This window comes from Pseudomonas sp. Ma2-10 (assembly GCF_054330215.1).
The window spans coordinates 114,390-168,991 of sequence record NZ_JBTEYL010000011.1 but is presented as its reverse complement, the minus strand read 5'-3'; the positions used below and the strand labels follow the sequence as shown (position 1 = coordinate 168,991).

The window sequence follows — 54,602 nt, the reverse complement described above, 5'->3', positions numbered from 1 at the left end:
GCGCCATAGGGATTGGCAAAGCGCTACATATGTAAATCCGGCTGATTGCTGGGTGCCCCTATTGATCCGACCAGGGAATGCGACCGATGAAGAATTTTATTTTGGCGGTGGGCTTGTTGAGTCTCGCGGGAACAGCCCTGGCTGAGGGCAAGTCGTGCGAAGAGCTGAAAGCCGAAATCACAGCGAAACTTGATGCCAAGGGCATTTCTAATTACTCACTGGAAATCGTTGATAAAGGCGCTGCCGCTGACGGCAAAATCGTCGGCACTTGTGAAAAAGGTTCCAAGCAAATCCTCTACAAGCGGGGCTGACCTCGCTCGGAAATGAACAAGCCGACGCAATGACGTCGGCTTTTTTGTGTTCGCTGTTTGAGTGTCAGCCCTTCATGACCTGGGCCAGCAGCTCGTAGGAGTGCACGCGATCGGCATGTTCGTACAGATCGCAAGTAAAAATCAGCTCGTCCGCCTGGGTCTGCTCAATCAGCACTTGCAGTTTGGCGCGGATTTTCTGCGGACTGCCAACCATGGCCAGGCCAAGGAAATCGCCAACGGCTGCTTTTTCATGAGGCAGCCACAGGCCGTCCATGGTTTTTACCGGTGGACGTTGCACCAGGCTCTGGCCACGCATCAGGGCGAGAATCCGCTGATAGACCGACGTCGCGAGATAATCGGCCTGCTCGTCGGTGTCAGCAGCCACCAGCGGCACACCGAGCATTACGTAGGGCTTATCCAATATTGCTGAAGGCTTGAAGTGGTTGCGATAGACGCGAATGGCCTCATGCATCAAGCGCGGTGCGAAATGTGAAGCGAAGGCGTAGGGCAAACCGCGTTCACCGGCCAGTTGTGCACTGAACAGGCTGGAGCCCAGCAGCCAGACCGGGACATTAGTCCCCGTGCCGGGCATCGCGATGATCCGTTGGTCCGGGGTCCGCGGGCCGAGGTAACGCATCAGTTCGGCAACCTCTTCCGGGAAATCGTCGGCGCTGCCAGAGCGTTCACGACGCAAAGCGCGGGCGGTCATCTGATCGGAACCGGGCGCACGGCCCAGGCCCAGGTCGATCCGGCCCGGGTACAGACTTTCGAGCGTGCCGAACTGCTCGGCGATAACCAGCGGCGCGTGATTAGGCAGCATCACACCGCCCGAGCCAACACGAATGGTCGAGGTGCCGCCAGCCAAGTAGCCGAGCAGTACCGAAGTCGCCGAACTCGCAATGCCATCCATGTTGTGGTGTTCGGCAACCCAGAACCGGTTGTAGCCAAATTTTTCGACGTGCTGAGCCAGGTCCAGAGAATTGCGCAGCGACTGTGCCGCGCTGCCGTTCTCCCGCACGGGCACCAGATCGAGGGTCGAGAACTTGATATCGGACAGTCGTTTCATAAGCCTGCTTCTCCAATTGAGGGCGCAGGTTTTTTCTTACAAACGAAAACCTGCCGAATCTATAAGCGTGATTCATGCAATGAGGGCATATACCCGAGTTTCAATGGCAGAGCCAAAATTCCTACGAAACAAGAAGACCGATCAGATCAGGTGAACTTTGCACCACGGTCTATCCTCAGAACCCTAGCAACCGAAAACCACTAAGGCGCGACGCTTCGCGCCGGATCTTGAGGAGGCATTCATGGCTATCACAAAGAAAGCATCGGCTCATTGGGAAGGTGACCTGAAAACCGGCATCGGCTCGATTTCTACGGAAACCGGTGTCCTCAGAGAAGCGCCCTACGGCTTCAAGGCGCGCTTCGAAGGCGGCAAGGGCACCAATCCGGAGGAGTTGATCGGCGCTGCGCACGCCGGCTGCTTCTCCATGGCATTTTCAATGATTCTCGGCGATGCCGGTCTCAAGGCTGACAGCATCGATACCGATGCCGAAGTGACCCTGGACCAGGTGGACGGCGGGTTCGCGATCACAGCAGTTAAATTGATCCTCAAAGCGAAGATTCCTGGGGCGACTCAGGCTCAATTTGAGGAATTGAGCAATAAAGCCAAAGAAGGCTGCCCGGTTTCCAAGGTGCTGAATGCGAAAATCAGTCTGGATGCAACATTGATCAGCTGATAGGGAGTTGTCGCGCTCCCCGATAAACGATCGCAGCCTCGACGGGCTGCGATCTTTCTTGCGCTAAAACAAAACCTGACTGGCGAGAGTGTGGTCGAATAAATGACAGCAGCTAAAACGCATCATCGTGCGCGCTGCCTCAAAGGAGCTTCAACCATGAAACGTTTTGCCTTGGCGGTTATCTGTTGCGCGCTGGCCACATCGGCCCTGGCGGCACCGAAACCCTGTGAAGAACTCAAGGCCGAGATTGAAGCCAAGATCCAGGCCAATAACGTCTCGTCTTACACGCTGGAAATCGTCACCAACGACGAAGTACACGATCAGAATATGGTCGTTGGCTCGTGCGAAGGCGGCACGAAGAAAATCATCTATCAGAAGAACGACCGCTGATTCACCTCACATGAGGCAATAAGATTCTCGATCTTCCGCGACGATTTCACGCTTGGCGTTGTACAACCGAGCGCCGGGGCTGAACGCTATCGAGCGGCCTTCCAGCACATAACGCTGTCCGGCTTCGAAATGATCGTAGTTGATGGTCAGGTAGCATAAACGTTCCGAGGGGCCGTTCATCATGCCCATGCCACCACCGCTGGGCACTTCAAAGTCGAATCGAACGATCAGCTCATGGCTACCGGGGCTGACCTGGAAAAAACGCCCGTCGCGCAATCGCTGATTGTCCAGTCGTTCGGCCATCAGCAATTTATCGTTGGGAAATGGCGTAGAAAACTCGACCCAGGCCATCTGCGGATTAACCGCTGGCAACGGGCTCTGACAGCCAGCAACGATGCTTGCCGCGAGTAACAGCGTTAACCTGCGCATGATGATTTTCTCAAGGACTAGTCTTTTAGAATAACGCCGATCAGGTGCGTTGGCAGCCTGCGGGTACGCCCTGGCCAATCACTTTTCGCTGCTGATCATAGAGCTTTGCCCACGGCCGAAAACCAATATTCCCCGCGTGCAACTGATACCGCTCGCCGGCATTGAAGCCCTGGAATTTCACGTTCAACTGGCAATCACGCCATAGTGGCTCGGCGTCTGGTCCGATGTTGGTGGGTGCGACCGGGAATTGGTAACGGACCGTCAACTCATGGCTACCTGGCTGAACCTCGAAATAGCGCTTGTCGGTGGCGGCCTTGTCATCGACTTCCAGCGCTTGCAGCACGGTGTCTTGCTGCTTCGAGTCCAGGTCGATCCACGCTTGCGCCGGATCATGGGGGGGTAATCCGAATCCAGCACAACCTGCCAGCATCAACAGGCTTCCTGTCAGCATCAACGTGCGCATAGCGGAGCTCCAGTCAGGCGGGATAGTCTTGCGGGCAGACTCTCCAAGGATGATTCATTTTGATCAGGCCGCTTCCAAGCCTTGGGTTACTTGATCGCGTTTTACGCATTTTGTTTCCGGGTGTGTTGTTTTTGTTTCTCAACGGTTGCGCCGGCGTCAGCTATTACGGCCAATTGGCCGGTGGTCAGCTGCAATTGCTGCGGGCACGCGAGCCGGTTTCCAGAGTGATTGCCGATCCCGGTCGCGATCAATTATTGCGTGCGCACCTGACTCAATCGCAAAAGGCCCGCACCTTCGCCAGCCAACAGCTCCAACTGCCAGATAACCAGAGTTACCGTTTGTACGCCAACATTGGCCGGCCATTCGTAGTCTGGAACGTGTTTGCCACGCCAGAATTTTCCCTGACACCACAGAACCATTGCTTCCCGATCGCCGGTTGCGTCGCCTATCGCGGTTATTACAGTCAGAGCGCAGCCCGCGGTGAGGCTGCGTTGCAACGATTGCAAGGCATGGACGTGTCAATCGGTGGCGTCGAGGCTTATTCCACGCTCGGCTGGTTCAACGATCCGATTATCAGCTCGATGATGGCCTGGGGTGACGAACGATTGGCTACGCTGATCTTCCATGAACTGGCGCATCAACGCTTTTATGTGAAGGACGACACCGAGTTCAATGAGTCTTTCGCCACTTTCGTCGAGCAGGAAGGCACCCGCCAATGGCGTGCATTTCGCGGCTTGGCGCCGGACAGCGGCGCGAAGGTGCAGCAACGGGACCAGTTCATTCAATTGGTTCTGGATACCCGCACGCGACTCAAACGGCTGTACTCCCTGCCCCTGCCCGCCGACCAGATGCGCCAGCGCAAAGCCGACGAATTCGAACGATTGCGGGGCGAATACCGGCAGCTGCGCGACAGCCAATGGGCTGGGGAAAAACGCTATGACGCGTGGATCAATGCGCCGATGAACAATGCCCGTCTGTTGCCGTTTGGGCTGTACGACCAATGGGTACCGGCGTTTTCGGCGTTGTTCAAACAGGTGGGTGGGGATTGGATAAGGTTTTATGCGGCAGTCGAGCAGCTTGGTGCGCTGTCGGCGGGTGAGCGCAAGGCGGCATTGAATGCTTTGGCTCAATTGAAAAGTCTCGGCGGCTGATCGGGCCTCATCGTCGGATCGCCGCCCGGAGCAAGCTCGTGTGGCGGTTTAGTTAACGCCGTAAAAACGCCTGATGCAGCTCTTCTATCGTCTCGAAGTGCCAGGTCGGGGCCTCGGCGCTCAACTCTTCCCGGCTGCCAAAACCATAACCAACAGCCGCCGCATCCAGCCCGTTACTGCGAGCACCGATCAGGTCGTGTTTACGGTCACCGATCATCAGGGTGCTGGCCGGGTCCAGGCTTTCTTCGGCCATCAAGTGGGCGATTAGCTCGACTTTGTTGGTCCGGGTTCCATCCAGTTCGCTGCCATAGATCACTTTGAAGTGCTTGGCGAAGTCGAAGTGCCGGGCAATTTCCCGAGCAAAAACCCACGGTTTGGACGTCGCGATGTACAGCTGTCGCCCTTGCCCGCCGAGGGTTTCCAACAAGGGTGTGACGCCGTCGAATACGCGGTTTTCATACAGACCGGTGACCTTGAAGCGTTCGCGATAGAAGTTGACCGCGTCCCACGCCTTGGGCTCGTCGAAATCGTAGAACTGCATGAACGCCTGCAACAACGGCGGGCCAATGAAGTGTTCAAGTTTGCTCAGGTCGGGCTCATCGATGCCCAGTTTGCTCAAGGCGAACTGGATCGAACGGGTGATGCCCTCGCGTGGATCGGTCAGGGTGCCATCGAGGTCGAACAATACGGTTTGGTAATGCATGTTGAATCCTGAATAAGGGCGCAGGGTCAGAGTTGGTCGTAGCCTTCAGCCAGATGCAAATTCTTGAGCTTCACGTAGTTCGCCGCGCTGTAGGTGAAAAAAGCTTTTTCTTTGTCAGTCAGTGGCCGAATCTGCTTCACCGGGCTGCCCACATAAAGGAAGCCGCTTTCAAGGCGTTTGCCCGGCGGCACCAGACTGCCAGCGCCAATGATCACCTCGTCGTCGACCACCGCACCGTCCATGACGATACTGCCCATGCCGATCAGAATGCGATTGCCCACGGTGCAGCCGTGGAGCATGACTTTATGCGCGATGGTCACATCGTCACCAATCAGCAGCGCAAAGCCCTCGGGATTGAACGGCCCGGCGTGGGTGATGTGCAGCACACAGCCGTCCTGCACGCTGGTGCGTGCACCAACGCGGATGCGGTGCATGTCGCCACGAATCACGGTCAGCGGCCAGACCGAGCTGTCTTCGCCGATTTCGACGTCGCCGATCACCACCGCCGAACCGTCGACAAAGGCGCCTTTGCCGAGCAACGGCGTGTGGTTCTGATACTTGCGAAGGGTCACGATAGGCTCTCTCTCTTTTGCTGATAGCTGCGGTGAGCGTCGATTGTAATTAAGATGGCGCAATGTTTCTTCCAGCCAAGGTGCCAACCGTGAGCGTGAACAACCCTCTTTTGCAGTCCTACGACCTGCCGCCGTTCTCGGCGATCCATGCCGAACACGTACAACCGGCCATTGAACAGATCCTGGCTGACAACCGCGCCGCCATTATCGAGATCCTCAAAACCCAGACCAAACAACCGACCTGGACCGGCCTGGTGCTGGCGATGGACGAGCTCAATGATCGTTTAGGCGCCGCCTGGAGCCCGGTCAGCCACCTGAACGCCGTGTGCAACAGCGCCGAATTGCGCGAAGCCTACGAGTCCTGCCTGCCGGCCTTGAGCGCCTACTCCACCGAATTGGGCCAGAACCGCGAGTTGTTCGAGGCATTTGAAGCGCTGGCGAACAGTCCCGAAGCTGCCGGTTTTGAGGTGGCGCAGAAAACTATCCTGGAACACTCCCTGCGTGACTTCCGTCTGTCGGGTATCGACCTGCCTGCGCCTGAACAAAAGCGTTACGCCCAAGTGCAGAGCACATTGTCGGAGCTGGGCAGCCGCTTCTCCAACCAACTGCTCGATGCCACTCAGGCCTGGACCAAGCACGTCACCGATGAAGCCGCCCTCGCCGGCCTGACCGACTCGGCCAAGGCGCAAATGGCCGCGGCGGCACAAGCCAAAGGTCTGGAAGGCTTCCTGATCACACTTGAATTTCCAAGCTACTACGCGGTGATGACCTACGCCCAGGACCGCGCCCTGCGCGAAGAAGTCTACGCCGCCTACTGCACCCGTGCCTCGGACCAAGGCCCGAATGCAGGCCAGAATGATAACGGCCCGGTCATGGAAGAAATCCTCGACCTGCGTCAGGAACTGGCCAAGCTACTAGGGTTCGCCAGTTTCTCGGAGCTGAGCCTGGCCACCAAAATGGCCGAATCCAGCGATCAGGTCCTGAGTTTCCTGCGCGATCTGGCCAAGCGCAGCAAACCGTTCGCCGCCCAGGATCTGGAACAGCTCAAGGCTTACGCCGCCGAACAAGGCTGTCCGGACCTGCAAAGCTGGGACAGCGGTTTCTACGGTGAAAAACTTCGCGAGCAGCGCTACAGCGTCGCCCAGGAAACCCTTCGCGCTTACTTCCCGATCGACAAAGTGCTGGGCGGTCTGTTCGCTATCGTCCAGCGTCTGTACGGTATCGAAATCGCTGAACTGAAAGGCTTCGACACCTGGCACCCGGATGTTCGCCTGTTCGAAATCAAGGAAAACGGACAGCACGTCGGTCGCTTCTTCTTCGACCTCTACGCCCGCGCCAACAAACGCGGCGGTGCCTGGATGGACGGCGCCCGCGACCGTCGCCGCACGATCAGCGGCGTATTGCAGAGCCCGGTGGCGAACCTGGTGTGCAACTTCACCCCGGCCGACAGCGGCAAACCGGCCCTGCTGACCCACGATGAAGTGACTACCCTGTTCCACGAATTCGGTCACGGTCTGCATCACCTGTTGACCCGCGTTGAACACGCCGGCGTATCCGGCATCAACGGCGTGGCCTGGGATGCGGTCGAGCTGCCAAGCCAGTTCATGGAGAACTGGTGCTGGGAGCCGGAAGGTCTGGCGCTGATCTCCGGTCACTACGAAACCGGCGAGCCACTGCCTCAGGACTTGCTGGAAAAAATGCTCGCCGCGAAGAACTTCCAGTCCGGCCTGATGATGGTTCGTCAGCTGGAATTCTCGCTGTTCGACTTCGACCTGCACGCCACCCACGGCGACGGCCGTAGCGTGGCGCAGGTACTGGAAGGTGTGCGCGACGAGGTGTCGGTCATGCGTCCGCCCGCCTACAACCGTTTCCCGAATAGCTTTGCGCACATCTTCGCCGGCGGTTATGCGGCGGGCTACTACAGCTACAAGTGGGCTGAAGTGCTGTCGGCGGATGCCTTCTCCAAATTCGAAGAAGAAGGCGTGCTCAACGCCAAGACCGGCCGTGCCTTCCGCGAAGCGATCCTGGCGCGCGGTGGCTCCCAGGAACCGATGGTGCTGTTCGTCGATTTTCGCGGACGCCCGCCATCGATTGACGCACTCTTGCGCCACAGCGGCCTGAGTGAGGTCGCGGCAGCATGAGCGAGGGGCCTGTGAAGACGAAAAAACGCTTTATCGCCGGGGCAGTCTGCCCGGCCTGCAGCGAGCCGGATAAGTTGATGATGTGGAACGAAGACGAAGTCCCGCATCGCGAGTGCGTGGCCTGTGGCTATTGCGACACGCTAAATGAACAAGGCCTGTCGGTACCCAAGGAAATGGGAACGCGGGTCAACACCTCGGCGCTGAAAGTGCCGGACGCCAAGGTTCAGGCTGTGCAGTTTTTCCCTAACCCGAAGCTAAAGAAAAAGCCTGACGAGCAACATTGAGCCAACGCCACCTTCCAGTCCTGAACGGATTGGAAGGTGCGATCTATTGTAGTGGTCAACTAATCCCGGACACGACGTTACGTTTTTCCTCGCCCCGTACTGACAGCCCTGGAAGCGTTTCTTGAATGGTTTACTCGACATGGGCCGATTTGAACCAGCTCTTCAGCGAACAACTGGCGAACGGGCTCGTGCTGCAATCGCCATTGGCCAACGCGGTGCGGAGCTTGTCGACATCGGCCTGCATCATGTAACGGATGCCGTCCTTGAAATGAGTGCTGTCACCAAAGCCGCCCTGGGTCATTTCGTTCAGGGCATCTTCCTTGCTCCAGCCTTGCAATACGACCCGGTACATGGCCGCGATCAGGCCCGTGCGGTCCGAACCATGTTTGCAGTGCATCAGCACCGGCCCCTTGGCTTCGGCGCTCTGGATCGCGCGAAGGGCCTTGAGTACATCCGCGTCATCCACATGGTTGGTGCGATAGGGCAGCTGTACTTGTGCGATTCCTGGCGTCGACAACCAGCTTGAATCCGACTCGGGCAGGAACGTGATAACCGTCCCGACCTTGAGTTTTTCCAGTAACGGCACAGCGCCTCTGTCGGGCAATGCACTGCGATAGAGCGTCGGGGACATTTGGAAGAGGTTGTATTGCACCTCGACCGATTGAGCCCACTCCGCAGGTCGGGGCAATGCACTGTCGTCGGCAAGGGCCCGCGTCAGGTTTAAAAGTGCGGCCAGCGACAGGCAAATCGCCAGGAGACAACGTGGAAGAGACATGCTCAGAGTGACCGTTAAGGAGGAATCGGAAAGATGACGCCCAGCTTCAGCCCCGAGCGGTCAAAGGCCTGTGACCCTTCTGTCAAAGAATTGTGAATCAGCCGATCGCTGTCGTTGTAAAACCGAGGTTTATTAGCCGAATCGATTCATCTTTATGCTTAGCCCGCTACCATTTGCTTCTCCATATTCCCGATGTGCCCTATTGCCCCCTTGCTGGCGATCTGCATCGGTGCCGAAACGAAAAATCGTCCCCGCAAACGCTTCGGTTACAAATGTCCGATTGAGGTGATTACAGAAGTGATGGGGATGCATCATGCTGCTCCTGCTTTAACTCAATAGCCGTGTTGCACTCAGCTTCTGCAACCGCCAAATAAAAAAGCGGCATGGGAACTCCAGGCCGCTTTTTTAGGTTCAGTGACAACCGACCACGCACTCATTATTTAACGACTGCATGCGTTCAATCTCGATTACGGTTTGACGATCTTCGAATAGGCACTCGCCAAGGCCAGCAGAACGGCCTTGTCTTGTGCGTCGACGTCACCATCACCGTCCACATCCGCATGGGCGGGACCCATGGTGAACGTCAGGCCGCCGTCGTTCGATACGGCCTCACGGGTGTGAGCGTCCAGCAGAGCATAAGTGACCGCTCGGTTTTCCGGATCGTAACCCTCTTCCTTTAGTGCAAACTGCATGGAAACCCGAACTTCCTTTGGGCTAACAATAGACGCTGGCAACCGTTGCAAAAAAATACCGCGCTGATTGTAATTCGACATTAATTAATTCCATTTAATAGTTGAACACGAGAACTTCGTGTGACAAGGATATTACTAATAGTTGTTATAACTGTGCCAGACGTTATATGTATCTCAGGGTGACGAACGACGCTTTAACCCATCGGTAGAAATACAAAGAACCAGGGGTTTTAGAATTAACAGGCGCTGAACGGCACTGGCCGAATTTGTCGAGGCCCTAGGCTGTATAAACATACAGCCAAAGGATTTTTTCGATGCCTACTCCCCTGCCACCGCGGCTGGATTTCGAAACCAAACTGATCGCCAAGACCAACGCCGCCGATGTGCTGGAAGAACAGCTGTCCAAGCGCGGCTATCAATGTGCGTCGATTAATCTGGGCTCCAATACGGACCCTTATCAACCGATCGAACGCGAACACAAAATCACCCGCAAAACCCTCGAAGTGCTGCTGCGCTATCGCCATCCCGTGACCATCATTACCAAGGGCTCGCTGATTCTTCGGGATCTGGATCTGCTGGTCGAACTCGCCGAGCAAAGGCTTGTGGCGGTGATGATCAGCCTCACCACCCTGGACGACGAGCTCAAGCGCATCCTCGAACCGCGCGCCGCTGCACCCAAGGCTCGGTTGCGGGCGATCCGAGTGATGCGTGAAGCAGGCATTGCGGTAGGCGTTCTGTGCTCGTCGATGATTCCGATGATCAATGACAGCGAACTCGAAAGCCTGCTCACCGAGGCTCATGCCGCGGGGGCGCAAAGTGCGGCCTACATGATGCTGCGCTTGCCATTGGAAGTCGCGCCGCTGTTCGAAGAATGGCTGGCGGCCCACTATCCTCAGCGTGCCGCTCATGTGTTGAGCCTGATTCGTCAGAGCCGTGGTCGCGAGCTCTACGACAGTCGCTTCGGTGCCAGGATGCGTGTCGAAGGACCGTTTGCCGACCTGCTGGCGCAACGCTTTGCCAAAACCATCAAGCGTCTGGGGCTCAATCGTCGGGAAGGTTTCAATCTGGACTGCGAAGCCTTCTGTCCGCCCGGTCGCCAGATGTCGTTGATTTGAGGGCAACTGGCCTATGATTGAGTAATGTGAAATGCACTTTGCCACTACGCCGGTCACATTTTCTGTGACCTGAAACATGCGGTCTAGAGCGTTTTATTCAGTTTGAGTTAAGTTTCAGCCGCTACCTTGTTCATCGAGTGACTGATGGGTCGAGATTCTCGGTCTGGATGTTTTTAAACAGCCACTGGCTTCACACCGGACAAAACGGGAAAATTCCCTGACTCCGCAAAAGAGGATGAATCATGAGTGACAAGGATAAACAGCCGTTGGCTGCGTCGACGTCAGCCCAACCGGAGGCGGAAACCGCCGATGCAGCGCTGCAGCATATCGTTGACGGCTTTTTGCATTTTCATCACGAAGTTTTTCCACAGCAGGAAGAACTCTTCAAAAAACTCGCCACCGCCCAGAGCCCCAGAGCGATGTTCATCGCCTGCGCCGATTCGCGCATCGTTCCTGAGCTGATCACCCAAAGCGCCCCAGGCGATCTGTTCGTCACCCGTAACGTCGGCAACGTTGTGCCGCCTTATGGGCAAATGAATGGCGGTGTTTCCACAGCCATCGAATACGCAGTGCTGGCCCTCGGCGTGCATCACATCATCATCTGCGGGCACTCCGACTGTGGCGCGATGCGCGCGGTGCTCAACCCGCAAAGCCTGGAAAAAATGCCGACGGTCAAAGCCTGGCTGCGTCATGCGGAAGTGGCAAAAACCATGGTCCAGGAAAACTGCCATTGCGCTGACGAAAACGAAAGCATGCACGTCCTCACCGAGGAGAATGTGATCGCTCAACTGCAACATTTGCGCACGCACCCGTCGGTAGCCTCGCGCATGGCCAATGGTCAGCTGTTTATCCATGGTTGGATCTACAACATCGAAACCAGCGAAATCAGAGCTTACGACGCGGACAAGGGGTGTTTCCTGCCGCTCGACGGCAGCCATCCGATTCCGGTGGCGACGCCCAAAGCGCGCTTCTAAATCCTCCTAAATCATTGTGTGGTTCTAGCAGAGGCTGCTGATCAGGCAGCCTGGCTTCGCCACGCCTGAAGAAAACTTCGGGAGAGTCACCATGCGTGCTGCTCAACTTAAAGCTGTTCTTCCACGGGAGCTGCTGGCGTCCGTGGTTGTGTTTCTCGTCGCCCTGCCTTTGTGCATGGGCATCGCCATTGCCTCGGGGCTGCCGCCGTCCAAGGGGTTGATCACCGGGATCATCGGGGGCTTGGTGGTGGGCTGGATTGCCGGTTCACCACTGCAAGTCAGCGGCCCGGCGGCCGGTTTGGCTGTTCTGGTGTTCGAACTGGTGCGCCAACATGGTATCGCCATGCTCGGGCCAATCCTGCTGCTGGCCGGTTTTCTGCAACTGGTGGCCGGGCGATTGAAACTCGGCTGTTGGTTCCGGGTGACGGCGCCGGCGGTGGTCTACGGCATGCTCGCCGGGATTGGCGTGCTGATCGTGTTGTCACAGGTGCATGTGATGCTCGACTCGGTGCCCAAGCCTTCGGGGCTGGATAATCTGACAGCCTTCCCGGCTGCCGTCGTGCAGGCCGTGCCCTCCTTCGGTTGGCAAGCCGGGTTGCTCGGACTGTCGACGATTGCGGTGATGTGGCTGTGGGAAAAATTCCGCCCCCATTCCCTGCGCTTCATTCCCGGCGCACTACTGGGTGTAGGCCTGGCGACCGTCGCCAGCCTGGTGCTCGCCTTGCAGGTCAAACGAGTGGAAGTCCCGGCCAACCTGGCGCAAGCCATCGACTGGCTGAAACCCGCAGATTTACTAAACCTGGCTGACCCGACGCTGCTAATTGCCGCATTTGCCGTGGCGTTTATCGCCAGCGCCGAAACCCTGCTCTCGGCCGCCGCGGTGGACCGCATGCACAGCGGCCAGCGCTCAGACTTCGACCGGGAATTGTCGGCGCAAGGCGTCGGCAACATGCTTTGCGGTTTACTCGGCGCGCTGCCAATGACCGGCGTGATTGTGCGCAGTTCGGCCAACGTCCAGGCCGGCGCCACCACGCGACTGTCGGCAATTCTCCATGGCCTGTGGTTACTGGCTTTCGTGTTGCTGCTGTCCAGCGTGCTGCAAAGCATTCCGGTGGCGAGCCTGGCGGGCGTTCTCGTTTATACCGGTTTCAAACTGGTCGACCTCAAGGCCTTTCGCGGTCTGGGCCGCTATGGGCGGATGCCGATGTTCACTTACGCGGCAACAGCCCTGGCGATCATCTTTACCGACCTGCTGACCGGCGTGCTGATCGGCTTTGGCCTGACCCTGGCCAAACTGGCCTGGAAGGCCTCGCGGCTGAAAATCAGCCTGATCGATCTGCCCAAGGACGGCGAAATGGAATTGCGATTGATAGGTGCAGCAACCTTCCTCAAAGTGCCGGCGCTGACCCAAGTGCTGGGAACCATTCCGGCAGGCACGACGGTGCATGTGCCGCTCAATAACCTGAGCTACATCGATCACTCGTGTCTGGAATTGCTGGAGGAATGGGGCCGGGCCAATGCGGCCAAGGGATCAAAACTGTTGATTGAAGCGCGGGGGTTGAAGCGCAGGCTGGAAGGGCGATTGCGGACCACGACGGGCGTCGGTTCCGCTACCTCTTAAAAAAATCGCAGCCAACAGGCTGCGATTTTTTATGGGCAACAAATCAAGCCGCTGGCTGATCCAGCTTAAGGCCTACGCCCAGTTGGCGCGACAGGCACGGCCAGCGCTTCCACGCAGCGCCGGTGTCCGGGCTGTTGAGTTTCTCGCGGTAGGCTTCCACGGATTCCAGCGCGAAACTGTCTTCATTGAGCATCTCGTCCACGGCGTGATGCACCGCCTCATCCAGTTGATTGGCAAACTCCTCGCCGATCAGTTGGTGGGCAATCAGGTTGGCAACCGTCATGTCCAAGGGGATCAGTGGCTGGCCAAAATGCTTGATGTACAGGTCGTTGACCTCTTCAACCAACCGATGCGCCAGATAGGCTTCGTCCAGCAGACTGTCCAGACCGACATGACCGGCCATGATCGCCGGCGGCTGGAGAAAGAACTGCTCGGCGATTTTCAGCACCGGTTTGATCTGTGATTCGATACCCGCTTCCCTGGCGACTTCATTGGCTGCGTCCAGCAGGTCTGGTACTTGCTCTATATACGCGGCCACAAAACGCGTCATCACGCCGTTGGCGTCGACATCCGGCAATTGGATGGCGGAGTGAAGGTGTGGCAGTTGGGTTTCCAGCTGACGAGTCAGCAAGCCGGTTTCGGCTTCGTGTTGTTGGGCTTTTTGGATCTGCTCGCGCAATGCGGCGGTGTTCATGAAAACTCCAGGAAACAAAGGCAATGAAATAGGGAAGACATAACTTAGCTGGCATACGAAAAATGCTAAGACGCATTTGTCATAATTATTTCATCCTTGAGACATCAAAGTTATATCGGTTTGCCACCACTCGTCTGCATCCTTCTCCATTCGTGCCTTGGAACGCAAGTCCCAGCTGTTTCAGATGATTTACGCCCTCACATTGCGAGGTGGCAGTCGCTGTCTATACTCGGGTTGGAATGGAGTTAGCTGATGACGCCCGACTGCACACGCAGCAAGGCTCGGCGATTCAAGTTCGTAGTCTGAAAAAGCCGCTCCCTTGCCGCAGGTGAAAGCCGGCGGGATAACAAGAACGATAAGGGGAACCCGCAATGATGCGACATCCACATGTCTGGATGGGCCTCCTGTTGTGGTCGATTTTCAGTCAGGCACAAGCGGCCTGGACTGTGAATATGACGCCTGGAGCGACTGAAATCAGTCACGCAGTATTTGACCTGCACATGACCATTTTCTGGATCTGTGTAGTGATCGGCATCATCGTCTTCGGCGCCATGTTCTGGTCGATGATTCTCCACCGCCGCTCGACCGGGCAGGTGGCCGCAAAATTTCACGAAAGCACCACCGTTGAAATCCTCTGGACCATCGTGCCCTTCCTGATCCTGGTGGCCATGGCGGTTCCCGCGACCGCAACCCTGATCAAGATGTACGACGCCAGTGAGCCGGATATTGATATCCAGGTCACCGGCTATCAGTGGAAGTGGCACTACAAATACCTGGGCCAGGACGTTGAGTTCTTCAGCAACCTGACCACGCCCGCCGATCAGATCCACAACAAGGAAGCCAAGAGCGAGCATTACTTGCTTGAGGTCGATAAGCCTTTGGTGCTGCCGATCGGCGCCAAGGTGCGCTTCCTGGTGACTTCCGCCGACGTCATCCACTCCTGGTGGGTGCCAGCCTTTGCGGTCAAACGCGATGCGATTCCGGGGTTCGTCAACGAAGCCTGGACCCGCGTCGACAAGCCCGGCATTTACCGCGGTCAATGCGCCGAATTGTGCGGCAAGGATCACGGTTTCATGCCGATCGTGGTCGAGGTCAAGGAAAAGGCCGATTACGAAAAATGGCTGGGCGAGCGCAAGGCTGAGGCTCTGCAGCTTAAAGAGCTGACCAGTAAGGAATGGACCCTCGAAGAGCTTAAAGAGCGCGGCGACAAGGTCTATCACACCACCTGCGTCGCCTGTCACCAGGCCGAAGGTCAGGGCCTGCCGCCGATGTTCCCGGCGCTCAAGGGCTCGAAAATCGCTACCGGACCGATCAAGGATCACTTGGGCATTGTCTTCCACGGCAAGCCCGGCACCGCCATGGCAGCGTTCGGCAAGCAGCTCTCGGAAGTCGATATCGCAGCGGTCGTGACCTACGAACGCAACGCCTGGGGCAACAACAAGGGCGACATGCTCACCCCTAAAGAAGTGCTGGAGCTGAAACAGGCGGAAAGCCAATGACCCGCTCTATTGCGCACGTAAGGAACCCGTCGGGGCATCGCGCCCCGGCCTGCCCAGCCCATCTGTTTGCAGGAGACACGCCATGAGCGCCGTCATCGATGACCATGGTCATGCCGACCACGCCCACGGTCCGGCCAAAGGCCTGATGCGCTGGGTGCTGACCACCAACCACAAGGATATCGGCACGCTGTACCTGTGGTTCGCGTTCTCCATGTTCTTGCTCGGCGGCTCGTTCGCGATGGTGATTCGTGCCGAGTTGTTCCAGCCGGGACTGCAAATCGTCCAGCCGGAGTTCTTCAACCAGATGACCACCATGCACGGTCTGGTGATGGTCTTCGGTGCGGTGATGCCGGCATTCGTCGGTCTCGCCAACTGGATGATCCCGTTGATGATCGGCGCGCCGGACATGGCCCTGCCACGGATGAACAACTTCAGCTTCTGGCTATTGCCGGCGGCGTTCATCCTGCTGATATCGACCCTGTTTACCCCCGGTGGCGGACCCAACTTCGGCTGGACGTTCTACGCCCCGCTGTCGACAACCTACGCACCGGAAAGCGTGACCTTCTTCATCTTCGCCATCCACTTGATGGGGATCAGTTCGATCATGGGAGCGATCAACGTGATCGCCACCATCCTCAACTTGCGCGCCCCCGGCATGACGCTGATGAAAATGCCGCTGTTCGTCTGGACCTGGCTGATTACCGCGTTCCTGCTGATCGCGGTGATGCCGGTACTGGCCGGGTGCGTGACGATGATGCTGATGGACATCCACTTCGGCACCAGCTTCTTCAGTGCCGCCGGTGGCGGTGACCCGGTGTTGTTCCAGCACGTGTTCTGGTTCTTCGGTCACCCCGAGGTGTACATCATGATCCTGCCGGCCTTCGGCGCCGTCAGCTCGATCATTCCAGCCTTCTCCCGCAAGCCGCTGTTTGGCTACACCTCGATGGTCTATGCGACGGCGAGTATCGCGTTCCTGTCGTTCATCGTTTGGGCGCACCATATGTTCGTGGTCGGCATTCCGTTGGTGGGCGAGTTGTTCTTCATGTACGCCACGTTGCTGATCGCCGTACCCACCGGGGTCAAGGTGTTCAACTGGGCCAGCACCATGTGGCAAGGCTCGCTGACCTTCGAGACACCGATGCTGTTTGCGGTGGCGTTCGTGATCCTGTTTTCCATCGGCGGCTTCTCCGGGTTGATGCTGGCCATCGCCCCGGCTGACTTCCAGTACCAGGACACCTACTTTGTGGTCGCCCACTTCCACTACGTACTGGTACCGGGGGCCATCTTCGGGATCTTCGCCTCGGCCTACTACTGGATGCCGAAATGGACCGGCCACATGTACGACGAAACCCTCGGCAAGCTGCACTTCTGGCTCTCGTTCATCGGTATGAACATGGCGTTCTTTCCGATGCACTTCGTGGGGCTGGCGGGCATGCCGCGGCGAATTCCCGACTACAACCTGCAATTCGCCGACTTCAACATGGTGTCGTCGATCGGTGCGTTCATGTTCGGCGCCACCCAGATCTTCTTCCTGTTCATCGTGATCAAGACCATCCGTGGTGGCCCACCAGCACCGGCCAAACCGTGGGATGGGGCCGAAGGGCTGGAATGGAGTATTGCGTCGCCGGCTCCATATCACACCTTCACCACGCCGCCGGAAGTGAAATGAACGCTGTAGCCCTCGAGGCCCGCCACCATGGCTGATTCCATCTCATTGAAGAAGTTGGTCACGCGCCTGCTGCTGGTGGTGGTGACGATGTTTGTCTTCGGGTTTGCCCTGGTGCCGATCTACGACGTGATGTGCAAGGCGTTCGGCATCAACGGCAAGACCGGGGGGCAGTATGAAGGCGAACAAACGGTCGACACCTCACGGCAGGTTCGCGTGCAGTTTCTGTCGACCAACGCCGCCGACATGTCTTGGGATTTTTACCCTAAAAGTGACGAACTGACCGCTAACCCGGGAGCGGTGAACGAGATGATCTTCATCGCCCATAACCCGACCGATCGGCCGATGAGCGCCCAAGCGGTTCCGAGCATCGCACCCAGCGCCGCGGCGGCGTACTTCCACAAGACCGAATGTTTCTGCTTTACCCAGCAAGTGCTGCAGCCCGGTCAACGGATCGAGATGCCGGTACGTTTCATCGTTGACCGTGACATGCCCAAGGACGTGAAGCACCTGACGCTTTCCTACACGCTGTTCGATATCACCGCACGTCATCCGCCCGTGGCTGTTGCTGCAAACACCGGTGGCTAGGCGTTAAAGCGTGCCCGATAAGGAGAACAATAAATGGCAACTCATGAGCATTATTACGTTCCGGCCCAGAGCAAATGGCCGATCATTGCCACGGTCGGTATGTTCGTCACCGTGTTCGGCCTGGCCACCTGGTTTAACGACCTGAAGGCGGCGCGGCCGGAGTCCCACGGCCCGCTGATCTTTTTCGTCGGTGGCCTGCTGCTGGCCTACATGCTGTTCGGCTGGTTCGGTACGGTGATCAAGGAAAGCCGCCAGGGGTTGTACAGCGCACAGATGGATCGCTCGTTCCGCTGGGGCATGAGTTGGTTCATCTTCTCGGAGGTGATGTTCTTCATCGCGTTCTTCGGCGCGCTGTTTTATGTGAGAAACATTTCCGGTCCGGCGCTCGGAGGTGAAGGGGTCAAAGGCATCGCTCATATGCTTTGGCCGAATTTCCAGTTTGCGTGGCCATTGCTGCACACCCCTGACCCGAAACTCTTCCCGCCGCCCAAGGACGTCATCAGTCCCTGGGGCCTGCCGCTGCTCAATACCGTTCTGCTGGTGAGTTCCAGCGTCACCGTGACCATCGCTCACCACGCCTTGAAGAAAGGTCATCGCGGCGCGCTGAAAATCTGGCTGGCCATCACCGTGCTGCTGGGTTGCGCGTTCCTCGGCTTTCAGGCCGAAGAGTACATGCATGCCTACCGCGAACTGGGCCTGACGCTCGGTTCGGGCATCTACGGCGCGACCTTCTTCATGCTCACCGGCTTCCACGGCGCCCACGTGACCATCGGCACCATCATCTTGTTTGTGATGTTGATGCGGATCATGCGCGGGCACTTCGACGCCGAACACCAGTTCGCGTTTGAAGCGGCGAGTTGGTACTGGCACTTCGTGGACGTGGTGTGGATCGGGCTTTTCGTTTTCGTCTACGTGCTGTGAGGCTTACCACGGTACGTGCGACACCAACTGGCCGCTGAAAAAACCCCAGGCAATCAAGCCGACGGTAATGGCGGCCAGGGCAACACGAACACTCAAGGCAATGACGAGGCGGTTCGAGCGACTGTCGTCCTTGACCAAAAAAAACAGGCCGCTGAACAGGCTGACAACCGTGGCAATCAGCATCAGGACGATGGCTGCTTTGAGCATGGTGAAACTCCGGGGGAAAGGCGATGCACTTGAGTATAGCGATCGCGACTAGCGACTTTCTGGCGACGCCATGAAGCGTTTCCGGCCGGGCATCGTGCCGACTCTGGTGGTCGCGGTGTTGTTGCCCATGCTGGTGTCACTCGGGTTCTGGCAATTGAGCCGGGGCGCAGAGAAAAGCGCGCTGCTGCAAAGCTACGCCGAGCGCCGCGCAGCTGAACCGATGGCCAGCACCGAGCTGCAACACAGCGCAGATCCGGCCTTCCGCCGGGTACATCTGCACGGCCAGTTCGATGCCGCACACAGCCTGTTGCTGGATAACCGTCAGCGCAGCGGCAAGGTTGGTGTCGAACTGCTGCAACCGTTTCAGGATCAGGCGACCGGGCTCTGGTTGCTGGTCAATCGCGGCTGGCTGCCGTGGCCGGATCGGCGCACCCCACCGCAATTCACCACACCGACTCAGGCCTTGAGTCTCGTTGCCTGGGTCTACGTCTCCCCCGGTGCCACGTTCCAGTTGCACGCCGACCCGAACACCACGACCTGGCCACAACTGATCACCGCGGTCGAGCCAGTCAAGCTCTGGACGGCGCTGGATCGCGAAGGTTTTACCTACCCATTACGCGCAGAAAACAGCCCCGCGTCCTACCAGGCCGATTGGCCGGTGGTGGCCATGGGGCCGGAAAAACACCTGGCTTATGCCGTGCAGTGGTTCGCCATGTCGATCGCCCTGTTTGGCCTCTATCTCTATCTCGGCTGGCACAACGCAAAGGAGAAACACCATGGGAGCGGCCATGAATCCACCCAACATATCTGAGGCGAAAACGCCGGCGAGTCGGCGTAAAGGTCGCCTGCAGTTACTGCTGATCCTGCTTGGGGTGATCGGTCCGATGATCCTCGCCACCGGCATGTACAAATTGCAGTTCTGGGTACCGGAAGGTCGCAGCTATCACGGCGAACTGATCGGCAACGGCCAGACCCGCGCCGACCTCGGCGTACAGGCGCAGGAGGATCGGTGGCAGATACTGGTGACCGCGCCCAAGGATTGCTCGGTGGACTGCCAGCAACTGGTGTACCTGGCGCGGCAGATCCAGATCGGCCTCGGCCGTGATGCCGGGCGCGCCAGTCATGCCTTGGCGGCCGCACAACCGCTGAGCAGTGAATACGACGCCAAGCTGACGCGCGAATATCCTCAATTGCAGCGCTATCCCCTGGACCTCGCCACCTTCAGTACCTTCAACACAACCGCCGGCACCGGGGACAAGCCCGCACCACAGCTGTGGGTCATCGACCCTCACGGCAATCTGGTGCTGCGCTACGACCCGACGGTGAAGGGTAAGGACTTGCTCAACGACCTGCGTCATCTGCTGAAACTGTCGAACATCGGATAAGGGCATCGTCATGGCCAAACCTGGATTTCGCCTCGCGCTGTTTGCCACCTTACTGGCACTGATTGTGGTGTTGCTCGGTGCCTACACCCGCCTGACCCACGCCGGGCTCGGCTGCCCGGACTGGCCGGGTTGCTATGGCTTTATCAGCGTGCCGAAAGGCGAAGTTCAATTGGCCCATGCCGAACTGCATTTCCCCGACGCTCCCGTCGAAGCCCATAAGGGCTGGAACGAGATGGTTCACCGCTACTTCGCCGGCACGTTGGGGCTGCTGATCTCGGTGCTGGCGGGTCGCGCCTGGGTCCATCGTCGTCATCCGGGGCTGCCGGTGAAGTTGCCGTTGTTCCTGCTCGCCGTGGTGTTCACCCAGGCCGCGTTCGGCATGTGGACGGTGACGCTCAAGCTTTGGCCGCAAGTGGTCACCGGGCATTTACTCGGTGGTTTTGCGACGTTGAGCCTGCTGTTTTTGCTGACCTTGCGATTGTCCGGCGTGTTGCCGGCGCTGACCGTGCCACGGCGTTTGCAATACTGGGCGACCGCCGGGTTGCTGCTGGTAATCCTGCAAATTGCCTTGGGTGGATGGGTCAGTTCCAACTACGCGGCGGTGGCCTGTATCGACTTCCCGACCTGTCATGGGCAATGGCTACCGCCCGCGGACTTCGCCAACGGTTTTCACCTGTCCCAACACATCGGCCCCAATTACCTCGGCGGGCAACTGGACAGTGATGCCCGCACCGCGATTCATCTGACTCACCGCATCGGTGCACTATTAGTGACGCTGGTGCTGCTCGGGTTGGCGTGGCAACTGAAGGTGGTCGGCATGACACGCCTGGCCGGGCTGGTGCTGATTGCTCTCGCCGCACAAATCACCCTCGGCATCAGCAATGTGCTGTTTCACCTGCCACTGCCAGTGGCCGTCGCGCACAACGCGGGCGGCGCGGCACTCTTGCTGACGATGGTGCTGGTCAATTATCACGCGCGAACCAGCCTGGTTCGGGTCAAGCAGCAACCCCCTGCACGCTGGCGGTTCAGCCCGCGTAAACACTCAGCCGGGGCCATAACAATAAAAGGAGAGATGCCATGGCGACTCTGATCGGCGCACGTCACAGTCAGGCGATCTGGCGTGACTACCTGGAGCTGACCAAGCCGAAAGTGGTGGTGCTGATGCTCATCACCTCGCTGGTCGGCATGTTCCTCGCGACCCGTGCCGGGGTGCCGTGGACGGTGCTGGTGTTCGGCAATCTGGGGATCGCCTTGTGTGCCGGTGGTGCGGCAGCCGTTAATCATGTGGTGGACCGACGCATCGATGCGGTCATGGCCCGCACACACAAACGTCCCCTGGCCGAAGGCCGGGTGTCGCCGGCGGCGGCCCTGACGTTTGCCTTGGTATTGGCGGTGCTTGGGCAAGCCATACTGCTGGCCTTCACCAATCCACTGACGGCGTGGCTGACCCTGGCCTCGCTGCTCGGCTATGCGGTGGTCTACACCGGTTTCCTGAAGCGCGCGACGCCGCAAAACATCGTCATCGGAGGCCTGGCTGGAGCCGCCCCGCCACTGCTCGGCTGGACCGCCGCCACCGGCCATGTCAGCGCCGAACCCTTGCTGTTGGTGCTGATCATCTTCGCCTGGACCCCGCCGCACTTCTGGGCCCTGGCCATTCACCGCAAAGAGGAATACGCCAAGGCCGACATCCCGATGCTGCCGGTGACCCATGGCGAGCACTACACCAAAGTCCACATCCTGCTTTATACCTTCGCGCTGCTGGCCGTGAGCCTGATGCCGTACGTGATCCACATGAGCGGCGTGCTCTACCTGATTTGCGCGCTGGGACTTGGCGCGAGGTTTCTGCAATGGGCCGTGGTGCTGTACCGTGGCACTCGGCCGCACGCGGCGATCAACACGTTCAAGTACTCTATTTACTACTTGTTCCTGCTGTTTATCGCGCTGCTCGTAGACCACTACTTACTGTTGAACCTATGACTCGAACCCAGAAAACCGTCTTCATCCTCGTTGCCCTGATCGCGCTGGTCCTGGGCCTGACCATCAACAAAGTGCTGTCTGGCAAAGGCCAGGGCGACCCGACCGCTCTGATCGATGCCGGGATCATTCTGCTGCCACAAAGCCGCAACCTGCCGGCCGTGACAATGACCGACCAGGACGGCAAGCCAGTGGCGGTCAACGAGCTGAAAGACAAATGGTCGCTGCTGTTCTTCGGCTACACCTTTTGCCCGGACATCTGCCCGACCACCCTCGCCCAACTGCGTCAGATCAAGAGCGAGCTGCCGCCAGAGGCTGCGGATAAGTTGCAGATCATTCTGGTCAGCGTCGACCCGAATCGCGACACCCCCCAGCAGCTCAAGCAGTACCTGAGCTACTTCGATCCACAGTTCAAAGGGCTGACGGCTTCGTCGGTGGAAGACATCCAGAAACTGGCCAACGCGGTGAGTATTCCGTTCATTCCAGCGGACACCAGCAAGCCGAATTACACCGTTGACCACAGTGGCAACCTGGCGGTGATCGGGCCGGACGGGACGCAACGCGGGTTCATTCGGGCACCGTTGAACAACGTGAAATTGGTGACGCAGTTGCCAGTGATGCTGAACCGCAAATAATTCGACAGGCCCAAAAAAACCGCAGCTTATGGCTGCGGTTTTTTGTACCTGATCGTTCCCCGCTCGGCGTGGGAACGATCAGGTGTAGCGGGTTAAATCAGAACGCCGGCAATACCGCACCTTTGTACTTCTCGAGGATGAAGGCTTTCACTTGCGGGCTGTGAAGGGCAGCAATCAGCTTCCTCATCGCTTCGCTGTCCTTGTCGTCCGGACGGGCAACGAGGATGTTCACGTAAGGCGAGTCGTTGCCTTCGATAACGAGCGCGTCCTTGGACGGATCAAGCTTGGCTTCCAGCGCGTAGTTGGTGTTGATCAGTGCCAGGTCGACCTGGGTCAGCACGCGCGGGATGGTCGCCGCTTCCAGTTCACGGAATTTCAGGTCCTTGGGGTTCTCGGTGATGTCCTTCACAGTCGCCAGGATGTTGTTCGAATCCTTCAACTTGATCAGGCCAGCCTTCGCCAGCAGCAACAGCGCACGGCCGCCGTTGGTGGCGTCGTTCGGGATCACCACATTGGCGCCGCCTGGAAGCTCGGCCAGCGCTTTGTACTTGCTGGAGTAAGCGCCCAGCGGTTCCAGGTGCACACCGACCACGGCCACCAGATTGGTGCCCTTGGCCTTGTTGAATTCATCGAGGTACGGCTGGTGCTGGAAGAAATTGGCATCCAGACGCTTTTCGGCTACCTGCACGTTCGGCTGGATGTAGTCGGTGAAGACTTTGACCTTCAGGTCCACGCCTTCTTTGGCCAGGGCCGGTTTCACGAATTCGAGGATTTCTGCGTGCGGGACCGGGGTGGCCGCGACGGTCAGGGTTTCATCGGCCTGAGCAGAGAACGCTGCAACGGCTGCGAGCGCTACGAGTAGTTTTTTCATTCAGCTAACTCCTTGTGAGGCGCCTGTATGTAGCGCCTGCCAGCAAATGGCCGGCTCAACTGTCATTTACGAGAGAAGTGGACAACCAATTTATCGCCGATTGTCTGCAAAATTTGAACTAACACGATCAGCATCACAACGGTGACAACCATCACGTCGTCCTGAAACCGCTGATACCCGTAGCGAATAGCAAGGTCACCCAAGCCCCCTGCGCCTACCACACCGGCCATGGCCGTATAGCCTACCAACGCAATGGCGGTCACTGTGATCGCCGCGATGATTCCAGGACGGGCTTCGGGCAACAGGGCCTTCATGACGATCTGCCGAGTCGTTGCACCCATCGCCTGCGTTGCCTCGATAATGCCGCGGTCCACTTCGCGCAAGGCGGTTTCAACCAGCCGGGCAAAGAAGGTCGAAGCGCCGACCACCAGCGGTGGAATAGCGCCAGCCACACCCAAGGACGTGCCTGTGATGAGAATAGTGGTTGGAATCATCACGATCAGCAGGATGATAAACGGCAGTGAACGTATCGCGTTGACTACGAAAGACAGCACCGAATAGACGTTTTTTTGCTCAAGCAATTGCCTTGGACTGCACAGGAACAGCAGGATGCCCAGCGGCAGCCCCAGGAGCACAGTGAACAATAGAGAGGAGCTGAGCATGATCATGGTGTCGCTGGTGGCAACCCAGATATCAACCCAGTCAACCTTATCGAAGTAATGCAACAAACCTTCCATCAGCGCAGCACCTCCATGTGGACGTCAGCCGCGGTGAAACGGGCGAACGCCGCTTCCATGTCGCCGCCGGTAACCGCCAGGGTCAGTTGCCCGTAGGGCACGTCTTTGATGCGGTCGATACGCCCGGCCAAAATACTGTAGTCCACACCCGTTTCCCTAGCGACGGTCCCCAGCAATGGTGCGTAGGTCGCTTCGCCCTGGAAGGTCAGACGCACGATGCGACCGGGAACGTGAGCGAAATCATCACGCTGTTCACTTTCGTCGATCTGATCGTCTTCTTGCACAAAGCGCTTGGTGGTCGGGTGCTTCGGATGCAGGAACACCTCGGCCACCGAACCTTGCTCGACGATTACGCCAGCGTCCATCACCGCGACCTGGTCGCAGACCCGGCGGATCACGTCCATCTCGTGGGTGATCAACACAATGGTCAACTTCAGCTCGCGATTGATCTCGGCCAGCAATTGCAGGACCGATGCAGTGGTCTGCGGGTCCAGTGCGCTGGTGGCTTCGTCGCACAGCAGGATTTTCGGCTTGGTCGCCAGAGCGCGGGCGATGCCGACACGCTGCTTCTGGCCACCGGACAACTGCGCCGGGTACTTCTTGGCGTGGTCGGACAGGCCGACCCGCGCCAGCAATTCGGCCACACGCCGGTCGATGTCGCCGCGCGACAGTTCACCGGCCAGGGTCAGTGGCAGCGCGACGTTGTCGGCCACGGTCTTGGACGCCAGCAAGTTGAAGTGCTGGAAAATCATCCCGACTTGCTGACGGAAGCGTCGCAGGCTGTTGGCGTCGAGCGCAGTGACTTCTTCGCCGTCGACGAATATCTTGCCGCCACTGGACTCTTCCAGGCGATTGATCAGACGCAGCAGGGTACTTTTCCCCGCACCGGAATGGCCGATCAGACCGAAGACCTGACCGTTCTCAATCGTCAGATTGGTCGGATGCAGGGCGGGAATATCCTTACCGGCGACGCGGTAAGTTTTGTGGACGTTTTGAAACTCGATCACGTAGCGAACCTTGTGGGGCGCGTTGGAAAAGGATCAGCGGTTAGCCGGGCGCGCATTTTAGCTTGTCCGTATAGAGGTTATTAGCATTTATTGCGCATTCAACCTTCCATTTGGCAATAACGCGATCAAAGGTTAGAAAAAAGGAACGGCGCAAAACGTCATCAGTCACTAATTAGGCAACTCGAAAACGCCCCCGGTCCGTGCCTGGGGTATTGCTCAAGAGTCCTGGCTACGGCGGGAATCGCAACGAGGAGTTTTGCCTGATGAGTACTAAAAAACCTGCCGCAACCAAAAGCGCACTGGCCGGCACCGATACCCCGGACCGCGCTAACACCAATGCCAAGCTCGACAGCCTGGAGCCATTTCGCTCCGACGCGACCGAACAGGCCCTGCGCACCAACCAGGGCGTGAAAGTCTCGGACAACCAGAACACGTTGAAAGCCGGCGCCCGCGGGCCATCGTTGCTGGAAGACTTCATCATGCGTGAAAAGATCACGCACTTTGACCATGAACGCATTCCCGAGCGCATCGTCCACGCCCGCGGCACCGGCGCTCACGGCTACTTCCAGAGCTATGAAACCCATTCCGTGCTGACCAAGGCCGGGTTCCTACAGGACCCAGCGAAGAAAACTCCGGTTTTTGTCCGTTTCTCCACCGTGCAGGGCCCTCGCGGGTCGGGCGATACCGTGCGGGACGTACGAGGCTTCGCGGTGAAGTTTTTCACCGACGAAGGCAACTTCGACCTGGTGGGCAACAACATGCCGGTGTTTTTCATTCAGGACGCGATCAAGTTTCCTGATTTCGTGCATGCGGTGAAACCCGAGCCGCACAATGAGATGCCCACCGGTGGTTCGGCTCACGATACCTTTTGGGATTTTGTGTCCCTGGTACCGGAGTCGGCGCACATGGTGATCTGGGCCATGTCCGACCGGGCGATCCCGAAAAGCCTGCGCAGCATGCAAGGCTTCGGCGTGCACACCTTCCGCCTGATCAATGCCGAAGGTAAATCGCGTTTCGTCAAATTCCACTGGCGCCCCACTGCCGGGACCTGTTCGCTGGTGTGGGATGAAGCGCAAAAACTCGCCGGTAAAGACACGGACTTCCACCGTCGCGACCTCTGGGAGTCGATCGAGATGGGCGACTACCCGGAATGGGAACTGGGCGTACAGATCATCGAGGAGGAAAACGAACATAAATTCGACTTCGACATCCTTGACCCGACCAAGCTGATTCCGGAAGAACTGGTGCCGATCACCCCCCTGGGCAAGATGACCCTCAACCGTAACCCCGATAACTTCTTCGCCGAAACCGAACAGGTCGCCTTCTGCCCTGGGCATATCGTGCCGGGGATCGACTTTTCCAACGATCCATTGCTGCAAGGTCGACTGTTTTCCTACACCGATACGCAAATCAGCCGACTCGGCGGGCCGAATTTTCACGAGATCCCGATCAACCGCCCGGTGGCCCCGTTCCACAATGGTCAACGGGATGCACTGCATCGCACCACCATCGACAAGGGCCGCGCGTCCTATGAGCCGAACTCCATTGATAGCGGTTGGCCGAAAGAAACGCCGCCGTCAGCACAAGATGGCGGCTTTGAAAGTTACCCAGAGCGCATCGACGCCGACAAGATCCGTCAGCGCAGCGAATCCTTCAGCGACCACTTCTCCCAGGCGCGGCTGTTTTTCCACAGCATGAGCAAGCACGAGCAGGAGCACATCATCTCGGCTTACAGCTTCGAGTTGGGCAAGGTTGAGCGGGAGTTCATCCGCGCGCGCCAGGTGAATGAGATTCTGGCCAACATCGATCTGGAACTGGCTAAGCGCGTGGCGCAGAACCTGGGGTTGCCCGCACCCAAAGCCGGGACGGTCGACGTACGCAAAACCTCACCGGATCGCTCGCCGGCCCTGAGTCAGGCCAACCTGCTGCCAGCGGATATCAAAACCCGCAAAGTAGCAATCCTGGCAGCCAATGGCGTCGATGGTGCAGCGATTGATGCCATGAAAAAAGCGCTGAAGGCAGAAGGTGCGCACGCCAAACTGCTCGGCCCGACGTCTGCTCCGGTGACCACCGCCGATGGCAAGACGCTGCCGGTCGATGCCTCGATGGAAGGCTTGCCTTCGGTGGCGTTCGATGCGGTGTTTGTGCCCGGTGGCGCGGCGTCGATCAAGGCGTTGAGCACTGACGGCGTGGCGCTGCATTACGTGCTGGAGGCGTACAAGCACTTGAAGGCGATTGCACTGCAAGGCGAGGCCAAACAGTTGCTGGATGTGTTGAAGCTGGAGGCTGATGCGGGGTTGATCGTGGGCACGGATGCGACGTTGATCAAAGCGTTTTTTGCCGCGATCGGGCAGCATCGGGTATGGGACAGGGAGCCGAAAGCCAAGGCAATTGCGGCCTAAATATCTTTGGCGTTTGGAATGACGCTATCGCGAGCAGGACTGAGAGAGCGAGCCTGCTCGCGAAGCAATTAAGGTCTACGTGGACTCAGAACCATCTGCGCAGGAATGTTGCGCAGAATCTGCTTCTCCAGATTCAGATCAAAATCCGCATCGATCTTCTTCACGCGTTTGGTCAGTAACGTGGTCAACCAAGGGAAGTCCTGGGTGCGTGGCGCCTGAATACTCACATCACACTGGTAATTCACCACATCGGCGGCGATCGCATCCAGTTGGCGACGAAGCTGGGCTATATCAGTCAGGTTCAATGCAACCGTGGTGCTTTCAGCCGTCGGATCAATCACTTTGGCCGGTGGCTTGGCTTCGGCAGCCATGAGCGCAGCTTCGGCTCTATCCAGTTCGGCTTTGCGGGCATTGACGATGGCGTTGTTGACCCCGCCGGTCAGCGCCGGAGCCTTGGGCATCAACGCGCGGGCGCGGCTCAGCGCCGTGGCAGCGGCATTCACATCGCCTTTTTGCAGCACGATCTGGCTGCGGCGCAGATAAGCTTCAGCCAGTTGTCGCTGGTATTGCTCAAGGGATTGATCATTGGCCGACTCAGCCTGCAAGGCAACGAGTTGATCTTCGGCAGTCGCCAGCTCACTGCTGGCGAGGCTTTGTTGCAGCTGTGCGATGGCCGTGGCCCGTGCACCGGTAGCCTCGGTGGCCGCCGGTGGCGTGCTTTGACAAGCGCCCAGTAGCAGCGAAAATGCGACAAGGAGCAGATAACGGGAGGCGAACAGCTTCATTCCTGCGACTCTCTATATGCGCAAAAAACGAGCAAGTCTACACCCCTCGACGGGGCAGGACAAAACTCAGCAGAAACAGTGCGGCGGCCGTCACAACAATCGAAGGGCCTGCCGGGGTGTCCTTGAACCACGACAGCGCCAGCCCGCCACAGACCGCGAGCATACCCAGCAGGCTCGCGCCCAGTGCCATCTGCTCCGGTGACCGGGCGTGACGTTGTGCCGCAGCCGCCGGGATGATCAGCAAGGATGTAATCAGCAACACACCGACGATTTTCATCGCCACCGCAATCACCACAGCGATCAGCAACATCAGGGTCAAGCGCAACGCCGCCACCGGCAGACCTTCAACCCTGGCCAGTTCTTCATGCACCGTGATTGCCAGCATTGGCCGCCACAACGTCACCAGCAAAGCCAGAACGGCCGCGCTGCCGCCGAGTATCCAGGCCAGATCGGTCGGACTGATCGCCAGCAAGTCGCCGAACAGATAAGCCATCAGGTCGATCCGCACTTCGTGCATGAAGCTTAGTACGACCAGGCCCAAAGAGAGCGTGCTCGGTGCGAGAATTCCCAAAAGCGTGTCGGACGCCAGCGATTGGCGCTGTTGCAAGGTCACCAGCAACACCGCCAACAGCAGGCAGCCTACGGTGACCGCAACAGTCGGGCTGACATCCAGCAGAAAACCCAGCGCCACACCGAGCAGTGCGGCATGGGAAAGGGTGTCGCCGAAGTAGGCCATGCGCCGCCAGACCACGAACGAGCCCAAGGGGCCCGCGACCAACGCCAAGGCCAGGCCTGCAAGCAGGGCGTAGAGCAGAAAATCAGCCATGCTTGCAGCTATCTCCGTGAACGTGGGGTGTGGCCGACGGGCCCGCGCTGACCACCGAGCCATGCAAGTCATGGGCGTGGTCGTGATGGTGGTGATAAATCGCCAGACTTTGGGCGTTCTTTCCGAACAGCTCGACGAAAGCCGGATCACCGCTGACTTGCTCGGGATGCCCGGAGCAGCAGACGTGACGGTTGAGGCAGACCACCTGGTCGGTGGTGCTCATCACCAGGTGCAGATCGTGGGACACCATCAACACCCCGCAGCCGTGACGGTCGCGCAATCGTGTGATCAGGCCGTAGAGCTCGGCCTGACCGGCCACATCGACGCCTTGCACAGGTTCATCGAGTACCAGCAATTGCGGCTCGCGCAGCAATGCCCGGGCCAGCAGCACCCGCTGCATTTCGCCTCCGGAAACACTTTGCACCGGGCTGTCGATCACCTGTTCGGCGCCGACTTCCTTGAGGGCCGCCAAGGCCATAGCGCGGTCCACGCCCGGCACCAGTCGCAAGAAGCGTAGCACCGACAGCGGCAGCGTCGGATCGACGTGAAGTTTTTGCGGCATATAACCGACCCGCAATTTCGGCTTGCGCCACACGCTGCCGCGGTCCGGTTTCAACAGACCGAGTACAGCGCGCACCAGCGTGGTCTTGCCGGCGCCGTTAGGGCCGATCAGGGTAACAATCTGTCCGGGCTCGACGCTCAGATCGATGTTATCCAGCACGTTTTGCCCGGCAAAGGTGACAGTAACCTGCTCGAGGCGGATCAGCGCGTTGCTCATCAAACCCCCTGGCAACCGGAGCAGAGGCCGACCACTTCAACGGTCTGGCCCTCGACGACAAATCCGACATCCTTGGCGCTACTGATGATCGCATCACTGATGGATTTCTGTTCGAGCTCGATGGCCGCGTGGCATTCGCGGCAGATCAGGAACTGGCCCTGGTGGGCGTGTCCCGGGTGATTGCAGCCGACGAAGGCGTTCAGCGAGGAGATGCGGTGTACGAGGCCGTTTTCCAGCAGGAAGTCCAGCGCACGGTACACGGTCGGCGGTGCCGCACGGCGCCCGTCCTGCTCGCTGAGTACCGCAAGAATGTCGTAGGCACCCAACGGCTTGTGGCTTTGCCAGACCAGTTCCAGCACCCGCCGGCGCAAGGCGGTCAGGCGCAGGCCTTGACGGGCGCACAGAGCATCGGCCTCAGACAATGCGCTATGGACGCAATGAGAGTGGTCGTGGGGACGGCTGGCAATCGGTGTTTTAGGCATGAGCGGCGACGAGTTTTGTGAGAGACGTTATTATGTTACCCGTTCTCGCCTCTTCGAGTGGTCATCGTGTCCCGACTTTTTTCTATCTTTGTCGCATTTGTCGCAAGTTTTCTGCTGATCAGTTCAGCTCACGCCAAAGTCAACGTTCTCACCAGTATCAAGCCTCTACAGCTGATCGCTGCAGCGGTGCAGGACGGCTTGGCGATTCCGGAAGTCTTGCTGCCGCCTGGTGCGTCGCCTCATAACTATGCCTTGCGCCCATCCGACATACGGAAGGTGCAATCGGTGGATCTGATTTACTGGATCGGCCCGAGCATGGAAGGTTTCCTGCCCCGCGTGCTGAATGGTCGTACGCTGCCCAGTGTCGCCGTGCAGGATTTACCGGGTCTGAAACTGCGACATTTCGCCGAAGATAGCCATTCTCACGCCGAAGAAGCCGACGAGCATGACCACGATCACCGCCCAGGCAGTCTGGACGCGCACTTGTGGCTTTCACCGGCCAACGCCCGTGTCATCGCCACAAAAATGGCTGCTGACTTGAGTGCAGCCGATCCGGCCAATGCCCCGCGTTATCAGAGCAACCTCAAGGCGTTCGATGAGCGTCTGGATGCAATGGATCTTCGCTTGAAGGCGCGCCTGGCCGGCATCGCAGGCAAACCGTACTTCGTATTTCACGAGGCCTTCGACTACTTTGAAGACGCCTACGGCCTCAAACACGCCGGCGTATTCAGCGTCGCCGCCGAGGTCCAGCCCGGCGCCCAGCACGTCGCGGCGATGCGCATTCGATTGCAGGAAATCGGCAAAACCTGCGTGTTCAGCGAACCGCCTCTGCGTCCACGCCTGGCGGAAACCCTGGTGGCGGGTCTGCCGGTGAAGCTGGCGGAACTGGACGCGTTGGGCGGGTACACGCCGGCGACCGCTCAGGGGTATGAGCAGGTGCTGGAGAAGTTGGGGAATGATTTGGCGGGGTGTCTGGAGTCGTTGTAACCCCATAAAAATGATCGTCCGAACGCGACCGGCGTTCGGACGATCTTTTGATTTTAAAGCGCGAAAGGCAAATGAGTACTGACGTGCTGCCGCTGTGCCAGACGCTGCTGGAACTCCATCGGATCGTGAATCAACACGTCCTGCCCGGCAAACGACGCAGCGGCGATCAACCGCGACAGCCAGAACCGCACACACGCCACGCGCAGCATGGTCGGCCACACCTGCGCCTCGGCCGCCGTGAACGGTCGCAGCGCGGCGTAAGCGCCAAGCAACGCCCTCGCTCGTGGCCCGTCGATCAACCCGCTCTCGTCCGAACACCAGTCGTTCAAGGCGATCGCCACGTCGTAGAGCATCGGCCCCGAACACGCGTTATAGAAATCGATCAACCCGGTCAGGTGCGTGCCTTCGAACATCGCGTTATCGCGAAACAGGTCGGCGTGGATATTGGCTCGCGGCAGCGCCAGAATTTCCGTCTTGTGCTGTGTGATTTCGTCCAGAGCCCGTTGCAGCAGATCGCTTTGCTCGGCATTGAGGTGCGACAGCAACTGCGTGCCCTCTTCAAGCATCCAGTCCAGGCCGCGATCAGTCTTGCGCTTGATCATGTTGGCCTGGGTCGCAAGGTGCAGATGACCGAGCAACTTGCCCACCTGAGCGCAATGCTGCGCATTGGCTTCCTTGATGTGCTTGCCGGCCAGACGTGGCTGCAACAGCGCAGGTTTGCCGGCCAGTTCGCGCAAGGCGACGCCGTCGGTGGTGCGCAAGGCGTAAGGCACGGGCAGGTCGGCCTCGTGTAGCACGTCGAGCAGTTCTATGAAGAACGGCATCTCCTGAACCGGACCACGCTCAACCAGGGTCAGGACAAATTCGCCTTGCTCCAGGCTGATGAAGAAATTGGTGTTTTCGCTACCGGCGGCAATCCCCTGGAAATCAAGCAGGCGGCCGAGCCCGTAAGGGGCGAGAAAGGTTTCCAGCTCGGGCCGAGCCAGTGGGGTGAACACAGACATGTTTGAACTGCCAGTACGGGCGCTGCTGCTTGAGCCAGCGCCGATTGAAATTAAGAAACTACTTCCACTCAAAGATCTTCCATGACGGAATCAGCATATCCGGCTGATCCGAGCGGATGAAGTTTGCATCTGTCCCGTCCGCACGCACCAGAAAATACGGCGGTGCACCCTTCGGGGTGACCTTGATCGCATACAGGAAACCATTTTGACGGTACTCCTGGATGGTTTTATCCCCTTCCGTGCGGATAGTGACTTGCGGCTCCGATGTCGGCGCATCGTCCGCCGCCAGGACGGCCAACGGAACGGATGCAAACAACCCAGCCAGCAACAGGCGATTTAGTGTGCGCATGATAACCTTGTCCCTTTGTCGTCAATGGTCCCGCTATTCTAGCGCCGGACCCGCCGAAAAGGTTGATCCTGCTCATGAGCCAAGCCCCCCTCGTCCTGGTGGACGGTTCTTCTTACCTGTACCGCGCCTTTCACGCCCTCCCACCACTGACCACGTCCAGAGGTCTGCCAACCGGCGCGGTCAAGGGCGTATTGAACATGCTCAAGAGTCTGCGCAAGCAGTACCCGCAAAGTCCGTTCGCCGTGGTGTTCGACGCCAAGGGCGGGACATTCAGGGACGACATGTTTGCCGAGTACAAGGCCAACCGCCCAAGCATGCCCGACGACATGCGTGTTCAGATCGAGCCGCTGCACCAGAGCGTGATGGCCTTGGGCTTCCCGCTCCTTTGCGTCGAAGGCGTCGAAGCCGATGACGTGATCGGCACCCTGGCCCGCAGCAGCGCGGCGGCCGACCGCCCAGTGGTGATCTCCACCGGCGACAAGGACATGGCACAGCTGGTCGACGGCCACATTACCCTGGTCAATACCATGACCGGTAGCGCGATGGACGTGGAGGGCGTGAAGGAGAAATTCGGCGTCGCTCCCGAGCAGATCATCGATTACCTGGCACTCATGGGTGATTCTTCCGACAACATTCCGGGCGTTCCGGGCATTGGCCCGAAGACCGCTTCTGGCCTGTTGGTCGGCGTGAACGGCGGCCTGACCGAGCTCTATGCGCAGCTCGACATCGTCCCGACCCTGCCGATTCGCGGGGCCAAAACCCTGCCGGCCAAGCTCGAAGAACACAGGGAGATGGCGTTTCTCTCCTATCAGTTGGCAACCATCAAGATCGACGTGCCGCTGGATATCGGCCTCGACGACCTGCAAATGGGCAAGCCGGATCACGACAAACTCGCCGAGCTCTACACCCTGCTGGAGTTCAAGAGCTGGTTCGAAGAGAACCAGCGCGACGCCAAGCGCTCCGGTCAGGAAGTCGTCGCTCCGGTGGCTGAAGAAGCGCCCGTCGATACCCAACTCAAGTACACGACAATTCTCACCCAGGCTGATTTCGACGTGTGGCTGAAGAAGCTCGACGACGCCAAGTTGATTGCCTTCGATACAGAAACCACCGGCATCGATGCGCAGCAGGCGCAACTGGTGGGGCTGTCTTTCGCTGTACAAGCCAACGAAGCGGCCTACATCCCGCTGACCCATTCCTACATGGGCGTGCCGGACCAACTCGATCGCGACACCGTGCTGCGCGCGTTGAAGCCGATCCTGGAAGACCCGAACAAGCTCAAGGTCGGCCAGCACGCCAAGTTCGACATGAACATTCTGGCCAACTGCGCCATCGGTGGCGATCAGAGCTGTGGTATCACCGTGCAAGGCATCGCCTTCGACACGATGCTCGAATCCTACGTGCTGGACTCCACCGCGACCCGTCACGACATGGACAGCCTGGCGCTCAAGTACCTGAATCACACCACCACCAGTTTTCAGGACATCGCCGGCAAGGGTGCCAAGCAACTGACGTTTGACCAGATATCTCTGGAGCTGGCGGGGCCTTACGCTGCCGAAGACGCCGACGTGACGCTGCGCCTGCATCAAACCCTGCAGGAAAAGCTTAATGCCATCCCAAGCCTGAGCAAGGTCCTGAGGGAAATCGAAATACCGTTGGTGCCAGTACTGGCACGGATCGAACGCCAAGGCGCGCTGGTCGATGCCAACCTGCTGGGCATTCAGAGCGTCGAACTGGGCGAGAAAATGATCGCCCTCGAGCGTGAGGCGTTCGCCATTGCCGGGGAAGAATTCAACCTCGGCTCGCCGAAGCAATTGGGGGTGATCCTGTACGAAAAGCTCGGCCTGCCAATCCTCAGCAAAACGGCCAAAGGCCAGGCGTCCACCGCCGAAGCCGTGCTGGCGGAACTGGCCGAACAAGATTTCCCGCTGCCCAAAGTACTGATGCAGTACCGCTCGATGAGCAAGCTGAAAAGCACCTACACCGATCGCCTGCCAGAGCAGATCAACCCGCGCACCGGGCGGATTCACACGTCTTACCACCAAGCCGTAGCGGCAACCGGCCGCTTGTCGTCCAGCGACCCGAACTTGCAGAACATTCCGATCCGCACCGCCGAAGGGCGTCGGATTCGTCAGGCCTTCGTCGCGCCAAAAGGCTACAAGCTGCTGGCAGCGGACTATTCGCAAATCGAACTGCGAATCATGGCTCACCTGGCCAAGGATGAAGGTTTGCTGCACGCGTTCCGCAATGACCTGGACGTACACAAGGCCACCGCCGCCGAAGTTTTCGGGGTTGAACTGGCAGACGTCACCACCGACCAACGGCGCAGCGCCAAGGCGATCAACTTCGGTTTGATCTACGGCATGAGCGCGTTTGGCCTGGCCAAACAGATTGGTGTTGATCGCAAGCAGTCCCAGGCCTACATCGACCGTTACTTCGCCCGTTACCCAGGCGTGCTGGCATACATGGAACGCACCCGCGCCCAGGCTGCCGAACAAGGATTCGTCGAAACCATCTTTGGTCGTCGCTTGTACCTGCCGGAAATCAACGCGAAAAACCCGGCCCTGCGCAAAGGTGCCGAACGCACGGCGATCAACGCCCCGATGCAAGGCACCGCAGCGGACATCATCAAAAAAGCCATGATTGCCGTGGATAGCTGGCTGACAGCATCAGGCCTCGACGCCAAAGTCATCCTGCAGGTGCACGATGAATTGGTTCTGGAAGTGCGTGAAGATTTGGTCGACCAGGTCCGCGATGAAATTCGCATACACATGAGCGACGCAGCGAAGCTTGATGTGCCGCTGTTGGTAGAGGTTGGTGTGGGAAATAATTGGGATGAGGCTCACTGAACCGCCTGAAAAGGCGTTTTCCGCTACGGCATAGTGCCGCGGCAGAAAGACCGAAGGGCTCTTAGTTCGGAAAGTTCGATGGCCTATTCCAAAGGCTTTCCAAAAAATTCTGAACTAATCCCCCGAATCGCCACTCAGAGTTACTGAATGGGTGGTGAAGCCCTTCGATGCTCCTAATGTTGTGTTAAGTGTTGGCAGATATCTGGACCTCCCCCTAGCGGTCCGGAACTTGAACCCCGGAACTTCCCCCTCCCCATAAGAAGTCCGGGGTTTTTTTTGCCCGCAGTTTTTGTAAATGAGCTTACTCCGCGAGCTCGGCGCCCTTGTCCGCCAGTTCCATCCAACCCGCCAGTACAGTGTAGGCGTCTTCCAGGCCCATGCGTTTTGGCGCCGAAAACAGCTGGATGCTGATCGCATCTCCCCAACCCTTACGGATGTCTGCCTGAACCTTGAGCAGGACGTTTTTCGCCGCCCCGTAGGTCAACTTGTCGGCTTTGGTCAGCAAAATGTGCATCGGCATGCCGCTGGCGACAGCCCAGTCGAGCATCAGCAAATCGAAGTCGGTCATTGGATGACGGATGTCCATCATCAAAATCAGCCCCTTCAAACTCTCACGACCGCCCAGATAAGCTTCCAGGTGACGCTGCCAGTGCAGCTTCAACGGGATAGGCACTTTCGCGTAACCGTACCCCGGCAGGTCGACCAGACGACGATCATCGTCTAGCTTGAAGAAGTTCAAGAGCTGCGTGCGACCCGGAGTTTTCGAGGTCCGCGCAAGGCTGGCGTGCGTCAAGGTGTTCAGCGCACTGGACTTGCCGGCGTTGGAACGCCCGGCGAAGGCCACTTCAAAGCCTTCGTCGTCGGGACATTGGTCGACTTTGGCAGCGCTGAGCATGAAGGTGGACTGTTGGCACAGGCCGAGGATGGGGTTCTTGAGTTGCATGGGATTTCCGATGTGGGCGGCGCCGGGAATGGACGCGGCGAGCAGTGTCGTTTCCGTTTCAGTGACGCCAGTATATAATGCCGCAGATTTTGTGTGCGCTTTGTCCCAGCGTAGGATGAAGTTCACGAGAGCGATTGACCTTGATTGCGCACTAGAACGCAGAACGCTCTCAACCCTGAAAAGGTCGTTTTATGACGAAATGGCTGCTAGCTGCCGGTGTCTTGATGCCGCTTTACAGCGCTCAGGCTACACAGGATCCAGAAGCTGTGTACAACCGTGTTTGTGGTGCCTGTCATTCCGGCCAACTGCCCATGGCGCCCAAAAAGGGCGATCAGGAAGCTTGGACGCCGAGGTTGGCGAAAGGTATGGAGACGCTGGTGCAACACGTGACCCAGGGTTTCAAGGCGATGCCGCCGCGTGGTTTGTGCATGGACTGCAGTGCCGAGGATTACCAAGCAATCATCCAGTGGATGAGCGAGTGATCCCGGCCCATAACTCTTTAACCCTTAGCCGTAGTTGGATTAGCTGATGAACAAATTGATCGTGAGTCTGCTGTTGACCGTGGGGATCTCCGGCATTGCCCATGCTGCAGGTGATGCGACTGCTGGTCAGGCGAAAGCCGCAGTATGTGGCGCCTGTCATGGCCCGGATGGCAACAGTATGGCGCCTAACTTTCCGAAACTGGCAGGCCAGGGCGAGCGTTATCTGAACAAGCAGTTACACGACATCAAGTCCGGCAAACGCACGGTACTGGAAATGACGGGCTTGCTGACCAACCTGAGCGATCAGGACCTGGCCGATATCTCCGCCTACTTCGCCAGCCAGAAAGGCAGTGTTGGCGCCGCCGACCCCAAAGTCGTTTCTCGCGGTGAAGCACTGTTCCGCGGCGGCGATCTGGCCAAGGGCCTGCCAGCGTGCACCGGTTGCCACTCGCCAAATGGTGCGGGTAACGCAGCCGCCGGCTTCCCACATTTGGGCGGCCAGCACGCTCAATACATCGCCAAACAACTGACCGACTTCCGCAAGGAAGAAGCCGGCCGCACCAACGACGGCGACACCAAGCCGATGCAAAGCATCTCCAAAAAGCTGAGCGACGAAGATATCGCAGCGGTGTCCAGCTACATTCAAGGTCTGCACTAAGACCGACGAATAGGGCGTTGCGCGAGGTGTACACCTTCCGCAACGTTAACGCTCGATTAATCCGTCGATGCAAGCATAAAAAGGGTGGCTTTGGCCGCCCTTTTTTGTGGCCGCTGCCGTTACACTACAGAACTCAACCCCGCCAAGACCTGTCTGAAAACAGGTCGCGCGAGGCGACCAAAATTGTCCAGGAGTAAAGCATGCGTAATCTGATCATCAGCGCCGCACTCGTCGCTGCCAGCCTGTTCGGCATGACCGCCCAAGCGGCTGAAGCACCCGCAGCGCCATATGTCGAACTGACCAATCCCGTCCCGGTAGCTGTGCCTGGCAAGATCGAAGTGGTGGAGCTGTTCTGGTACGGCTGCCCGCACTGCTACGCTTTCGAGCCCGTGATCAACCCATGGGTTGAGAAACTGCCTTCCGACGTGAACTTCGTCCGCATTCCGGCCATGTTCGGCGGCCCGTGGAACGCACACGGCCAGATGTTCCTGACCCTTGAAGCCATGGGCGTCGAAAACAAGGTTCACGCAGCAGTGTTCAACGCAATTCAGAAAGAACACAAGAAGCTGGTCGACAAGAATGAAATGGCAGACTTCCTGGCCACCCAAGGCGTAGACAAGGACAAGTTCCTGGCCACCTTCGACTCCTTCGCCATCAAGGGTCAGATCGTCAAGGCCACTGACCTGGCCAAAAAGTATGAAATCACCGGCGTACCGACCATGATCGTCAACGGCAAGTATCGCTTCGACGTGGGCTCTGCCGGCGGCGCCGAGCAAGCATTACAACTGGCCGACAAGCTGATCGACAAAGAGCGAGCGGCTAACAAGGCTGCTGCCAACTAAGCGCGGCGACTGCCATGCGCCGCTGGGGCACTGAACGCGTCGTTGGCCTGCATGATCCGCGGGTCAACGAACATCATCTGGAATCGACGGGCCTGCCCGCAGACAGTCGTCTGCGCTTGCTCAGCTTCAATATCCAGGTCGGCATCAGTACCGAGCGCTATCGGCATTACCTGACCCGAGGCTGGCAGCACCTGTTGCCGCACACCGGGCGGGCCGGCAATCTGCAAAAAATCGGCAATCTACTGGGCGACTTCGATCTGGTCGCCTTGCAGGAAGTCGATGGCGGCAGCTTGCGATCAGGCTACGTCAACCAGGTCGAACACCTGGCTCAGCTCGGCGCATTCCCTTACTGGTATCAACAACTCAATCGCAATCTCGGACGCCTCGGCCAGCACAGCAACGGGGTGCTCAGCCGCCTGCGCCCGTGGGCGATTGAAGATCATCCGCTACCGGGACCCAAAGGTCGCGGGGCGATTCTGGTGCGCTTTGGCGAAGGCCCTGAGGCGCTGGTGGTGGTCATGATGCACCTGGCGCTGGGCGCTCGCGCCCGCAGCATGCAACTGGCTTATATCCGCGAGTTGATCGGCGGCTATAAACACCAGGTGCTGATGGGGGACATGAATACCCATGCCAGTGACTTGCTGCAAAATTCGCCGTTGCGTGACCTCGGCCTGCTCGCGCCGCAACTGGAAGCGACGTTCCCTAGCTGGCGCCCGCAGCGCTGTCTGGACCATATTCTGCTGAGCCCCACCCTGACCCTTGAAAAGGTTGAAGTGCTGGCACAACCCATTTCCGATCACCTGCCGGTCGCGGTAGAGATTCGTCTGCCGGGTTCGCTCACGGCTGATGCATTGCCCGCGTTGAGTCCTGCCCCTCGCGGATCCCATGAATGAGCGACGAAGCACAGCGCTGGAAAGAGAAATACCTCAAAAGCATCGAACAACAGGAAAAGCTCGAACGTCGATGGGACGCCCGGCTCGACCTGCTGCGTCGTGGACTGGTGCGCAGCACACTGGCAGCCGAGGGCACCGACCGCGTCGTTGATCAATGCATGAAGGAAATGCGTGAAGTCGTGCGCACCGACGACATGGACGCGGGCCTGGCCGCCCTGCTTCCGCGGCTGGAAAAAGCCGTGCTCGATTCAGAACAACGCCGGGAAACCCGGGTCAACCAGACCAGCGCTGCATTGACCGCGCTGGTCTCGCAGTTGCAAACATTGCCGCTACCGCGCGAAGTAAGCCGGCCGCTGAAACACTTCGCCAAGCAACTGGATGCAAGAGTCGGGCAAGCGCGCGAAATTCCGTTGCTGCTCAGCGAGCTGAGCGGTCTGCAAGGCAAAGCCCTGAATCAGCTTGAAAACCCGGCGGAACCGGGGCGCCCCGGTTTGCTGCAGCGACTGTTTGGTAGCCGTGAAGCGGATGATGCGGCTTCACAGATGACCTCCGGCACCTTCCCGACGCCCGCCCCGCAACCAGCCGAAGCAGTTGCCGCGCCCGCTACTGCATCCGAGCCTCCGATGATCGAGGCTCCGCCAGCAGCAACGCCTGCTCCTGCAGTTGAAGCGCTTGCCCCGTCGGTGCTTGAGCCGGAGCAGACTCCAGAGACGCAATCGCTGCCGCAATCGCAATCGCAATCGCTACCGGACGACATAGAGCATCCAGAAGAACCCGCTCCATCAATCATCGAGCCAGAAACACAGGCTCAACCGGCTATCAATCCCGACGAACTGACCCCGGTGGTCTATCTCGACAGCCTGCCGCTGCCCCCCGCCATGGCGCAGGTGCTGGCCGCCGTAGAGACTGAACAATTCGAGCCGGATGCTCTCTACTCCCTGCCAGACTCACCCGAGCCATCCTACAGCTCGGTGGCCAAGCATATCGAAGACACGCTACTGGGCCTGCTCGACGACCTGACGCTGCCCGAGCGTCATCGTCCGCAAGCCGAAGCGATGCGTGATCGCCTGCAAAACGGTTTGAATTGGTACGAACTGCTGCCAATCCTCGACGATCTGGCAACCTTAATGCTGGCAATCACCGACAGTGGCCAGCATGAATTCGAAGCCTACTTGCAACAGCTAAACGAACGCCTCGAGTCGTTCCAAAGCAACTTGCAAGCCGCCAGCGAAGGCCATGCCGACAACCGTTCCGCCGCCCGCGAGATGGACACGCAGATCCGCGAACAGGTCGACGGCTTGCAGAGCAGCATGCAGGAAGCCGCCAACCTGGACGACCTCAAACACGTTCTGGAAAACCATCTGGAAGGCCTGCTCGGCACCATGGACCAGCACCAGAAGCAGCGTGACGAGCGCGAGCAGGACGCTGCAGCCCGCCTCCATAGTCTGGCCGAACGCGTTGCGCACATGGAGCAGGAAGCCTTGGGCTACCGCGAGCATCTTGAAGAGCAGCGTCAGAAAGCCTTGATCGACCCGCTCACTGGCCTGCCTAACCGGGCAGCCTGGAGCGAACGGCTGGATAGCGAAATAAACCAATGGCAACAACACGGCAACACCCTGTTGCTGGCAATGCTCGACCTCGACCATTTCAAACGCATTAACGACAACTATGGCCACCTGGCGGGCGACAAAGTACTGAAAATCATCGCTGGCGTGCTACAAAAGCGCCTGCGCGGGACGGATTTCATTGCCCGGTTCGGCGGTGAGGAGTTTGTCCTGTTGATGCCAGACACAGTGCCAACTGCTGGTGTGAAACTGCTGGAAAAGCTGCGCGCCTCGATCGAAGCCTGCCCTTTCCACTTCAAGGGTGAGCCAGTAACCATCACCATTTCCATGGGCCTGACTGCATTTAAGCCCGGCGAACATAGCGATCTGGTGCTCAAAAGAGCCGATCAGGCCCTATATCGCGCGAAACATGCCGGCCGTAACCAAGTGGCACTAGGGTGACGGTCAAGTGTTCCATTTTGTTTAAAACTTCGCGTTGGCCGTCTGCGCACAAGTCAGTACGTTACACTGTTGCATTACTGTCCTGTGTGTATTGCCTTCTGCCATGAAATATCTATCGCTCATCGTGTCGCTGATTCTGCTGGCCGGTTGTGCCAGCGGCCCCCGGTTCGACACCCGTCACCCTTCAGCCAATTTCGACAGCCGCATTCAGTTCGTGGTGGTGCACTACACCTCCACGTCACTGGAGCGCTCGCTGCAACTGCTGACCCACGGAGAAGTCAGCAGCCACTACCTGATTGGCGACGACAAGGGCGCCACCATCTACAAGCTAATGGATGAAAACCTCCGAGCCTGGCACGCCGGGGATAGCGAATGGCAAGGCCGGACCTGGTTGAACTCCAGCTCCATTGGCATCGAAATCGTCAATCCAGGTTTTAAAGACACCCCTGCCGGGCGCCTTTGGTACCCCTACAGCGAAGACCAGATCCAGTCCCTGATCGTCCTGCTCAAGGGCATCAGTAAGCGTTACGCCATCAATCCTCGCAGCATCATCGGCCACAGCGACATCGCCCCGCTGCGCAAGCTTGATCCGGGGCCGCTGTTCCCCTGGAAGCGCCTGGCTGCCGAAGGCCTGGGAATCTGGCCGAACGAGCAGGCCGTAACGCGTCAGCAAACACAGTTCGAAGTACAACTGCCAACTATCAGCTGGTTTCAGGCACAGCTGGCCCGCCTGGGCTACCCCACGCCTCAAACCGGCGAACTGGATGTAGCAACGCGTCATGTGATTGCGGCCTTCCAGATGCATTTCCGGCCGTCACGTTTTGATGGCACACCGGATGCGCAAACCGCGGCACTTCTACAGGTCTTGAACCAGACAAAATAATGACGCCCGCCCGACGGTCAGGGCTTTTTTTCAATCTGCAGCTATAACTCATTGGTAATTCTTCGGATATTCCCTATGCCTGCTGCTCGAGAGACCTTACGTAGTTGGTTCTATCGCCCTTGGTTTTTGGCGATGCTAGCTGCTGTCTTGAGCGCAACACTCCTGATGGTCGGCAGTCTGTTCGTGGCCATGCACCAAGTCGAACAGAGCGAAAGCGAAGAAATGAATGCTCAGGGCGAGCGCTTCCTTGCTCGTCTGGAACAACTATTCGGGCAGTTGCGTGAAAGCCTAGACGACCTGGAAGCCCAGCCGTTACGCGGCTGCGATGACGAAATGATCGCGGCCTTGCAACAGGTCGGCTTCAATTACCGTTTCGTTTACGAAGCCGCTTATATGGACGCCTTGCGGATCTGTTCCAACCGCCCCCGCCAGGAAGGGCTGTCGGTGATAAGGCCGCCAGACATCAAGGGGCCGACCTACAGCTACTGGCTGAACACCACTACCGAACCCGATGAAAACCGCGCCGCGCTGATGCTCGGACGCGGCAATTTTCGTGTCGCGACGTCTCGCGGGCATTTGACCGACATGGTCGACTTGCCACCGGGAAGCAGCCTGCTGGTGGTGCTCGACCAAGGTAGGCGCGCGATTCCGGTATTGGGTGTCTCACAGGTCTGGCCACCCACCGAACCCTGGCCCCCGAAAAGCCGCGACGCGCTACAAGTGACGCAGACCCGCTTGATTTACCGCATGCCCACCAACAACCCTGTATACCAATTGGTACTGATCAGCCCCCGCACCGGCATGCATGTACCCACTGTCTGGTGGTTGCTGCTGCCGGCCAGCCTGGCGCTATCCATATGCGTGGGCTTTCTGGCGTTCCTGCTGGTGCGCCAGCGACAGTCGCTGGACGCCGAATTGACGGGCGCCATACGACGCGGCGAATTGCAGGTGTTGTATCAACCGATCTTTGACCTCGACAGCCGCAACTGTGTCGGGGCAGAAGCCTTGCTACGCTGGCGAAGGCCGGACGGCACCTTGACCAGTCCCGACCTGTTCATTCCGATGGCGGAGAACACCGGCCAGATCCGCCAGATGACCGACTTCGTCCTGCAGCGCCTGCTTGAGCAACTGGGTCAATTGTTGCGGGCCAATCCGCAACTGTACATCTCTGTCAACCTGGCGGCCTGCGACGTCATGGTGCCGCGTATCGGTGAGGTGATGGCTCGCCTGCTGACCTTGCACCGCGTCGCCGCAAAGCAAATTGCCTTTGAGGTCACCGAGCGGGGATTGATCGATGTCGTGGTAGCCCGGGAAAACCTGCAAGCCTTGCGGGATGTCGGGCATCAAGTGCTGATTGATGACTTTGGCACCGGCTATTGCAGCCTCGCCTATCTGCAAACCCTGCCAGTCGATTGCTTGAAAATCGACAAGGCTTTTATCGATGCGCTGGGTCATGACGCTGCAAGTAGCGGTGTCGCTCCCCACATCATTCGCATGGCCCAAGCCCTGCAACTCAAGGTGATTGCCGAAGGCATCGAACTTGAATCCCAGGCGGCGCTTCTGAGCAGTGAAGGCGTGAAATTCGGTCAGGGTTGGCTATTCGCCCATGCGTTGAGTGCGGTGCAGCTCATTGAGCTGATTACCCGTGGTCGCCGATTGGCTGCCCGACGTCTCGATGACGAAGCCTGAAGCGGCTGTGGCTTAAACCGACAGCGCCATATAGAACTGAGTACCCTGCCCTGGCCGCGAATAAACACCCATCCGACCGCCGTGCAACTGCACGATTTCCTTACACAGTGCCAGACCGAGCCCGGCACCGCCCTTCTTGCGACCCACCTGTACAAAGGGTTCGAAAATTCGCCCCTGCTGACCATAGGCAATGCCTTCGCCGTTGTCCTCGACGCTGATAATCACTCGTTCTCCATGGCGTCGAGCCTGCAAACGTATTTGCCCGCCAGCAGCGGTGTGGCGCAACGCGTTGTCGATCAGGTTGTCGAGCACCCGGTCCAGCTGCGGTTGATCGGCCTGCAATCGCGGTAATGGCCCTTGCACATCCACCAGCAGGTCGATGCCCTGCTCTTCTGCCGGGCCGACAAAACGTGCCCGCGCCTGTTCCAGCAAACCCTCGACGGAGCACGGCGCCAACGTGAGTTTCTGCAATCCGTTCTGGTAGCGGGAGAAATTCAGCAGGTCGTTGATCAACTGCATCAAGCGCTGCATCTCTTCATTCACGGTATCCAGCAGATCGGCTTCACGCGAGTCCTTGGCAAAGTGCGCGCGTTCGCGAAACAGGCCGAACGCCATGTGCATCCCGGTGACCGGCGTACGCAATTCATGGGAGGCGCGCAACACGAACTCGCTACGTACCCGCTCAAATGCCCGCTGTTCGGTGACGTCATGCAGCACCATCACGGCGCCCAGAATATGCCCCTGTGTATGACTGACCGGCGTCAGGCTAAAGGTCAGCAACCGCGACTCACCGTCGACCTCGATACTCAGGTCCTCAGGCGCCCGCTCCAGGGTGTCGCCGCGCAGTACCAGTTGCAGCTGATCATCGAGCTCGGGACGCTCAAGCGCCGTACTCAGACCTTGACCGAGACGATCGCTGTCCCAACCCAACTGACGCTGCGCCACTGGATTGAGGTGTTCCAAACGGCCATCGCGATCAATCATCAACAGCCCGTCGTCGATACTGTCGAGCACCGCCTGCAAACGTTGCTGGCCTGCGAGCAGTTCATCGACATTGGTGGCCTGATGCACGCGCAGGGCCTCGGCCATGATGCCGAAGCTCTTGGTCAACTGGTTCATTTCCACGGCCGAGGAAATCGGTAGCGTCACTTCGAAATTGCCTTGGCCAATGTTGTCCGCCGCTTGGGCCAGGGCCTCGATCGGTGCACCAAAACGTCGCGCGATAGCGTGAGCGGTGATGAAGCCGATGATCAGCACCGCCAGCCCCACCAGCCCGAGCAGGCCGGCAACCAGCAGCGCCCTCTCCCGAGCCTGCCGTTCGGTGGCATTGATGTTATCCAGCGCACGCTGTTGCTCGACGATCAAACCATCGCGCAGTGCATTGAATTTTTCGGTGAGCGCTTCGTTGCCACTCAACACCTGCGTCGAGTCACGTGACAGGTCGTATGCCTGCAGAAAGCTCAGGTAGTCAGTCTTGGCCTGTTCAAAACCGCTTTGGAGCTCATCGCCCGCCTGGGCATGGACAATGCCGTCATCAAGCAACTGCAAATAATGCTGCTTGGACGCCTCGAACGCTGCAGGATCCGGCGTCTTGCGGAGCATGATCATCAGTTGATCGCCCAGGGTCCGACGCAATTTCAGTCCCAGGTCGAGTGTGACGAAATTATCGCGAATCAGCGCTTCCTGGGAACTCGCCATCTGCATCACGCTGACCAGCCCGAGCAACAGCCCAAGCAGCGCCACGGTGATCAGTGCGGAAATACTCAGAAATAACCGCGTGCGCAACTTCATCGCCAGTCTCATCGGAGACAGCTCACAAGTTGTACTGCTTGCGCTTTCGGTACAACGTCGAGGCATCGATACCCAGGGTCTTGGCAGCCTGGTCCAGCGTATCGGCAGTGGCGAGGACCGCTCCGATGTGGGCTTTTTCCAGTTCATCCAGACTCAGCGCAGCGCCAACCCGAGGCGCGTTGTTGACCGGGGTTTCAGCCATGCCCAAGTGACTGAGCTCCACCCGCTCCTGTGGACAAATGATGCTTGCCCGCTCCACCACGTTGCGCAGTTCGCGAATGTTCCCCGGCCAGCGGTAGCCGAGCAGCGCTTCAAGAGCTTCGTCGCTGAAGCCCCGAGCCGGACGCGCGTATTCCTTGACGAAACGGGCCAGAAAGCGATCGGCCAGGTTCAGAATATCTTCCCTGCGCTCTCGCAGTGGCGGCAGGTGTAGGGTGATCACGTTCAGCCGGTAGAGCAAATCTTCACGGAAACGGCCGTCGCGCACCATGTCTTCGAGGTTGAGGTTGGTGGCGGCAAGGATTCGTACATCGGCGCGGCGGGTCACCGGATCGCCCACTCGCTCGTATTCTTTGTCCTGAATAAAACGCAGCAACTTTGGTTGCAACGTCAGGGGAAAATCGCCGATTTCGTCGAGAAACAGCGTACCGCCATCGGCCTGATTGACTCGCCCCAGAGTGCTTTCGCTGGCCCCGGTGAATGCCCCCCGGCTATGGCCGAAGAGCTCGCTCTCCATCAGTTCGGCGGTCAGGGATGGGCAGTTGATCGTGACGCAGGACTTCTTCGCGCGCTTGCTCCAGCCGTGAATGGCCTGGGACAGCTCGCCTTTACCGGTGCCTGACTCGCCGAGAATCAAAATATTGGCATTGGTACCGGCCACCTGGCGGGCGGTTTCGAGCACGACTTTCATCGCCGGGCTGTGGGAGTCCAGGCCATCCTTGGATTTGCGCACTTCGCCTTCAAGGGCTTCCAGACGTGCCGACAGTTGCCGCACTTCCAGCTGCTTGGCGGTGGCCAGGCGTAATTGGTCGGGGCTGCAAGGCTTGACCAGGTAGTCGGCGGCACCGGCCTGAATGGCATCCACGGCAGTATCCACGGCCGAATGAGCGGTGACGATCACCACCCTCATCCACGGCGCCTGAATGCGCATTTGGGCCAGCACATCGAGGCCATTGTCTTCGCCCAGACGCAGGTCGAGGAAACACAGGTCGAAGACTTGGCGTTGAAGCAGCGCATCCGCCTGAGCGGCGCTGTTGGCGGTAGCGACGCTGTAGCCTTCATCCTCGAGGCAATAGCGGAAGGTACGCAGGATGGCGGACTCATCGTCCACCAGCAGAATGCGGCCTTGATGCTCAGTGGCTGATTCCATTTTCCTACGCTCCTTAATGAATGATCTTGGTTAGTCCCGGAAAAATCGGGCAAGTTGCATGGTTGATTCTGCTCGATTCCAGCCACAGCAGCGTAGCTCTACTCCTCACCCTAAGGCTAATCGCCTGATTTTGCTGTTTTTTTATCAGATAGGCGGTTCGCAGGCGATTGCGGGTGTCCCCTTGTGACATCCACGCCCTCCTCGCAATTCAAAAATATTCAAAGTTCCTTTGAGTCCATCGTGCATTACGCACGACGTCAAAAGGGCCATCGTGCAGGATGCGTCCGATACGATTTTCACCATGATCATAACGTATTGATTTTATTAGTTTTTATTATCAATAAAAGCTGGCACGCAGGCTGCAACAGTCTGGTTAACCGGGGTACTCAAGAAGTCGCCCCTAACAAAATCACCACAGCGTGGGAGGAGCTTCAGGATGAGTCGCCAACGTGCCGCCCAGTTGCGTATCTCGCCACTGCATCTGCAGCAAGGTCTGTTTGCTGTTCTGGCGCTATTGATCACTTTGATCGGCGGCCAGCAGTTTCAGCGCTGGGAGCTAAGCCAGCAGCAAGAAGTGCCACGCTTGTCGATTCAGCACCCGACACAAACCCATTTCAGCGCGGCCAGCAGCCACCAGGCTGACAGCCCCCCCATGCGAATGATGGACGTCGACCAGGCTCAGCCTGCGGATGAGATGCCTCGCCAGGAACGTTGGGTGTTCTAAACACATGAACTTGGCGCGTTCGATGCGCCGGGAAAAGCACCACAAGCAACCTCTCTAAGTAGAAGCGTAAGGAGAATCACCATGTTGAGCTGGGCAATCACATTCTTGATTATTGCCATCATCGCTGCAGTACTGGGCTTCGGTGGTATCGCAGGCACCGCGACGGGCATCGCCAAGATTCTCTTTGTCGTGTTCCTGGTGATGTTTATTGCTTCCTTCTTCTTTGGCCGGCGCGGTCGAGGGTGAATATGAGCGTTTTAGTAAAGACACTGGCAGCCGCCCTGCTTCTGGGCGGTTGTGCCATGGCCACAGCGGCCAATGACGGCCAGTCGCGGGTCAATGAGTTGCTCAATGCAGACCCGCAGTACCGTGAAACCTGGCAAGACGTGGTGAAGAAGGAAGAACGCCTGCCGGAATGGGTCATGAACCTGTCCGGCGACGCCGAACAAATGAATGCCGTTGAAGAAGATGGCGAGAAGTATCTGGTTGGGCCGCTTTGCGAATCGCAGGCGACATGCCTCAACAAGCGCTTGATCGTTGCCGTCAGCTTCGACAAGAAGGATGCCTACGCCATGCTGGTCGAAGTGCCAGCGGGGCTGCCGGCCGACAAGTCGCCTACGCGACATGCCGACTACCGCTTTCTTGGAAAGCCGGACCCGGGCATGCAGGACTTGCTGATGGAACAGTTGAAGAAAGATCCACACTGGTACTGAATTCGTCACATGAAAGAAGCAGCATGGCTTCTTTCCACTGCGCTACCCGAGGACGGTAGGCGCATGATCAGGGGGCCGGGACGTTCTGCCTGTTTCAGGGGCGGAGTGACCTACGGGTACAGGGAGTGCCTGCGCAAGGGCCGGGGCAGGCAGAAGCTGCGACGCAAGTTCGCCGGTCACTCATGGATCGTCGGGCTTGCGAAGCGCTTTCCTCATCGAAAAGCATTGACCTAGAGCGTTCTGCTCGCCTCCTCCGCTAATCCCTCGCAAAACCATTTCGCGGTATTTCTTTGGTGACCGTATATCGAGAAAACTGCGACTCAAAGACCGAGAATTTTCGCGCTTGAACGTAGGTTTTTTCCCAAGTTTTAGCCCTCATTCCCTTGTTCAAAAAACAACCAATCTCCTCTGCGATGGCCGGTTCACGGCACTTATGCTTGCCGAAATGTCGTATTCGAACCGGTTGGGACACGCGTTTCAGTTAAAAAAACTCATGCCGATTCGGCATAGGGTAGGCGTTTACGGCATTAGACGTCGCTTCCTTGCATCTGAATAGTTGCGCCTTTTTTCGCCTGCCAGAGAGCCGATAACACGCGCTCCGGGGCTCCTTATACGGGGGTAGATGCACAAGACTTTTTCGCCACAAGCGTTCCGGTTTTTGCATCTGTCTGAGTCAAACGCAAGTAAGGGTAAAGATATGAAGAAGGCAAAGCTTAGCCTCGCCTGGCAGATCCTCATCGGTCTGGTATTGGGGATTGCAATCGGTGCACTGCTCAACCACTTCAGTGCCGAAAAAGCCTGGTGGATCAGCAATGTCCTGCAACCAGCAGGCGATATCTTTATCCGTCTGATCAAGATGATTGTGATCCCGATCGTGATCTCTTCGCTGATCGTCGGTATTGCAGGCGTTGGTGACGCGAAGAAGCTGGGGCGTATCGGTCTGAAGACCATCATTTATTTCGAGATCGTCACCACCATTGCCATCGTGGTCGGTCTGATGCTGGCCAACGTGTTCCATCCGGGCACCGGCATCGACATGAGCACCCTGGGTACTGTGGATATTTCCAAGTACCAGGCCACTGCCGCCGAGGTTCAGCATGAACATGCGTTCATCGAAACCATCCTCAACCTGATCCCGTCGAACATCTTCGCGGCCATGGCCCGCGGCGAGATGCTGCCGATCATCTTCTTCTCCGTATTGTTCGGCCTCGGTCTGTCGAGCCTGCAATCGGACCTGCGCGAGCCGCTGGTAAAGATGTTCCAGGGCGTGTCGGAAAGCATGTTCAAAGTCACTCACATGATCATGAACTACGCCCCGATCGGCGTTTTCGCACTGATCGCAGTGACCGTGGCCAACTTCGGTTTCGCCTCTCTGGTGCCGCTGGCCAAACTGGTGATTCTGGTTTACGCCGCCATCGCCTTCTTCGCCTTCGTGGTGCTGGGCCTGATCGCTCGCCTGTTCGGCTTCTCGGTGATCAAGCTGATGCGCATCTTCAAAGATGAGCTGGTGCTGGCCTACTCCACCGCCAGTTCCGAAACCGTGCTGCCGCGCGTGATCGAGAAGATGGAAGCCTACGGCGCGCCGAAAGCCATTTGCAGCTTCGTGGTCCCGACCGGCTACTCGTTCAACCTTGATGGTTCGACCCTGTACCAGAGCATCGCGGCAATCTTCATTGCCCAGCTCTACGGCATTGACCTGTCCATCAGCCAGCAATTGCTGTTGGTGCTGACCCTGATGGTCACCTCCAAAGGCATTGCCGGCGTACCGGGCGTGTCCTTCGTGGTGCTGCTGGCCACCTTGGGCAGCGTGGGTATTCCACTGGAAGGCCTGGCGTTCATCGCCGGTGTAGACCGCATCATGGACATGGCGCGAACTGCGCTGAACGTGATCGGCAATGCCTTGGCCGTATTGGTCATCTCCCGCTGGGAAGGCATGTACGACGATGCCAAGGGCCAACGCTACTGGAACTCCCTGCCGCACTGGCGCAGCAAGGAAAAGTTGCCGGCCGGTGAAGTCTCCAGCAACTGAGTCATCCTGCATTTAGAGCCAAAACAGACCCCGGAGAAATCCGGGGTTTGTCGTTTCTGGCTGCCCCGCTATCATTCGCCGCATTCTTCGGGGGATTTAACTGATGCTCAATGGCCTGTGGCTTGGCTTCTTCATCGTGGCGGCCGTTTCGGCGCTGGCGCAATGGCTGATCGGCGGTAACGCCGGGATCTTCGCGGCGATGGTGGAAAGCATTTTCGCCATGGCCAAATTATCGGTTGAGGTGATGATCCTGCTGTTCGGCACCCTCACCCTCTGGCTGGGCTTTCTGCGGATTGCCGAGAAAGCCGGGATCGTCGAGTGGCTGGCCAAGGCGCTCGGTCCATTATTTCTGCGCCTGATGCCCGAAGTCCCGGCGGGTCATCCGGCCATCGGCCTGATCACGCTGAACTTTGCCGCCAATGGCCTGGGCCTGGATAACGCCGCCACGCCGATCGGCCTTAAAGCCATAAAGGCGCTGCAGGAGCTCAATCCGAGCGCCACCATCGCCAGCAACGCGCAGATCCTGTTCCTGGTGCTCAACGCCTCCTCCCTGACCCTGCTGCCAGTGACGATCTTCATGTACCGCGCCCAGCAAGGTGCGCCCGATCCGACCTTGGTGTTCCTGCCAATCCTGCTCGCCACCAGTTGCTCGACCATCGTGGGTTTCTTGTCGGTAGCGTTCATGCAACGTCTGCGCATCTGGGACCCGGTGGTGCTCGCGTACCTGATTCCCGGTGCCTTGGCCCTCGGTGGTTTCATGGCGCTGCTGGCGACGCTCTCGGCGACCGCCCTGACCGGCCTGTCATCGATCCTCGGCAACCTGACGCTGTTCGGGCTGATCATGCTGTTTCTGGTGATCGGCGCGTTACGTAAGGTGAAGGTCTACGAAGCATTCGTCGAAGGCGCCAAAGAAGGCTTCGGCGTGGCCAAGGACCTGCTGCCGTATCTGGTCGCGATGCTGTGTGCCGTCGGCGTGCTGCGTGCGTCCGGAGCGCTTGACTTTGGTCTGGACGGGATCCGGCACCTGGTGGAATGGGCCGGTTGGGACACGCGTTTTGTGGATGCACTGCCAACGGCGATGGTCAAACCATTCTCCGGCAGTGCCGCCCGGGCGATGCTGATCGAGACCATGACAACCTCTGGCGTGGACAGCTTCCCGGCGCTGGTGGCGGCGACACTTCAGGGCAGTACCGAAACGACCTTCTATGTATTGGCGGTGTATTTCGGCGCGGTGGGAATCCAACGGGCGCGTCATGCGGTGGGGTGTGCGTTGCTGGCGGAGTTTGCCGGCGTTCTCGGCGCGATCGGCGTCTGTTACTGGTTCTTCGGCTAACCGAGCCCCCTGTGGGGCTCGGCCTCAAGGCCTCGCTGGCCTGCGGCTTGGCCAGGCGCAGCGACCAGCGTTGCGGCGTCCCGTGGCGGGCCGATACGCTGCTCTGGGCCGAAGGCAATCGATAGACATCGAACGGCTCGGACCTGGGCAGGATCGAGCAAGCGCTGAGCACAACGAAGCTGGCAACGGGTTACTTTGCGGCAGTCGCAGGCTTTTTGTCCTTTACCACGAAGCGCAACACACCAATGAGCTGGCCATCTTCGGTCAGCACCCGAACCTGCCATTTACCCGCAGGATCACCGGGGAAATTCTGCTTGTGGGTCCAGGCCCGGTAACCTTCCTTACGCCCGCCGTGGATGTCCAGGGGGATGCGGTCGACCTCTTTGCCGTTGAACTGCCACACGTGATAGACCCGCTCATCCAGACCGCGCGGGGCGTTGATCGCGGTGTAGGCGTACAGCCCGCCGCCGCGAATCTGCTCGACACTGACTTCATCGAGGCTGTCGCCGGGGGTGCGGTCCTGCAGTTGGGTGCTGATCGCCACGTCGGTCATCCACAGGGTCGCCGGCGGCACCCAGGATCGCAGCACCCAACCGAGCGCGCCGATGCCCAGCGTGATACTGAGAATCGCCAGCGCGTTGCGCACGGTACGAATCGGGAAGATCGATGCCAGGCTCGGGAACGACAGCACGACGGCCGTGCCTAAGGCCAGTTTGAAGCTCTGAGCGGTGGTCAGGTGCAGGATAACGGGCAGGGCGGTCAGCAGTGCAGCAAACAGCGTCAGTGTGTGCAGCGCCAGGAACGCCCAGCGCCGGGGGGCCAGCCATTTGTAGTAGAGCGGGTCGATGATGGAAATCAGCGCGGCGATGGCCAGCAGCCCGGTAAAGAACAGTTGGCCGCTGTTCCAGGTGGTGGTGATAAAAAAGAACGGCAGGACGAAGAACAGGCTTTCCTGATGGATCATCTGCGTGGCGTAGCGCAGCAGCGGCTGGGGTATTTCGCGTTTGAAGATCCTGGCGAACAGCTTGGTCAAGCTGTTTTCCAGCATCAGCCAGATCCAGCTGACCAGCATGATGGTGGTGATCCAGGTCGCCAGACCTTGCTGGCGATCTACCAGAATGAAACTGCCGACCCCAGAGATGAAACCGCCGAGCGCAATGACCCCGGGGTAGCGCTTCATCAGTTCCAGGATGCGCTGGACGAATAGGGTCAGAGTAGGCATTCGGCGGTTCGCAATAGTCGTGGGAAAATCCTCGATAGGGTACCGCCTCACCACAGAAAATGGTTACTTTCTGCGATGAAAGCGCAAAGCCAGTACGCTCAGAACCAGCAACCCGAACACCCCGGCAATCGCCCACATAAACTGGTCATCACTGATCAATGGCTGTTCGATCCGTAGGTAGCCCGGCTGCATCAGCAATTCACGCATCGCTTTGTTTGCGTCCTCCAGCGTCACCCCTTGCAGTGCCTTGGCCGGGTTGGCGAAACGGCCATCCTCATAGTCCCCAAGGGCGCTCCAGTAATAATCGGCCAACGCGCGGTTGCCTTGCACGGCCCAGGCCTGGCGGGCGATGGCGGCCTGTTTGATGCGGTTGAAGGTGTCGGCATTGAGACCATCCCTGAGCAACCCGGCCTTCAGATCCTCCAGCACCCGTTCGGCCTCGGGCACGTCGTCGCGCTCAAGGTCCGCGTTCAGGCTCATGAAGCCCACACCGCCAAACACCTCGCGCTCGGCCGAAGGCCCGTAGGACAAGCCATTGGCCAGGCGCAATTGGCGGTAGAGCGCCCAGTCCAGATAGTCCTTGAGCAAGTCGAAGGTTTCGTCGTGCTGATCTCCCAGCACCGGCTCCGGCACCAGCCAATGCAGCTTGGCACTGCCGCCAACAAAACCGTGACTCAGGGTGCGCTCATGGGCAGCGCTGGCCTGGATGGCCGGGAGGGGCGGGTGATCCGTCGGATCGACCGCTTCAAGCGCACCATAAGACCGCTCCAGATAGGCCGGCAGCAACCGCTCAAGGTCGCCGACGACGATCAGGGTCATGTTGTTGGGCGCGTACCAGGTCTTGCGTACCTTTTCCAGCTGATCGCGGGTCAGGTGATCGACCTCCGGCCGCTCGGGGCATTTGAGGCCCAGTTCCACCGCCAGTTGATTACTCGCCGAGTGGCCAAGATCCTGGCGATCCAGCCAACGTTGCAGGTGCGAGTAATGGCCGCCGTCTTCGCGCTCGACCACTTGTTTGGCGG

The 54,602-nt window shown here is 58.6% G+C and carries 55 protein-coding genes and 2 pseudogenes (1 of these 57 only partly in view); 33 read left to right on the top strand and 24 right to left on the bottom strand.

Going from position 1 to position 54,602, the window contains the following annotated elements:
- The first annotated feature begins 86 nt into the window (after positions 1-86).
- A complete protein-coding gene (locus tag ACXPVS_RS15690) occupies positions 87-311 on the top strand; it encodes a DUF1161 domain-containing protein (RefSeq protein WP_458510747.1) in 225 nt (74 codons plus the stop codon).
- A gap of 64 nt (positions 312-375) precedes the next feature.
- Here the strand turns inward: ACXPVS_RS15690 and ACXPVS_RS15685 are convergent, their stop codons facing one another.
- Positions 376-1,377 carry an LLM class flavin-dependent oxidoreductase gene (locus tag ACXPVS_RS15685; RefSeq protein ID WP_458510746.1) on the bottom strand — a complete coding sequence of 334 codons (1,002 nt, stop codon included), beginning with the start codon at positions 1,375-1,377 and terminating at the stop codon, positions 376-378.
- A 241-nt stretch (positions 1,378-1,618) separates the two neighbouring features.
- On the opposite strand from ACXPVS_RS15685, the gene ACXPVS_RS15680 reads away from it, so the two are divergent.
- Together ACXPVS_RS15680 and ACXPVS_RS15675 are read left to right on the top strand one after the other, a co-directional pair.
- Complete coding sequence (locus tag ACXPVS_RS15680) at positions 1,619-2,050, top strand: OsmC family protein (RefSeq protein ID WP_458510745.1); 432 nt, start codon at positions 1,619-1,621, stop codon at positions 2,048-2,050.
- Positions 2,051-2,206: 156 nt separating this feature from the next.
- Positions 2,207-2,440, top strand: coding sequence for a DUF1161 domain-containing protein (locus tag ACXPVS_RS15675; protein ID WP_458510744.1), 234 nt, complete (start codon positions 2,207-2,209; stop codon positions 2,438-2,440).
- A gap of 6 nt (positions 2,441-2,446) precedes the next feature.
- Here ACXPVS_RS15675 and ACXPVS_RS15670 read toward each other — a convergent pair whose 3' ends face one another.
- Together ACXPVS_RS15670 and ACXPVS_RS15665 are read right to left on the bottom strand one after the other, a co-directional pair.
- Complete coding sequence (locus ACXPVS_RS15670) at positions 2,447-2,869, bottom strand: PA0061/PA0062 family lipoprotein (protein ID WP_458510743.1); 423 nt, start codon at positions 2,867-2,869, stop codon at positions 2,447-2,449.
- Between the two features lie 40 nt (positions 2,870-2,909).
- A complete protein-coding gene (locus ACXPVS_RS15665) occupies positions 2,910-3,332 on the bottom strand; it encodes a PA0061/PA0062 family lipoprotein (RefSeq protein WP_458510742.1) in 423 nt (140 codons plus the stop codon).
- 59 nt (positions 3,333-3,391) lie between these two features.
- Between ACXPVS_RS15665 and ACXPVS_RS15660 the strand changes: the two genes are divergently transcribed.
- Positions 3,392-4,483 (top strand): aminopeptidase, encoded by a 1,092-nt coding sequence (locus ACXPVS_RS15660; protein WP_458510741.1) that lies wholly within the window; start codon positions 3,392-3,394, stop codon positions 4,481-4,483.
- Between the two features lie 52 nt (positions 4,484-4,535).
- Here ACXPVS_RS15660 and ACXPVS_RS15655 read toward each other — a convergent pair whose 3' ends face one another.
- Together ACXPVS_RS15655 and ACXPVS_RS15650 are read right to left on the bottom strand one after the other, a co-directional pair.
- Positions 4,536-5,186 (bottom strand): HAD family hydrolase, encoded by a 651-nt coding sequence (locus tag ACXPVS_RS15655; RefSeq protein WP_458510740.1) that lies wholly within the window; start codon positions 5,184-5,186, stop codon positions 4,536-4,538.
- Between the two features lie 26 nt (positions 5,187-5,212).
- Positions 5,213-5,758 carry a gamma carbonic anhydrase family protein gene (locus ACXPVS_RS15650; RefSeq protein ID WP_458510739.1) on the bottom strand — a complete coding sequence of 182 codons (546 nt, stop codon included), beginning with the start codon at positions 5,756-5,758 and terminating at the stop codon, positions 5,213-5,215.
- A gap of 62 nt (positions 5,759-5,820) precedes the next feature.
- On the opposite strand from ACXPVS_RS15650, the gene prlC reads away from it, so the two are divergent.
- Both prlC and ACXPVS_RS15640 read left to right on the top strand, forming a co-directional pair.
- Positions 5,821-7,899: an oligopeptidase A gene (prlC, locus tag ACXPVS_RS15645; RefSeq protein ID WP_458510738.1), complete on the top strand. Its 2,079-nt coding sequence runs from the start codon at positions 5,821-5,823 to the stop codon at positions 7,897-7,899.
- Positions 7,896-8,183, top strand: coding sequence for a YheV family putative zinc ribbon protein (locus ACXPVS_RS15640; protein WP_458510737.1), 288 nt, complete (start codon positions 7,896-7,898; stop codon positions 8,181-8,183). The genes prlC and ACXPVS_RS15640 overlap by 4 nt, the downstream gene beginning before the upstream one ends.
- 130 nt (positions 8,184-8,313) lie before the next feature.
- Here the strand turns inward: ACXPVS_RS15640 and ACXPVS_RS15635 are convergent, their stop codons facing one another.
- Entirely contained in the window at positions 8,314-8,958 is a 645-nt protein-coding gene (locus tag ACXPVS_RS15635; protein ID WP_458510736.1) for a phosphatase domain-containing protein, read from the bottom strand.
- A gap of 467 nt (positions 8,959-9,425) precedes the next feature.
- The gene (locus ACXPVS_RS15630; protein WP_458510735.1) at positions 9,426-9,731 is read right to left on the bottom strand and encodes a hypothetical protein; all 306 of its coding nucleotides are present in this window, start codon (positions 9,729-9,731) and stop codon (positions 9,426-9,428) included.
- 245 nt (positions 9,732-9,976) lie between these two features.
- Here ACXPVS_RS15630 and ACXPVS_RS15625 point away from each other — a divergent pair.
- The 3 genes and pseudogenes from ACXPVS_RS15625 to ACXPVS_RS15615 all read left to right on the top strand — a co-directional run.
- Positions 9,977-10,765 (top strand): annotated as a pseudogene (locus tag ACXPVS_RS15625) (radical SAM protein); the annotation flags it as partial.
- Between the two features lie 242 nt (positions 10,766-11,007).
- A complete protein-coding gene (locus ACXPVS_RS15620) occupies positions 11,008-11,739 on the top strand; it encodes a carbonic anhydrase (protein ID WP_458510734.1) in 732 nt (243 codons plus the stop codon).
- Positions 11,740-11,830: 91 nt separating this feature from the next.
- Complete coding sequence (locus ACXPVS_RS15615; RefSeq protein ID WP_458510733.1) at positions 11,831-13,360, top strand: SulP family inorganic anion transporter; 1,530 nt, start codon at positions 11,831-11,833, stop codon at positions 13,358-13,360.
- A gap of 43 nt (positions 13,361-13,403) precedes the next feature.
- On the opposite strand, the gene ACXPVS_RS15610 is transcribed toward ACXPVS_RS15615, so the two are convergent.
- Complete coding sequence (locus ACXPVS_RS15610; protein WP_458510732.1) at positions 13,404-14,054, bottom strand: hypothetical protein; 651 nt, start codon at positions 14,052-14,054, stop codon at positions 13,404-13,406.
- A 371-nt stretch (positions 14,055-14,425) separates the two neighbouring features.
- On the opposite strand from ACXPVS_RS15610, the gene coxB reads away from it, so the two are divergent.
- The 4 genes from coxB (at position 14,426) to ACXPVS_RS15590 (ending at position 18,728) form a co-directional block, all read left to right on the top strand.
- On the top strand, positions 14,426-15,553 hold the full coding sequence (gene coxB / locus ACXPVS_RS15605; RefSeq protein ID WP_458510731.1) for a cytochrome c oxidase subunit II: 1,128 nt from the start codon (positions 14,426-14,428) through the stop codon (positions 15,551-15,553).
- Between the two features lie 82 nt (positions 15,554-15,635).
- The gene (ctaD, locus tag ACXPVS_RS15600) at positions 15,636-17,222 is read left to right on the top strand and encodes a cytochrome c oxidase subunit I (RefSeq protein ID WP_458510730.1); all 1,587 of its coding nucleotides are present in this window, start codon (positions 15,636-15,638) and stop codon (positions 17,220-17,222) included.
- 27 nt (positions 17,223-17,249) lie between these two features.
- Entirely contained in the window at positions 17,250-17,807 is a 558-nt protein-coding gene (locus ACXPVS_RS15595; RefSeq protein ID WP_458510729.1) for a cytochrome c oxidase assembly protein, read from the top strand.
- Positions 17,808-17,840: 33 nt separating this feature from the next.
- Positions 17,841-18,728 carry a cytochrome c oxidase subunit 3 gene (locus ACXPVS_RS15590; protein ID WP_458510728.1) on the top strand — a complete coding sequence of 296 codons (888 nt, stop codon included), beginning with the start codon at positions 17,841-17,843 and terminating at the stop codon, positions 18,726-18,728.
- 3 nt (positions 18,729-18,731) lie between these two features.
- Here ACXPVS_RS15590 and ACXPVS_RS15585 read toward each other — a convergent pair whose 3' ends face one another.
- Complete coding sequence (locus tag ACXPVS_RS15585; RefSeq protein WP_458510727.1) at positions 18,732-18,935, bottom strand: twin transmembrane helix small protein; 204 nt, start codon at positions 18,933-18,935, stop codon at positions 18,732-18,734.
- Positions 18,936-19,005: 70 nt separating this feature from the next.
- Between ACXPVS_RS15585 and ACXPVS_RS15580 the strand changes: the two genes are divergently transcribed.
- The 5 genes from ACXPVS_RS15580 to ACXPVS_RS15560 are packed head-to-tail and all read left to right on the top strand — an operon-like array spanning position 19,006 to position 22,929.
- Positions 19,006-19,746 (top strand): SURF1 family protein, encoded by a 741-nt coding sequence (locus tag ACXPVS_RS15580; protein ID WP_458510726.1) that lies wholly within the window; start codon positions 19,006-19,008, stop codon positions 19,744-19,746.
- Positions 19,712-20,320, top strand: coding sequence for a hypothetical protein (locus tag ACXPVS_RS15575; RefSeq protein ID WP_458510725.1), 609 nt, complete (start codon positions 19,712-19,714; stop codon positions 20,318-20,320). Before ACXPVS_RS15580 ends, ACXPVS_RS15575 begins: the two co-directional genes overlap by 35 nt.
- 10 nt (positions 20,321-20,330) lie before the next feature.
- The gene (locus ACXPVS_RS15570) at positions 20,331-21,410 is read left to right on the top strand and encodes a COX15/CtaA family protein (protein WP_458510724.1); all 1,080 of its coding nucleotides are present in this window, start codon (positions 20,331-20,333) and stop codon (positions 21,408-21,410) included.
- The gene (gene cyoE, locus ACXPVS_RS15565) at positions 21,398-22,297 is read left to right on the top strand and encodes a heme o synthase (protein WP_008152463.1); all 900 of its coding nucleotides are present in this window, start codon (positions 21,398-21,400) and stop codon (positions 22,295-22,297) included. Before ACXPVS_RS15570 ends, cyoE begins: the two co-directional genes overlap by 13 nt.
- On the top strand, positions 22,294-22,929 hold the full coding sequence (locus tag ACXPVS_RS15560; RefSeq protein WP_458510723.1) for an SCO family protein: 636 nt from the start codon (positions 22,294-22,296) through the stop codon (positions 22,927-22,929). Before cyoE ends, ACXPVS_RS15560 begins: the two co-directional genes overlap by 4 nt.
- Before the next feature lie 97 nt (positions 22,930-23,026).
- Here the strand turns inward: ACXPVS_RS15560 and ACXPVS_RS15555 are convergent, their stop codons facing one another.
- From ACXPVS_RS15555 to ACXPVS_RS15545, 3 genes are all read right to left on the bottom strand, one after another.
- Entirely contained in the window at positions 23,027-23,800 is a 774-nt protein-coding gene (locus ACXPVS_RS15555; protein WP_458510722.1) for a MetQ/NlpA family ABC transporter substrate-binding protein, read from the bottom strand.
- 62 nt (positions 23,801-23,862) lie between these two features.
- Positions 23,863-24,537: a methionine ABC transporter permease gene (locus ACXPVS_RS15550; RefSeq protein ID WP_458510721.1), complete on the bottom strand. Its 675-nt coding sequence runs from the start codon at positions 24,535-24,537 to the stop codon at positions 23,863-23,865.
- Positions 24,537-25,544, bottom strand: a complete 1,008-nt coding sequence (locus ACXPVS_RS15545) for a methionine ABC transporter ATP-binding protein (protein ID WP_458510720.1) — start codon at positions 25,542-25,544, stop codon at positions 24,537-24,539. The genes ACXPVS_RS15550 and ACXPVS_RS15545 overlap by 1 nt, the downstream gene beginning before the upstream one ends.
- 263 nt (positions 25,545-25,807) lie before the next feature.
- On the opposite strand from ACXPVS_RS15545, the gene katE reads away from it, so the two are divergent.
- Positions 25,808-27,946 (top strand): catalase HPII, encoded by a 2,139-nt coding sequence (gene katE / locus ACXPVS_RS15540; protein WP_458510719.1) that lies wholly within the window; start codon positions 25,808-25,810, stop codon positions 27,944-27,946.
- 68 nt (positions 27,947-28,014) lie between these two features.
- On the opposite strand, the gene ACXPVS_RS15535 is transcribed toward katE, so the two are convergent.
- From ACXPVS_RS15535 to zur, 4 genes are read right to left on the bottom strand one after another with little or no spacing between them, the layout of a single operon-like run.
- The gene (locus tag ACXPVS_RS15535; RefSeq protein WP_458510718.1) at positions 28,015-28,731 is read right to left on the bottom strand and encodes a PA5502 family lipoprotein; all 717 of its coding nucleotides are present in this window, start codon (positions 28,729-28,731) and stop codon (positions 28,015-28,017) included.
- 37 nt (positions 28,732-28,768) lie between these two features.
- Positions 28,769-29,557, bottom strand: a complete 789-nt coding sequence (gene znuB / locus ACXPVS_RS15530) for a zinc ABC transporter permease subunit ZnuB (protein WP_458510717.1) — start codon at positions 29,555-29,557, stop codon at positions 28,769-28,771.
- Complete coding sequence (gene znuC, locus ACXPVS_RS15525) at positions 29,550-30,335, bottom strand: zinc ABC transporter ATP-binding protein ZnuC (protein ID WP_458510716.1); 786 nt, start codon at positions 30,333-30,335, stop codon at positions 29,550-29,552. The genes znuB and znuC overlap by 8 nt, the downstream gene beginning before the upstream one ends.
- Positions 30,335-30,817: a zinc uptake transcriptional repressor Zur gene (zur, locus tag ACXPVS_RS15520; protein ID WP_033059798.1), complete on the bottom strand. Its 483-nt coding sequence runs from the start codon at positions 30,815-30,817 to the stop codon at positions 30,335-30,337. The genes znuC and zur overlap by 1 nt, the downstream gene beginning before the upstream one ends.
- 66 nt (positions 30,818-30,883) lie before the next feature.
- Here zur and ACXPVS_RS15515 point away from each other — a divergent pair, with 66 nt between their 5' ends.
- On the top strand, positions 30,884-31,804 hold the full coding sequence (locus tag ACXPVS_RS15515) for a zinc ABC transporter substrate-binding protein (RefSeq protein ID WP_458510715.1): 921 nt from the start codon (positions 30,884-30,886) through the stop codon (positions 31,802-31,804).
- 53 nt (positions 31,805-31,857) lie between these two features.
- On the opposite strand, the gene ACXPVS_RS15510 is transcribed toward ACXPVS_RS15515, so the two are convergent.
- Together ACXPVS_RS15510 and ACXPVS_RS15505 are read right to left on the bottom strand one after the other, a co-directional pair.
- Positions 31,858-32,808, bottom strand: a complete 951-nt coding sequence (locus ACXPVS_RS15510) for a homoserine kinase (RefSeq protein ID WP_458510714.1) — start codon at positions 32,806-32,808, stop codon at positions 31,858-31,860.
- Positions 32,809-32,866: 58 nt separating this feature from the next.
- Positions 32,867-33,157, bottom strand: a complete 291-nt coding sequence (locus tag ACXPVS_RS15505; protein WP_458510713.1) for a DUF2782 domain-containing protein — start codon at positions 33,155-33,157, stop codon at positions 32,867-32,869.
- 74 nt (positions 33,158-33,231) lie between these two features.
- Between ACXPVS_RS15505 and polA the strand changes: the two genes are divergently transcribed.
- A complete protein-coding gene (polA, locus tag ACXPVS_RS15500) occupies positions 33,232-36,003 on the top strand; it encodes a DNA polymerase I (RefSeq protein WP_458510712.1) in 2,772 nt (923 codons plus the stop codon).
- Positions 36,004-36,304: 301 nt separating this feature from the next.
- Here the strand turns inward: polA and yihA are convergent, their stop codons facing one another.
- Entirely contained in the window at positions 36,305-36,946 is a 642-nt protein-coding gene (gene yihA / locus ACXPVS_RS15495; RefSeq protein ID WP_046044882.1) for a ribosome biogenesis GTP-binding protein YihA/YsxC, read from the bottom strand.
- Positions 36,947-37,137: 191 nt separating this feature from the next.
- Between yihA and ACXPVS_RS15490 the strand changes: the two genes are divergently transcribed.
- The 7 genes from ACXPVS_RS15490 (at position 37,138) to ACXPVS_RS15460 (ending at position 44,399) form a co-directional block, all read left to right on the top strand.
- Positions 37,138-37,428, top strand: coding sequence for a c-type cytochrome (locus ACXPVS_RS15490; protein WP_008156007.1), 291 nt, complete (start codon positions 37,138-37,140; stop codon positions 37,426-37,428).
- A gap of 46 nt (positions 37,429-37,474) precedes the next feature.
- Positions 37,475-38,086, top strand: coding sequence for a c-type cytochrome (locus ACXPVS_RS15485; protein ID WP_458510711.1), 612 nt, complete (start codon positions 37,475-37,477; stop codon positions 38,084-38,086).
- A 200-nt stretch (positions 38,087-38,286) separates the two neighbouring features.
- Complete coding sequence (locus tag ACXPVS_RS15480) at positions 38,287-38,928, top strand: thiol:disulfide interchange protein DsbA/DsbL (protein WP_458510710.1); 642 nt, start codon at positions 38,287-38,289, stop codon at positions 38,926-38,928.
- Between the two features lie 14 nt (positions 38,929-38,942).
- Positions 38,943-39,821, top strand: a complete 879-nt coding sequence (locus tag ACXPVS_RS15475) for an endonuclease/exonuclease/phosphatase family protein (RefSeq protein ID WP_458510709.1) — start codon at positions 38,943-38,945, stop codon at positions 39,819-39,821.
- Positions 39,818-41,827: a GGDEF domain-containing protein gene (locus tag ACXPVS_RS15470; protein WP_458510708.1), complete on the top strand. Its 2,010-nt coding sequence runs from the start codon at positions 39,818-39,820 to the stop codon at positions 41,825-41,827. The genes ACXPVS_RS15475 and ACXPVS_RS15470 overlap by 4 nt, the downstream gene beginning before the upstream one ends.
- Positions 41,828-41,930: 103 nt before the next feature.
- Positions 41,931-42,710 carry an N-acetylmuramoyl-L-alanine amidase gene (locus ACXPVS_RS15465; RefSeq protein ID WP_458510707.1) on the top strand — a complete coding sequence of 260 codons (780 nt, stop codon included), beginning with the start codon at positions 41,931-41,933 and terminating at the stop codon, positions 42,708-42,710.
- Between the two features lie 75 nt (positions 42,711-42,785).
- Positions 42,786-44,399, top strand: coding sequence for an EAL domain-containing protein (locus ACXPVS_RS15460; RefSeq protein WP_458510706.1), 1,614 nt, complete (start codon positions 42,786-42,788; stop codon positions 44,397-44,399).
- Between the two features lie 12 nt (positions 44,400-44,411).
- Here ACXPVS_RS15460 and ACXPVS_RS15455 read toward each other — a convergent pair whose 3' ends face one another.
- Positions 44,412-46,202, bottom strand: a complete 1,791-nt coding sequence (locus tag ACXPVS_RS15455) for an ATP-binding protein (RefSeq protein WP_458510705.1) — start codon at positions 46,200-46,202, stop codon at positions 44,412-44,414.
- Positions 46,203-46,212: 10 nt separating this feature from the next.
- The gene (algB, locus tag ACXPVS_RS15450) at positions 46,213-47,559 is read right to left on the bottom strand and encodes a sigma-54-dependent response regulator transcription factor AlgB (RefSeq protein WP_458510704.1); all 1,347 of its coding nucleotides are present in this window, start codon (positions 47,557-47,559) and stop codon (positions 46,213-46,215) included.
- A gap of 436 nt (positions 47,560-47,995) precedes the next feature.
- Between algB and ACXPVS_RS15445 the strand changes: the two genes are divergently transcribed.
- The 5 genes from ACXPVS_RS15445 (at position 47,996) to ACXPVS_RS15425 (ending at position 52,358) form a co-directional block, all read left to right on the top strand.
- Positions 47,996-48,283 (top strand): hypothetical protein, encoded by a 288-nt coding sequence (locus tag ACXPVS_RS15445; protein ID WP_458510703.1) that lies wholly within the window; start codon positions 47,996-47,998, stop codon positions 48,281-48,283.
- Between the two features lie 81 nt (positions 48,284-48,364).
- A complete protein-coding gene (locus ACXPVS_RS15440) occupies positions 48,365-48,529 on the top strand; it encodes a DUF1328 domain-containing protein (protein ID WP_003177151.1) in 165 nt (54 codons plus the stop codon).
- 2 nt (positions 48,530-48,531) lie between these two features.
- Complete coding sequence (locus ACXPVS_RS15435; protein ID WP_458510702.1) at positions 48,532-48,996, top strand: inhibitor of vertebrate lysozyme family protein; 465 nt, start codon at positions 48,532-48,534, stop codon at positions 48,994-48,996.
- 697 nt (positions 48,997-49,693) lie between these two features.
- Positions 49,694-51,025, top strand: coding sequence for a glutamate/aspartate:proton symporter GltP (gltP, locus tag ACXPVS_RS15430; protein WP_458510701.1), 1,332 nt, complete (start codon positions 49,694-49,696; stop codon positions 51,023-51,025).
- Between the two features lie 103 nt (positions 51,026-51,128).
- The gene (locus ACXPVS_RS15425; protein ID WP_458510700.1) at positions 51,129-52,358 is read left to right on the top strand and encodes a nucleoside recognition domain-containing protein; all 1,230 of its coding nucleotides are present in this window, start codon (positions 51,129-51,131) and stop codon (positions 52,356-52,358) included.
- 25 nt (positions 52,359-52,383) lie between these two features.
- On the opposite strand, the pseudogene ACXPVS_RS15420 reads toward ACXPVS_RS15425, so the two are convergent.
- The 3 genes and pseudogenes from ACXPVS_RS15420 to ACXPVS_RS15410 form a co-directional block, all read right to left on the bottom strand.
- Positions 52,384-52,530 (bottom strand): annotated as a pseudogene (locus tag ACXPVS_RS15420) (ABC-type transport auxiliary lipoprotein family protein); the annotation flags it as partial.
- A gap of 18 nt (positions 52,531-52,548) precedes the next feature.
- On the bottom strand, positions 52,549-53,580 hold the full coding sequence (locus tag ACXPVS_RS15415; protein WP_458510699.1) for a DUF5924 family protein: 1,032 nt from the start codon (positions 53,578-53,580) through the stop codon (positions 52,549-52,551).
- A 63-nt stretch (positions 53,581-53,643) separates the two neighbouring features.
- A protein-coding gene (locus ACXPVS_RS15410; RefSeq protein ID WP_458510698.1) for a M16 family metallopeptidase crosses the window boundary here: on the bottom strand, positions 53,644-54,602 show its 3' portion. The gene runs 418 nt beyond the window's last position; 959 of the gene's 1,377 nt are visible here — the last part of the coding sequence; its start codon lies off the right edge, out of view; it ends in the stop codon at positions 53,644-53,646.

Excerpts from the sequence above, each read along its gene's own strand:
- ACXPVS_RS15690 (WP_458510747.1), top strand. The coding sequence starts at position 87 with ATGAAGAATTTTATTTTGGCGGTGGGCTTGTTGAGTCTCGCGGGAACA.
- ACXPVS_RS15685 (WP_458510746.1), bottom strand. The coding sequence starts at position 1,377 with ATGAAACGACTGTCCGATATCAAGTTCTCGACCCTCGATCTGGTGCCC.
- ACXPVS_RS15680 (WP_458510745.1), top strand. The coding sequence starts at position 1,619 with ATGGCTATCACAAAGAAAGCATCGGCTCATTGGGAAGGTGACCTGAAA.
- ACXPVS_RS15675 (WP_458510744.1), top strand. The coding sequence starts at position 2,207 with ATGAAACGTTTTGCCTTGGCGGTTATCTGTTGCGCGCTGGCCACATCG.
- ACXPVS_RS15670 (WP_458510743.1), bottom strand. The coding sequence starts at position 2,869 with ATGCGCAGGTTAACGCTGTTACTCGCGGCAAGCATCGTTGCTGGCTGT.
- ACXPVS_RS15665 (WP_458510742.1), bottom strand. The coding sequence starts at position 3,332 with ATGCGCACGTTGATGCTGACAGGAAGCCTGTTGATGCTGGCAGGTTGT.
- ACXPVS_RS15655 (WP_458510740.1), bottom strand. The coding sequence starts at position 5,186 with ATGCATTACCAAACCGTATTGTTCGACCTCGATGGCACCCTGACCGAT.
- prlC (WP_458510738.1), top strand. The coding sequence starts at position 5,821 with ATGTTTCTTCCAGCCAAGGTGCCAACCGTGAGCGTGAACAACCCTCTT.
- ACXPVS_RS15640 (WP_458510737.1), top strand. The coding sequence starts at position 7,896 with ATGAGCGAGGGGCCTGTGAAGACGAAAAAACGCTTTATCGCCGGGGCA.
- ACXPVS_RS15635 (WP_458510736.1), bottom strand. The coding sequence starts at position 8,958 with ATGTCTCTTCCACGTTGTCTCCTGGCGATTTGCCTGTCGCTGGCCGCA.
- ACXPVS_RS15630 (WP_458510735.1), bottom strand. The coding sequence starts at position 9,731 with ATGTCGAATTACAATCAGCGCGGTATTTTTTTGCAACGGTTGCCAGCG.
- ACXPVS_RS15620 (WP_458510734.1), top strand. The coding sequence starts at position 11,008 with ATGAGTGACAAGGATAAACAGCCGTTGGCTGCGTCGACGTCAGCCCAA.
- ACXPVS_RS15615 (WP_458510733.1), top strand. The coding sequence starts at position 11,831 with ATGCGTGCTGCTCAACTTAAAGCTGTTCTTCCACGGGAGCTGCTGGCG.
- ACXPVS_RS15610 (WP_458510732.1), bottom strand. The coding sequence starts at position 14,054 with ATGAACACCGCCGCATTGCGCGAGCAGATCCAAAAAGCCCAACAACAC.
- coxB (WP_458510731.1), top strand. The coding sequence starts at position 14,426 with ATGATGCGACATCCACATGTCTGGATGGGCCTCCTGTTGTGGTCGATT.
- ctaD (WP_458510730.1), top strand. The coding sequence starts at position 15,636 with ATGAGCGCCGTCATCGATGACCATGGTCATGCCGACCACGCCCACGGT.
- ACXPVS_RS15595 (WP_458510729.1), top strand. The coding sequence starts at position 17,250 with ATGGCTGATTCCATCTCATTGAAGAAGTTGGTCACGCGCCTGCTGCTG.
- ACXPVS_RS15590 (WP_458510728.1), top strand. The coding sequence starts at position 17,841 with ATGGCAACTCATGAGCATTATTACGTTCCGGCCCAGAGCAAATGGCCG.
- ACXPVS_RS15585 (WP_458510727.1), bottom strand. The coding sequence starts at position 18,935 with ATGCTCAAAGCAGCCATCGTCCTGATGCTGATTGCCACGGTTGTCAGC.
- ACXPVS_RS15580 (WP_458510726.1), top strand. The coding sequence starts at position 19,006 with ATGAAGCGTTTCCGGCCGGGCATCGTGCCGACTCTGGTGGTCGCGGTG.
- ACXPVS_RS15575 (WP_458510725.1), top strand. The coding sequence starts at position 19,712 with ATGGGAGCGGCCATGAATCCACCCAACATATCTGAGGCGAAAACGCCG.
- ACXPVS_RS15570 (WP_458510724.1), top strand. The coding sequence starts at position 20,331 with ATGGCCAAACCTGGATTTCGCCTCGCGCTGTTTGCCACCTTACTGGCA.
- cyoE (WP_008152463.1), top strand. The coding sequence starts at position 21,398 with ATGGCGACTCTGATCGGCGCACGTCACAGTCAGGCGATCTGGCGTGAC.
- ACXPVS_RS15560 (WP_458510723.1), top strand. The coding sequence starts at position 22,294 with ATGACTCGAACCCAGAAAACCGTCTTCATCCTCGTTGCCCTGATCGCG.
- ACXPVS_RS15555 (WP_458510722.1), bottom strand. The coding sequence starts at position 23,800 with ATGAAAAAACTACTCGTAGCGCTCGCAGCCGTTGCAGCGTTCTCTGCT.
- ACXPVS_RS15550 (WP_458510721.1), bottom strand. The coding sequence starts at position 24,537 with ATGGAAGGTTTGTTGCATTACTTCGATAAGGTTGACTGGGTTGATATC.
- katE (WP_458510719.1), top strand. The coding sequence starts at position 25,808 with ATGAGTACTAAAAAACCTGCCGCAACCAAAAGCGCACTGGCCGGCACC.
- ACXPVS_RS15535 (WP_458510718.1), bottom strand. The coding sequence starts at position 28,731 with ATGAAGCTGTTCGCCTCCCGTTATCTGCTCCTTGTCGCATTTTCGCTG.
- znuB (WP_458510717.1), bottom strand. The coding sequence starts at position 29,557 with ATGGCTGATTTTCTGCTCTACGCCCTGCTTGCAGGCCTGGCCTTGGCG.
- znuC (WP_458510716.1), bottom strand. The coding sequence starts at position 30,335 with ATGAGCAACGCGCTGATCCGCCTCGAGCAGGTTACTGTCACCTTTGCC.
- zur (WP_033059798.1), bottom strand. The coding sequence starts at position 30,817 with ATGCCTAAAACACCGATTGCCAGCCGTCCCCACGACCACTCTCATTGC.
- ACXPVS_RS15510 (WP_458510714.1), bottom strand. The coding sequence starts at position 32,808 with ATGTCTGTGTTCACCCCACTGGCTCGGCCCGAGCTGGAAACCTTTCTC.
- ACXPVS_RS15505 (WP_458510713.1), bottom strand. The coding sequence starts at position 33,157 with ATGCGCACACTAAATCGCCTGTTGCTGGCTGGGTTGTTTGCATCCGTT.
- polA (WP_458510712.1), top strand. The coding sequence starts at position 33,232 with ATGAGCCAAGCCCCCCTCGTCCTGGTGGACGGTTCTTCTTACCTGTAC.
- yihA (WP_046044882.1), bottom strand. The coding sequence starts at position 36,946 with ATGCAACTCAAGAACCCCATCCTCGGCCTGTGCCAACAGTCCACCTTC.
- ACXPVS_RS15490 (WP_008156007.1), top strand. The coding sequence starts at position 37,138 with ATGACGAAATGGCTGCTAGCTGCCGGTGTCTTGATGCCGCTTTACAGC.
- ACXPVS_RS15485 (WP_458510711.1), top strand. The coding sequence starts at position 37,475 with ATGAACAAATTGATCGTGAGTCTGCTGTTGACCGTGGGGATCTCCGGC.
- ACXPVS_RS15480 (WP_458510710.1), top strand. The coding sequence starts at position 38,287 with ATGCGTAATCTGATCATCAGCGCCGCACTCGTCGCTGCCAGCCTGTTC.
- ACXPVS_RS15475 (WP_458510709.1), top strand. The coding sequence starts at position 38,943 with ATGCGCCGCTGGGGCACTGAACGCGTCGTTGGCCTGCATGATCCGCGG.
- ACXPVS_RS15470 (WP_458510708.1), top strand. The coding sequence starts at position 39,818 with ATGAGCGACGAAGCACAGCGCTGGAAAGAGAAATACCTCAAAAGCATC.
- ACXPVS_RS15465 (WP_458510707.1), top strand. The coding sequence starts at position 41,931 with ATGAAATATCTATCGCTCATCGTGTCGCTGATTCTGCTGGCCGGTTGT.
- ACXPVS_RS15460 (WP_458510706.1), top strand. The coding sequence starts at position 42,786 with ATGCCTGCTGCTCGAGAGACCTTACGTAGTTGGTTCTATCGCCCTTGG.
- ACXPVS_RS15455 (WP_458510705.1), bottom strand. The coding sequence starts at position 46,202 with ATGAGACTGGCGATGAAGTTGCGCACGCGGTTATTTCTGAGTATTTCC.
- algB (WP_458510704.1), bottom strand. The coding sequence starts at position 47,559 with ATGGAATCAGCCACTGAGCATCAAGGCCGCATTCTGCTGGTGGACGAT.
- ACXPVS_RS15445 (WP_458510703.1), top strand. The coding sequence starts at position 47,996 with ATGAGTCGCCAACGTGCCGCCCAGTTGCGTATCTCGCCACTGCATCTG.
- ACXPVS_RS15440 (WP_003177151.1), top strand. The coding sequence starts at position 48,365 with ATGTTGAGCTGGGCAATCACATTCTTGATTATTGCCATCATCGCTGCA.
- ACXPVS_RS15435 (WP_458510702.1), top strand. The coding sequence starts at position 48,532 with ATGAGCGTTTTAGTAAAGACACTGGCAGCCGCCCTGCTTCTGGGCGGT.
- gltP (WP_458510701.1), top strand. The coding sequence starts at position 49,694 with ATGAAGAAGGCAAAGCTTAGCCTCGCCTGGCAGATCCTCATCGGTCTG.
- ACXPVS_RS15425 (WP_458510700.1), top strand. The coding sequence starts at position 51,129 with ATGCTCAATGGCCTGTGGCTTGGCTTCTTCATCGTGGCGGCCGTTTCG.
- ACXPVS_RS15415 (WP_458510699.1), bottom strand. The coding sequence starts at position 53,580 with ATGCCTACTCTGACCCTATTCGTCCAGCGCATCCTGGAACTGATGAAG.